We start from the raw sequence: 54,975 nt of genomic DNA on the forward strand, positions 1-54,975 counted from the left end.
GCGAGCAAATGGCGTGAGGTAGCCGTACATATAGCGTGTTTTATGCGGAGGGATAGCGAGTTTAGACTTAAAATCCTGCGGTAGGTGACTACCGTACCGGTTCGATCCCGGTCCTCGGCATCTCGCTAGAAATTACGGCCACATCAACGTTAAATGCCCGTCAAATGGCGGGAGGTCCTGCGTAGTTGTAACGGACACTCGCGCAGGTACACAGGACTAACGGAGCGCCTCATCGTTCTATAACGATTGGAGGCGTTTTTTGTTTTGGCAAGGTTACGTAGTATTGACGTAAATGCCGGAGCACCCATGACGTGGCGTGAGGCACTCGCGGAGTTTATGGCGAAGAAGAAAGTGGACGGAATTGGCGAACAAACTGCGGAGGATTATAGACGCACGGTCGCACTGCTGTTTAAGCGGTTCCCTGACGCTTGGGCGAACGATCTTGCGCTTAAAGAGGCGGTGTTCGCGCACATGTCCGACGAGATGGCGGCAGCTACGTTTAATAACCGTCTGGTATATCTTCGCGCGTTCTTCAAATGGTGCATTGGCGCGGGGATTTTCGCGAACAATCCGCTCGCCGGCGTTAAGAAACGGAAGGCGGAGAGCCGCGCGGTGGCGATCGAGGTCGAGGTATTAAAAGCGCTACTGGACGCGCCCGACCAGCGGACATTCGCCGGCCTGCGGGATTACTCGCTGCTCGTTCTTACGCTGGATACCGGCATTAGGCCGTCCGAAGCTCTGCGTCTTTTACCGCACGATTTTAACGCCACAGCGCGAGAGGTGTACGTACCGTCATCTGTAGCTAAAGGGAAGATAGCGCGCACATTGCCGATATCGGACGAGACTGTGAAGGCCTTGCGTCGTCTTATAGCGGTTCGGGCGGATCACTGGTCGGATAACACTCCGATATTCTGCTCGTACGAAGGACGGCCGTTAAATCGCCACACGTGGGGCGACCGATTGGAATTGTACTCGAAGCAAATCGGACGAAAGGTAAGGCCATACGATCTGCGCCACGTCTTCGCTCTTGAGTTTCTACGTAACGGTGCGCACGCATTTGCGGCCCAAAAGGCCCTCGGACATAGCACGATGGAAATGACGAAGCGGTATGTCGCGCTTGTTAACGCGGATCTGCGGAGCGAGCACGAGAAGGCGAGTCCGCTAAATACGCTGCTTACGCGGACGAAGCGGAATATTAAGATTTAACCTTAACGCTCATCTCTTAACGAGGTGGGCGTTATTTTTTTTTTATAAAATAAGCGCCCGATCCACGCAGGACCTAGGCGCTTTTCCTCGTTTATTCTTCCGATACCCATCTAAAGGGGGCGACCTTCGTGTCCCCGTACTCAGCTAACGGGCTATTGTAATCCGCGAAATAAGATGTTGGGTCAACGAAGTCATACGTCGCCCACACGTTAGTTTTGTATGTAATGTAGTCCGTTTTGAGATTCGGATATTTATAGTAGCTTCCGTCAGTTTCGCCCTTTATTTTCTTACTAGGAAGTTTGGCCGCGACGTCGCGAGCATACGCTTCGATAAATTGTTTAATTTGCGTGTCTGTCTTTACCGCTTTATCTACGTCGGACGGGGCGATTGAGTTTTTGCCGTCGAATATACGCCGGTCTATCGTCCGCACATCGTAGTGAAACTCAATGAGGTAATCGTACGCCTCGAATTTAGATTTATTTTCCGTAACGTTGAAACTGAACGGGATGTCACCAAGAGGCGTTTTCAATGGCGAGGACTTCCCGTAGGTATCCGTTAAGTACTTCGCAACGGACTTGGCGTCGGTGAGCGCTGCTGGTTTAGGCGTAGGTGGGGCGACCGAACTAGCACCCGTTATGTTAACGGTCTGGCTCGCGCTATCGTACGACACGGACGCTCCTAACACAGTCGCAACGTCCCTGAGTGGGATGTACGTCTTGTTATCGATCGTGCGTACGTCGATGCCCGTGGGTGTTCCGTTGACTAGTATGCGTATCTTGGGCGCGGCTACGGCACCGAAGGCAAAGGCGCAGGAAAGTGACGTGATAACTAGCGCAGAGACTAACAGCTTTCTTTTATTTAACATGGAAAATTCCCCCCTTTACTTAATTTTACAACATAAACTAAAGTTTGTCTTCGGCAATACCTGAACACATAAATGTTGTCTTTTTATCGGCAATAAGAAAACAAATTTACGGAATAGAGTGGGACTAGCTTTCTTAGTGCTGGCATCGGTGTAATTAAAAATTTCAGTAGGGGTGTGCGAAACGAGAGCGGGCGGCAACAAGTAAGTGTAAGCTAAAAATTTACGCAAAAGCGTGATGCGAAACCGCGTGTAAATAATACGATAAAACAACGGAAGGAGGCGGGGGCGAGGTGGCAGTGATTACCCCAGAACGAGTGCAAGAGGTTATGGATACGGGCTGCGGCGGAGTTTGTGAGGTTGCTAGGGTGTTGGGCGTTCACCATCAGTTCGTGAGGCGTGCTATTTTCAAGAACAAACTAGAGTGGTACATAGCTTACGATGAAGGCCGAGGCAGCGTCGATGATAAGTTTAATGAGTGGGACTTTGAAGACGTCCTGGATGATTGGTTAAGAACAGCGATGCACGAGGAAAGTGTTATTTTACCTAATCGTCCTGGACGTAGGGACTTGTTCGTATTTTTCCTGTATCAACACATCAAAGATAAGTATGGTTCTGTACTCGGTTGGTTAAGGATCAAAACCTCTATGCGGTTGCTGTATGCCTTTAAAAAACAATGTGCCGGGTGTGATGAGGTATTTCATTTATCGGAATTTTTGCGCGATAAAAAGTCACCTATAGGGGTGTCTTCGGCTTGTGTTTCGTGCATAAGGTCAGGAAGAAGTATCGAGGCACAAAGAGCCGGGACAAATAAGAGGAGATCTTGGAGGATGCACCTTCCGAGCAAGTGGGGTATTGGTGATTCTCGAAGGGCTTACATGGTTTTTGGTATTAGGTGCGTACTTACTAATCGCAAGGACACCCACGATGACCACTTCATACCACTTGGAACTGGACATGCAGGTAGTTACCTCGGAAATATGTATCCAATTGCTCGCCGACTAAACATAGATAAGAATCGGTCAAACCCTTTCGAATGGTTCGAAGCGAACAGGCAACGCTTTGAACTATCGCAATCAGCGTTCGATGCGCTTGTCGCCAAACTTGCGCAGCAGAACGGACTGACTCCGGAAGAGTTTCGCGCCTTCACCGATTGGTGCTTCGCCAATAAGCGCTCGGTCGACGAAGTGCGCGCGGACAATGAACGTTACGGTTACCGCAAACCATCGCTCGAAATCTGGCGCGAGGCAACCGGTTTGTACTTTCCGATCGCGGTTGACTTCGGGGATGTATCGTTGCGAGACGTTGAGCACGCCGCTTAACACGTTTGCACTTTTTTACCTAACTAAAAGTAAGTTCTGGCCGTTCCGTTTCCAATTACGCAAAATATCTCCCGCTTCCGCACCACCGTAAAATTACCGTAAAATTAGCCGCTTAAATCCCCGGGAGGCATAAATGTACCCCTTAAGGTATAAACACGCTAATTTCACGGTGATTTTAAGCGGAGCTACGGCGGCGACTTGCGGGGTGGAGGAGCGGGCGGGGCGGCGCATCGGGTACGGTTTATTTTTTAACGGGTTTCACCCTAATCGCGTCACCGATATGTGTATATACCCCAAAATGATACGGTTTTTGTATCGGATTTGGTACGAAAGTTATGAACGTAGTGAATAACTTGAGTAAATCTTTAAGATCTTAAAGTCTTTAAAAGACTTAAAAGATCTATGCTACACAGCCGCGTTTGTCAACCATTAACTTTATCCGCGCCAAAAATGGAAATCGTCCATTTGTACTTTTATACATAAACAACAAGGAGGGCAAGTAATGCAAACTCATTCAGATAACCCGCTACTAGGTCCGCGTGAACCGTTCATCCTCGATAACCTCGGACTCGTACGCCACATGGCGCACCGCTTCCGCTACGCCGCTGATGTGGCCCGCGTCACGATGGACGACGTTATCGGCGAAGGGACTGTCGGGCTATTACTCGCATATGACCGCCACAGCGACGGCACAAAACCGTTTGCTCCGTTTGCACTAACGTATATCTACGGGCATATCAGCGATTACTTCGCAAACAATTACGGCGTCCTTTCGGTGCCGCGTAAGGTGGCGATTTTAGCGATGCAAATCGTGCGTCGTGGCCTTGACGATAGGACGCCTCAGGAAATCGCGTCAGCCCTCGGTGTATCGGCTATTCGCGCCGACAAAGCACTCGAGGCTCTGCATAAACGCTATACTGACGTCATCGATCGCGATAACGACCCGAAGCCTCCGCGTGATCCAAGCGTTAGCGACGATCTCACCGCGCCAGTTGTCGGCGAGTTTCTGGCGGAGCTGACGGATAAGCAACGCCGTGTCATCGAAATGTTAATGGCGGATAAGACGCAGGCGGAGATTAGCCGCGAGCTCGGCGTGAGTCGCAACGCGGTCAACCTCGCGGTCAAACGGGCACGCGAGAAGTATTTAGCGAAGGAGGCTGCGTAATGAAGAAGTTGGAACTGGAAGCGGAACGCCAACGCCTGCTCGTGCTGGCTAACAATCTCGCCCGCGAACATTGGGGCGTTGATTATACGGGCGGTTTCGTTTTGCACAATTACGCATGGCGGAGGTGGGGCGCGTGCTTTCAGTGGTATGAAGACGGAACTTGCGCTATTCGAATGTCTGCGCCTACGAACGCCAGGTACACGGAAGAGGAAGTGCGCGGAAACCTCCTGCACGAACTCGTACACTGGCGGCTGTGGTCGCAGGGCCTCCCGTTTAGCGATCAAAGTGAGCCATTTATAGCGGAGTGCCTGCGCGTAGGGGCACCGATTTCGCAAGCGGCCTACGCAAAGGAAGCGTACGAACGATATCAACGAAAGGTGGGCGCGTAATGAAGCTAACGAAATTTCCGGTAACAGCACCGGACGGGACGGAGTATCGCGTCAGTCTCGAATTTTACCAGGACAATTGGTTCGGCTACCACGCGGAGACTAAGCTGCAGATTCGGCGCAGGTACTTCGGATATTCCACCGTATTTAAGAAGCGTTACTGGCACGGCGAGGGCACGTATAACAAGGACGCTCCGGACTATATCTCAATCGCATCGCAGGTAGTGCACGATTATGAATCGGCCAAACTGGAAGAGTCTCGACGTGAACTCGCCAGAATTACGAGAGAACGCGCTAACGAGGCGGCAGCACAAAAATTCACGCAATGGGACGGCCGCATCACACTAAACGAGGGGGAATCCGAATGAACGTTAAACTCACGAAAAATTACGCAATCAACGCCAAGGACCGCAACTTTATCTTGCTCGAACGCAAACTTGTTGACCCAACGAAGGCTCCCGGATACAAAGCGCCAGAGGACGGCAGCACGCCTCCGATTCGCGAACGTTGGGAAGAGGCCGGGTATTATTCGCAAACGTCCGCGGGCCTGCATGCGCTACTCGACTCCGTTAGAATGCGGACGGTGGCGGCGTCGGATGCGTCGAGCCTGGCGGAATTGCATGACGCAGTGTGGGCGGCCACAGCTGCGCTTATCGACGCGATTAATGGCAGACTGACTCCGGGGTATCGCGTAGAAAAGGTAGATCCCGGAGCATTGGCGACATCGCAGCCGGAAGAGGAGGCGCTATGATGACTCACGAACAAATTATCGCAAAGTGGACTGCAATGACGCCACGTGAACGCGACGAGTGGATTGGTGTTGAGGTGCTGACCGCGAAGGTTACGCAGTATGCACAAAGGGCGAAGGAGTGGTTTAAGTGAAAAGAGTTGCTATAAAAGTGACACTGGAAAAAGAAATATGGATTGATAAAGATTTATGGGAAAAGGACTTTGGCGGTGAATTACCCTGTGACATGGAGCAGTTTGACGAACTGGAAGAAGAATGCACCAGAAGCAATACCGAATTAAAGAAAGCGGAAATCATCAGCGAATTTGAACTTACTGATTGATGCACAGTCCGAACGAAAAACGAAATAAATAGTTGATTCAACTGTGCCTGTGAAATCTAAAATAAGGAGGACGGCGCTAGTGAGTTTCGAAACGGTTGACGATATTATCGAGCATTACACGAAAGGGGAACGAGAGGATGAACGCTGAGAATCATCAGGCGCCTACGGTGCCGGTATTGCCGCGAGAGGTTGCGGACGAAATTGAACACCTACGCTCCGGTGTTGGGTACGGCGTGACGCGTGACAACGCCAAGATTTGCGAAATGGCCCTGCGCCGTGACACGCCGGCAGCTGCGCAAATACTTCGGTCCATTCCGTTCGACACGCTACTCGCCGCGTTGGTTAACGGGTATGAGCGGGAAATGACGGAGGAGGAACGAGCGCACGAAGCTATCAGCGTATTGTATGACCGTCACCGCATACGCGAGGGTGATTACGGTACTGGGGTCGAGGACGAGGCGTTCGCATCCGGAATTTTACGCACGCTGAACGTGCTGGGCATCACGGTCTCCGGCGTAAATGACTAACGCGTGTCACACGAACGCCACTAAATGAATACGGAGGTGTGCGGAATGGATTGGATAGTTTTTGGCTCAGTAATCGCGTGGTTCGGTATTATCGCGTGCGTTATAACGGTGTGGCACTGCGGAATGACCGTTGTAGACGGGATCAGCACGAAGCTGACACGGCCGATAATGGCCGCAGCAATCGTCGTTGGCGTGCTTGACGTCGCTTGCATCGCCGGAATGGGGTGGTATCCGCAATGACCGATTATCACCGTCATTTTACCGTCATTATAGGCGCGGCCGAAGCGGAAGCCTGTTGCACAACGCTCCGGACAGAAGAACGTTATTTGCCGCGAATATTACGTGATATTGGCGTAGTGGCGTCGACCGGAGAAGTGAGGCGGAGTCGTCCGGACTTGCTGCGGGAGGTTGGCGGAAGGGAGCGCGTGAGGATTGGGCGCAAGGTTATCGATATTTTTACGTGAAATGAAAACGTAAGAACGGACGAGCCTGCGGCCGATTTCGGGAGATAAACGGAAAAATTTCGGAACACTGTCCTTAGCGAGATAATCAAATTCGGCTGCGTACGAATGCAGGCGGATGCAAAATGCGGTTAATTTTTAGCAAAATAGCCGCCCTCGACCAGCAAGGAACGGCACAAATTTTTCGAGCGCAGAACGCCTAATCGCCGAATTTGGCGTTTTACGAATCGGCGCGAACGAAAATATAATCGGAGGTGTCAGACGGATGTGGCCGTTTACGAAACGAAAGCCTCACGCTCACAGATTTGATACGCCGCTGTTGGAGTGGGAATATACGCTACCACAGCGTATCGAATTTCAGCGGTGCAGTTGCGGAGCCGAACGTACAAGGCGCGTATACTGGCAAGGACCGCAGGCTGGTCGCGTTGTTTACGAATATCCTAGCAGCGAGGTGAGCGTTAGTGGGCGATGTTAAACGAGACCTAAACGCAGATTTAGCGCTTTGCGAGGCGGCGACCGAAGGGACTGACATGTGCATCGGAGATACAGACGTCCACATTGCGTACTGGCAGCCGTTACTATCGGAGGATGAGCAGCACCCGGTAATTGCCCGATTTGAGCGTACCGAGGACGCGCTGTTCTTTGTTGAAGCACGCGAAGGCTGGCCGGAAGCAATCCGGAGGGCGATTGCGGCGGAGGATGCGCTAAAGAGTATACTATCCGCTATTGATCACGGGGCTTTGTATCGGACGCGCATGTCTACCGGAACAGACTTCGTTATTAGTAACGCAAGGAAGGTGTTAGCGAATGACCAAACCGAAGATTGACCGCAAGGCCTGGCGCACGCTCCCGTACGAACAGTGGAATACCGCGACCATCCACGCTTACTTCGCGGACATGAACCGGGAACGTTACGGAGCCGAAACGTACTTACCGATGCGGAACTGGGGGTTCGAACAAGGCGCAATCAAACGGGCGCTCGCTCAATATGGCGCCGAGGTTCTGCGCGAAGTGTTCGACGAGTGCTTCCGGACGTATACGCCGACTCCGGATTATCCGATCCTCACCGCAGGCTTTGCGCTCGCATACCGCGCCAACGGTATAATTCCGAAAGTCCTGGCGAACAGACTTCGTGCGCAGCAACGCCAGGAACGGATAGCGAGCGTAGAGGTTAATGGGGGGATGAGTGCGGAGGAGCTGGAGGGCTGGATTTAACATGTCAAGCTAATTTCATAGTCTATGATCGCCTGTAGACGTATTGGACGTGGCGCTGTACGCTAATCTTGCAAACGTCAAGAAAAACTAGTTGGTAACCAGTTTTAAATGACGCATTGCTTAAAAGTTGTTAAGATACAGAACGTAAGGAGGAACGCAATGGCACACGGAGATAATTGTATCCTCTCGCCGCACTGCACGCTATCAGGCGGACCCAAGTGTAACACCCTCTGCTCGTCCTATATAGCATGTCACGGGCATAACGGTAAGGGCGGCCGGATTTCCGCAGCAAATGTCCCGTCTGAGTATCGCGGCGTAACGTTGACTAATTCGCCGGTGCGGGCGGCACAAGAGGAGGCTTATTCCGTCATCACTATGTACGTTAACACTTTCCAGCGTCAATTTGGCGAAGGACGCATAAAGTCGCTGTATCTTTATTCGGAACCGCCCGGCACAGGCAAGACCACGACGGCGGCCGCGATATTGAACGAATGGATAACGCGCCACTACATCGGGGCGATCCAGCGGCACAGGCAACCGTTGGAGCGCCCGGCATACTTCGTCGACACTAACGCCTGGCAAACGCTATTCCTCGGCTTTAATCGCAGCCACGTGCCGGCAGAGACCGCCGAGCCGCTTGCGGCCGAATACTACGCGATCGAGCAGCGCGCCAAAGCTGCCCCATTCGTAGTGCTCGACGATATCGGCGTGCGCTCGGCGACCGAAGCGTTTAGAGCGGACTTACACGGGATTATCAACCACCGCGTAGCTAATGCGTTGCCGACCGTTTATACGAGCAACGTGCATATTCGGGATCTGCAGACAGTGTTTGACGCGCGGCTTGCTGACCGGATTCGTGATATGACGGCGTTGGTAGAGTTTAAGGGCGATAGTAGGCGGGGATTTAGGCGCGTATAGACACGAACATGCATTCGATTTATGTATTGACGCTGATTATAGAATGGATGTATTGTGGTATTATAAATACCAAACACAAGCTAGTTGGTTATTTTAAATACCTTGTGGTTTGGAACTCAAGATGCCAAATAAAGTACTATATATTGTATTCTTAGTACAGTTTTATCAACATGTTGTGCTTAATGACTTGCCATGCTAAGAACTTTGTGATAGATTACGGAGGTGGGAACAAGTGCCAATTCATGGAGAGCAAGCGCTTTCTAAAACGATAGATGCCGCAGACATTTCGTGGATAACTAGGTACAAGATCACGCGAACAGACTTCGCCACGGCCGGCGAGCAGCAGGCGTTCGACTTCGTTATGGACTACGTTCGCGAAAACGGAGAGACGCCGAGTTACGCCACGTTCGTCGCAGCCTGCCCGGATGTAACGTACATTCCGGGCGTGACCGATAGCTTTGCGTACATGGCCCGCGAGCTAAAGGACGCGTCGGCCAAACGCCAAATCGCCGACATCGTAAATGATGAGCTGCGTGGCAAGTTCGAAACGCTGGACGCGCCGGAGTTTGCGGAATGGTTCTCCGGCCGCCTGGTGCAGATTAAGGCGCGTGTGGAGGCTGGTTCTGCGTCTCTCACGGACATATCCGCGGACGCCGACCGTTTCTTGACGGAGTATCGAGCGCGTAAGGAGGGTAAATCGTTCCGCATATGGCGGTCAGCGTTTCCTACGATTAACGCGAGGACAGGCGGCTACCAATCGTCCAATATGTACACGTTCTACGCGCGATCTGGCCGCGGCAAATCCGTCATCGTAATGGTGGAGGCGCTGGAGTCTGCGTTGCAGGGCGCGGTCGTGCTCGTGTGGGCGCTGGAAATGTCGCGCTATGAGTGGTTGTCGCGTGCCATATCGTATCTGTCCGCCAAAGCGGGCACGTTTACCGCCAATATTGACGGCGCGAATTACGAAGCCGGATTCGAGGACCGAGCGATGCGTACCGGCCGGTTGCCGGAGGGTTATGAGGTTAAGCTAGCGGAGTTCTTGCGGGCACTCAACGACATCGTACCGGGGCGGATTATCCTCCGCGCATCTGACGATAAGGACTTCGCTGACCGGTCCGTGCACGAACTCGAAGCTAACATTACCGAGGTTGGCGCAGATGTGGTCGTAGTCGATCCGATCTATTACATGGATTACGAGGCCAACACGTCAAAGACGGCGGGGGGAGACGCGGCAGCCACATCGAAAAAGCTACGCCTGCTGGCCGGGCGGACACAAACGGTACTGTGCGTTATCACGCAAGCAGACGAAAACCCAACGGAAAAGGGCGAGGATGGCGTACGCGAGCTGAAACCGCCGAAGCGCGCAGAGATCAAGAAGACGAAGGCGGTGCTTGAAGACGCGGCGGATACGTTCGGTATTGATACGCTAGCGGACGAAGGACGCGGCATTATCGAGCAGGGCAAGGGGCGCAGTGGCGGTGAGGATACGCGGGTGGAGATCGTGTACCTGCCGAATTACGGGATCGTGCGGGAGATTGTGCCGAGCGAGGGGGAAAGTGCCGGGCAATTTGTCAGCGGATTTTAGTCTGTTGACAATGCCCTCAGTTAGTATTATATTATTCCTGTAAAGTATTATACTAAACGTAAATAATATAAGTGGGGGGCAAATGACACCTAACGATCTCAGAGAAATGGCGGTGCAGATAGTGAAGAAGCACCCGGAAGGAATAAGACAAATCGACTTAATCGACCAGTTGGTCAGACAGTACGGAAGCTTTCTTAGTACCACTTCTGATATTAGGATTACGGTTAGAAACTCTATATGGAACCTTGACGAAAAGTTCCCACATCAGGTATCAAAACAAAACACGGGAAGACGGAGGGCTGTTTTCTTTCCAAAGGTGGTGGGGTCTGTTAACGCATCTCATGGTATCGTCGCGACCCCTAGTAACAAAGTCGAGTCAGAGGCAGAGCCCTTGATTAAGGCCCGGCATGGGGTCGAGAGCGCCTGGTTTCTTATCACTGAGTTAGAGGAGACATTAGATAAGTATGACATTTTCGTTGATTATGTAACAACCATGGAACCATCGTTATTAGGGTTACTTAGCAAAGATGATCTCGACACTATTTATGAGCTCTATCACGCGATAGCCACTATTAAACGCTGTCGGGAACTCGTCGTCTCGCGAGAACAAACGATTTACTTTACAGGGGATGATAAAAATAGATACGAGAACAATCCTATGGAAGACAATTGAGGAGACTCACTGGCATAACGCCCGTTGGCACCCGCACAAGCTCGAAGCGTCCTCCCCGTTTCGACCCGGCGACGATACGCCATCGTTCCGAATTAACCTCGATCCGGATTCAGACGGTTATCTCTGCTGGGTCGATATGGGGGCGTCGGACGAGCGGTGGAGGCGCGGCGGGCCAGCGCAACTACTCGCATATTTATTGAACATAACTGAGGAAGAAGCGCGCGAGCTACTTACCGAAGGCACCGAAGAGGGCGAAAGCCCATACATAACGCTAAGACTCGGAGACCCGTCCGCTAGGACACGCGCAAAACCGTTGCCGACATCATTACTTGACGGGTACGCGACGCAAACCGCTAATTATCTAACTACTCGCGGAATCAGTACGGAAGTGCAGGCAATGTTTCAAACCGGATATGACGCCCGATCGCGCGCTGTCACGCTACCGTGGTTCGGTCCAGACGGGAGCCTGCGCAACATAAAGTACCGGTCTACGCGCGACAAGCGGTTTTGGTACGCAAAAGGGGCGACTCCCATACGCGAGTTAATTTACGGTATACACGTCATTCGTGCTCGCGGCATCAAACGGGCGGCTATCGTGGAGGCCGAAATCGATGCGCTAACGCTGTGGTCGATCGGCATGCCGGCGATTGCAACCGGAGGGTCGGCGTTTGGCGATGCTAAGCGGGACTTAATACGGCGGTCACCGCTCGAAGAGATCGTACTTGTGCGTGACAATGATGCGGCTGGACGTGCCTGGCAGCGGTCGATTTACGAGGCGTTGCGGAGGGACGTGCGCTTGAGTATTGCGCGAGTGCCTGACGGCTATAAAGACGTAAATGCGGCGGTTGTTGCCGGGGAGTTGACGGAGTTGCGGAAAGTCCGGGAAATTGCGCCACACTTTCCAAAATTTATGTCGACAAGCGTCGCGTGAGAGCGTATACTCATCTATAGTTGCCAATTGGTAACTTTTCGAGCGAGGGGCCCGTTAAGGCCAACCTCCGCTGAGTTACTTGACGACGGAAACCGGGACATTTTTAGTAGTCTCGTATAGGTCTCTAGGATGGTAGTCAGTTCCTTTGTGGGCATTTATCGCGTCACAGATTAATATCGCGGCAAGAAGCGGAATTGTTCTCGCCCTACCGGCATCCTCTGATGCGTAGCGGGATAGGGTACCGGTGCCGATTTTTGTGTGCCTAGATAAATCCTGCCGGGTCCAACCGACCTTTTCCAAAATGTCGTCAAGGTAGCAGCGACCGAGTCGTTTATCTCGCATCGCAGCCTCCAGATGTTAAAAGTACCCAAAGAATATTTTAACATAATTTTATCGGAAGGTGTGCGAAAGGTAAGTTGACCGGCAACATATAAGTATAACCCATTGAGGAGTTGAGTTATGAACCTTATAAAACTGAATACTTTAGCTCAAGATTATTTCCGAGATCGAACACCGGAGCATCTAAATGAGCTTTACACAGAATCGATCCGACAGTTCCGCGATCGACACCGAGTAAGAACGTACGACGTGCACGAGGCTGACGAAGCGTTTGACGATGCTTTCATCGAGATTATTGCCCGAGATGACGTGGTAGATTTCGGAAGGCTGCTGTCCGCCACACTTCGGAATAAACGATTGTCTGCGAATCGCCAAATCGCAAGACGCAATCGCCGTTTCCTAGCCGTCATTGACGCGCAGGTGGAGCAGGACAATGGGGTTATGGTGGACAAGCATATAGCCCGCGACGTCTCAGCCGAGGAGATTGTTTTACGCAAGAAAGAAGCCGACCAGCGCCAACTGATCGACTTCCTGACTGACCCTTCCCAGGTCGACCACGATACAACGCTAATTGTATCGCAGTTTTCTCAATATGATTCCGTCACGGCGCTCGCTAAAGCGCTAGGAATGCATCATGAGACTGTTAAACGCAAGTTAAGGAGGCTGGCCCGCCGATACGACGCTAATCGATTCGGTGACGCACTCGATTATCTCGCGGTCTAACTTTTGTTACGGAGAGTTGGCATTCAGGCATGACGTCAACTCCCCTAAAAATATTGTAGCACAAACGTCAAGGGATCTGTCTTGTAACTTTATGTAATTATGACTGATTGTATTTTTCTGGAAGTCTGTCTTAGATCACAATTATCATAATACAGCGTAGTTACCAATTGGTCAACAAAAATTATTACCAACTACTATAAGTATACCCGGAGGTGCTTAAAATGAAACTTCCTTTTAAAAATAATCTATGTAATCCTTCCCGGAAAGTTTCCGATAATTTTCGCCTAACCAACGCACTTTACCACGGCGCGCTCGAGGAGTATGAAGACCCAGCGGACTATTATCCGCAGCTCCCACCGAAAGGGGTGCGCGTCGGATGACTACGTTTAAATGGCGCGTATCCGCGCATGCCCTCCAGCGCATCGTCGAGCGCTATGGCATCACGAAAGGAAACGCCGCGAACTGGGCGAATCAGCTCATGGACCGCGCCCGCTACGTATGTGTCGGAGCGGACGACCGCGGCAAGCCGTGTCGCATGTATTGCGCAGACAAACGCACCATCCACGTCGACCTCGTTGAGGACGTCATCCTAACGGTATTTGATGCGCAGATTCAGCGGCCAGCCGCGCCGGGAATTGCCGCAACTTTAGAGCGCGAAATCCGCAAAATGGAGATCGCGATGCTCAAACGGGAGCAGGCGGCCGTTGCCGAACGCGCTCCGATCGAGGCCGAAATTATCTCGTTGCGCCTGACGTTGGCTCGCGTTAAGACAGATGCGCGCCGACTGCCGCTCATCGAACGGATCAATGCGCTGGAAACGCAACTACGCGATTTGAACGAAGCCTTGACGAAGCAGCGGCGTGAGTTGACGCTGTTTGCACAGGGGTACGCATCGATTATGTGACGAATTGCTTAGCGTACTCATCGCCGGTTCTGCGCCGGCACAGCGACATTGCCGTACCCGTTACGTTAACCCTCGCTTCGTTAGCGGGGAGGGCGTACGGGGAGGCCAGCGGCAGTGTCGCTATGCGGACGCAGAAATTGTCCGGGCGCCCAGCGGAGCGTCACGCAAGTTTATCCGACTATACCGATAGAAAAGGAACGTGATTGAATGTCAATGTTTACGAAGGTAGGCGCATCGGCGGCCGCAGCAACAAACGGAGAGGACAGCGGTAAGGACAGCCCGATTGTATCGTTCAAATCCGGCAGCACGTACAAGGTCGGCGTCAAGTCGATCAACGACGTAGCGGAGTATTACGGCTACGGTATCTACGGTAAAGTCAACACGTTCACGCCGAAGACGCAACCGGTGCGTAACGCGAAAGGATTCGTGCAGTCCGGTCACGGCGTATGGGACCGCGCGTCTGACCTGCTGTATGCCGACGCCAAGGCCGCAGAAGAAGCGGGCGCGAGCGAAGCCGACGTTAAATCGACGAAAGATATGGCGTACTTGCTTCGCGGCAAGAAGCGGTACCTGCGCGCTTTCTACGACCTAGCTACCGGCCAGAATATCGTAGTCGACCTTTCGCCGAACCAGGAGAAAGTTATTCAAGGCGCGATCGAGGAGAATATCGATGACCTCGACGCCATCGCGTTTAAGCTTTCGAAAAAGGGTACGGGACAGGGCGCCGTCGTTTCGCTCAACGCCATCGTCAAAATGGAACGCGACCTGACCGACGAGGAACGCGCCAACTTCGCTAAAGTCGGCGACGAACCGTTCGACTTGGCGGACTTTGAAACGTGCCTGTACGTGGCCGACGAAGAGGAGCAAGTGAAGAATCTCGTCATTGCCGGATTTGACATCGCGCGCCTCGGCCTCTCTATCGGAGCGAGTGCGCAAACGCCGGCTCCATCTGACGCTGACGTTCCGGTTGATATCGAAGACTCCGAATTGCCGTTCTGATAACGAAAGGAGGCGCGCCCAATGGCGGACGAAGAAACGTACGTAACCGAAGCAGTCGATGCGGAGTCCTCGCGTATTACCATCGGGCTCAATCTCCGCAAGACTGCGCAACTTGGACCGGCAGCCGCTGACGTCGCCGCGTTCGTCAACACGCTGCGCGAGCAAACGCAAGAGGACTACGTTATCGACGTGCAGGTCGGCGTTGGTAATTTGCCGGATCGCGGGCGCAATTCCGACGGAACGCCGGTTGTTGGATTCGTAGTAGACGAAGAGGAGGACGATTATCACGGCACATGTATCTGAAATTACCGGCAAGTATTCGGAGCTGATCGCAAGGGCGGCGCTCCTGGCGAATGGTTGGACGGTGCACCGAGCGGAAACGGACGAGGCTTACGACGTGCTCGCGACCGATCCGGTCAGCGGCGACCACGTTAAGATACAGGTCAAGACGATCCGGCAGCGCGATGACCGCGGGGGCGACCTCGTAGTTAACGCGAAGAAAGGTAACGGAACGGCGTACGACCGAGCCGACGCTGACTATCTTATCGGAGTTCTAGCAGAAGACGGGGCGACGCCTCGGGTGTTTATGTTTGAAAACAGATTACTGAAAGAGTATTGGTGCTCTGAGGCGCGTGCATCTGAGCGTTGGGTAGAGATATCTTTGGCGTTAGATAGGGCTTCCTTGCATTACGGCTCTGCAGACACGGCGGTAGCGTAACGCATGGGGTTGTTCGCAGATTTAGCAGGACAGGTGTTTGGTAGGCTAACGGTGATTGAAATGGCTGAACCAAGCAAAGCCGGGAGGACGCGGTGGCTCTGCCGTTGCGAGTGTGGGAGCGTGAAGACTGTCCAGAGCACTGATTTGCGTAGCGGTAAAACATCTTCGTGTGGGTGTCTAAAGAAAGAACTATTGGCGGGGAGAAGAACTACGCATGGGATGTCTCAAACATCGCGATTCTATCGAAGATGGGCGGAGATGCTGCGTAGGTGTACAAATCCTAAATGTCGTTCATTTCCGAACTACGGCGGTAGAGGGATTACTGTAGACGCCAGATGGGAGTCATTTGAAAACTTCCGGGATGACTTATATGCTTCGTACCTAGAGCACGCAGCTGTTCACGGTGAGGATGACACCACAATAGAAAGGAAAGACGTTAATTTAGGGTACTGCCCGGATAATGTGAGGTGGGCTACAAGAGCAGAGCAAGCGCTTAACACGCGCCCAACGTAGGGCGCGGCAGGGGTGCGCGAACGATCCGACGGAAGTTGGACAGCATCATTCAAACGTAGGGGAAACCGGTTCTACAAGACATTTCCAACAAAGGACCAAGCGCTTGAGTGGCGCAAGGATACAATCGCTGCAATAGACAACGAGGTTGCGCAGGCAGCAGCGTAAGGCTGGGCGGAGGCACCTACGTGCAGCCCACGAAGAGGAGACCGAATAATTGGCGAAGTTGAACGTAGTAGTACCGGCGGTTGACGTAGAGGTAGGCGGCAAGAAATACCGGAAGGTTGCGCGCGAGGCGCAGGCGGGCGATATTGTGCGAATCAATGACGATGATACTCCCAACTACGTATTCGACGGAGCCTTTTATGAGGTGGTGCGCGTTGACTCGTTTGGAGATGCGCAGATTATCGATGAGGACGGCGACGAGTATGACTTGGGTGGACACGGTTACAACTTCGAAGTCTACGAAGCGGTAGAGGAAGCCCAAGCGCCAAAATATCGCGAGGAGCAAGGACCACTCTATAGAGAGGTTAAACGCCACGCCAAAGTGGGCGAGCGGATTAAGATCGTAAACACGCTGGACGACCGCTGGATCAACGGTGAAGAGTTTACGGTCAGCGCGGACGCTGGTGATGGTGATGTGTACGTTAAGCATCCGGAAGGTACGAATGACGGGCAAGCCTGCGTTATCCGCCGTGAATACGTAGTCCTCGAACCGGTTGCCGACGCGAAGCCTGATCGGTTGAAAGTCGGTGAATATGCGAAGGTTATCGCTGACCGAACGACGAGCGAGAACGATCCGATTTCATACGGAGCACGTGTCGGCGATCTCGTTGAGATTATGGAGGATGACGGCGGCCACGTACCATTCTACGTTAAGACAATCGCTGGACATAACGTAGACGATGGTAACTGGGCGCGCGAGTGGGCGCTCGTCCGCGCAACCGACGAGGAAGTCGCCGCAGCAAAAGCCGCATTCGACCCGCGTAGCAAATTCGCCAAAGGCGATAAGGTACGGCTGATTAGCGGTGGGGGCAATTTCCCGCTTTACGGATTTGAATCTGGAGTCATTTACGAGGTATCCGAGCCTAGATACGATAATCATCCGGAACGTTATGGCGTTATCAAAATCGCTGACGCCGCGGGACAGGGCGGATTCGCCGCACCGGAGCAACTCGAAAAGGTCAGCGCGGAGGAATCCCGCTGGTCCGCAATCGGCCGGAAGGTGAACGAGTTTAAGCGCGGGGATATCGTTGAGGTTATTAGCAGCTCCGGATATGTGCCCGTCGGAGACTTCGGAGTCATCGGCGAGATTAACGGCGATATGTTTCGCGTAAACACGCATGATCGCACCACAGCAAATTGGCACAAAGCTGCGAAGGTAAAACTCATCGTACCGGTTGAACAACGCTTTGACCGGACGGAGGTCGCGTAAGAAAACGGAGGTGATGCGGATTGGACGTTAAATTAACGCTCAACCTACGTGCAGAAACCGACGCAACCGAGCGCGTGGTCGACGCCGCGAAACGGAAGAAGGCCGCAGAGGAAACGCCAGCCGAAGCAATCGAACGCGTTAGCCACATGAGCTTAACGGATCGCGAGCGCCAACTCGTAGATATCGTTAAAAAGACGGGGGCATCAGGCAAGCTTCCGTCTCTCCGCTCCGGCGGCGGTCAGGTTACGAAAGCGGACGTACTGGCGGCGGGCTCACGTATTCTCGCGGAAAGGGAAAGCGCAGAGCGGGCGGAACGGATTGCTGAGACGCTGCGAACGAAGCCAGCGAACTTCCATATCGTGACGGATGACGCGGAACTGCCGCACATGGTCGAGAGGCTGCGCCAGGAATGCCGTTTGCAAAAGGATGATGCGTGGTTTACGAAAGTGTTCGCGCTATTCAATAACACGCTAATCCGGCGTAAACTGGGCGAGCGGGGCATAACGCTTCCGGCTGCGCAGTCTTTAACGGTGTGGGATACGGAGACGTCCGGCGTCGATAAGATGATCGATCTAACTGGCGGATATTCCGTATGGTTGCCGCTACTTGACGAGGGTTACTACGTTGCTTACGGGCACTTGACGGGAGAGGCGCAATGCACGCGTTCGGCCGCACTCGGAGCAATTGCGCGATTCATAGCGCTGCCCTCGATGATTAAATCGTTCCATAACGCGCCGTTCGACTTGGCGATGATGCTTAACGATGGTCTCGCGCCGGCTGGCGTCCGGTACGACTCACTCGAAGCTATGCGCACGCTTAACGACCACGAGCCGACATACGGCTTGAAACCGTTGATTGCGAAGTATAAGGCGGAAATAGGCGCATTCGGTCCGGACTTCACGTTTGAGGATCTATTCGAGCGAGAGTCACCGATGAAGCATCCGGTCGAACTGGTCGGAATCTACGCGATATGGGACGTACTCAAGGGTTGGTGGCTGACGAAATGGCAGATCGACTTGCTCATCGCGACCGATAACCTTGCGTCAGCATATTTCGAAATCGGCCAATATCTTCCGGAAATCAACGTTAATATCGAGCGGACCGGCTTCGTTATTGACCTCGACGGACTCAAGGCGCTCGGCGACGAACTGCGGCCGAAGCTGGCGAAGGCTCAAGCGGATGTGGCTGCGGAATACGGCGTAGAGAGTCCGGAGTTCTTGCGGAAGATGGACCGGACGATTAACGCAAAGAAAATCGCAGAATGGGTTACGAAGCAGAGGGCGCGGATTGCCCGGAACGCGGGGACACAGCGGAAACAGCGAGCAATTATCGCGGAGTGTGAAGCGGCCGGAAAGACAACGCTCAAGAAATATACGAACGCGATCGACCGGTTGCGCGAATTGGAAGCGGAAGCTGCGGAACTTGCCCCGGCAGACGAAGAACACGCGCCGCTATTCGTCGAGGAATTTTCGTTCACAAACGACAACCACTTGCGCTATTTGATTTACGACCACCTCGGGATCACGGACCGAACGAAGCAGATCGTCAAGGACAAATCGAAGGAACGCGCGGTATCGAAGGACGTACTCGACCGTTACTTCGAGGAAGAGGAGGCGCTCAAGCCGCTCGCCCTTGTGTCCGCGTATGAGAAGCTGCTCGGCACGTACATCGATAAAATTCCGGAAGCGCTCGACGTTGACGGACGGCTGCACACGCAGCTCGACACAGTGTCGACCGGTCGTTACAGCTCGAAAGGGTACTCGGGCAAGCCGAACGAACTGCGGCCGGAACGCGTCACTGACGAGAACTATCTCGAAGTCATGCGAAGCCTGGTCGAGTGTGGCGAGAAGAGTGTCGCAAAGGGCACGAATATTCAAAACATACCGGCGCGCACCAAAGAGGGCGAGAAAGTCCGCATGATGTTCGTCCCACCTCCGGGCCGTACGTTCCTCGGCAGCGACCTTTCGTCGATTGAGCCGCGCATACAAGCGCACAAAATGGAGACGGAACACGGCGACCCCACCTTCGCCGACATGTACCGCAAGGGGCTCGATCCATACGTAGAGTTCGCGTCGATGATGTTCGAAGTGCCGCGTGAGTTGTGCTTGGAGAGCGCCTATAAATCCGGACTCACATCGATCGCTTACCGGAAGCTGACGAAGGATATGTTCCTCGCGAAAGGTTACGGCCAGGCGGAGGAACAGTTCGTTAAGACAGCGGTTAAGCGCGGTATCACGGAGGAACAAGCCAAGCGTGCGTACGCGAAGTTCGACGAGATCCTGCCGGGATTCTCTACGATGGTTAACGCGTCGTTCGAGCACTTACGCAAGCACGGATGGACTGCGACACTTTGGGGCCAGAAGCGGCGTTTTCCGGAATACCGGAAGAACTGGGCGCGGCTGTGCGAACTCATGCGTAGGGCAGGCATTCGTGACAAGAACGATCCGGAACTCGGCAAGAAAACGTACAAGCTTTCGCCGGCGGACCGCAACGAGTTCTGGCAGCTTATCCGTCTGACTGGACGCGATGAACGGGCGGCATTTAACCACGAGATTCAAGGTACCGGCGCGAACGTACTCAAGTTCTGCATGATCCGGAGTTACTACGAGCTAACAATTGGGCGCGGATGGGAGTTTTCTCTAACGTTGCATGACGAGCAGAAACACGCAGCACCGACGGAGGACATTACGCCAGAGACGGTCGCGCTGTACACGGATATCATGACGAACACGGTAACGCTAGTGTGCCCGCTTGAGTGTGATACGGTGATCGAACCCCGTTGGATGAACGAGATAAAACCTGCGGACTGGGATTACGAAAATGGACGACCAAAAACGAAGGAGATGACGCGGAATGATTAAAGTTAGCTTAGCGGAAGTAGAAAACATGGCATGTGGTGACGATGCCTTGACGTATGACGGCGTGGAGCTTCGCGTAGTTGAGCCGGACGTTTGGGTTTCCGACGGAAAGTACGAGCGTTGCAAAGTCATCTTCACGGATGGTGAACGTTTCTATAGCGGAACAGCTTCACGCTCAGGATCGTATTTTACGGACTATACGTATACGAGCGAGTGGGACGATGAAGACGCCGATATCGTAGAAGTACGGAAGGTTACGAAGACAATCGAAGTATGGGAGGCGGTTTAACTGACGAGAGCAGAAACGCTAGTACACGACTTTTTGACGCAAATGGACGCTTATTACTCATCACCGGATACATCGTTTTACGACTCGGTAATTGAGCGCAAGTTTTACGAACAGAAACTACGCCACCTCGGATTCAAACCGTACCCGAACGATGGACTCGTAACGTTTGGCGCGTCCGGTACGAACATGTGCGACCGCCAGCTCGTATTCAAGAACGATAAGGCTACGCGTCCCGAGAAATCCGCGGACATTCCGTTCAGAGGACGACAGCGGAGGCAAGGCACAGCAGTCGTCGATTACCTGCAGCTCGATCTCGTGCATATGCCGAAGCGCCTACGTGGTGCAGAAAAGTTCCGCATGGCCGTCCGTGATGATGGCGATTGGGACTTCGAAGAAGCGGCGCAATTACGGACGGCGTTTACGCATCCGCATCCAGAAACGGGTGAGCTCGTTAGTTTCGCGATCACCGCCAAGCCTGACGGAAAGTTTGATTACATGCCGGACGGATCGCGCATTATCTTCGAGTATAAAACGAAGGCGAGCGGACTTCGCGCCATGAACGGAAAGCTCGATTATAAAGGCGCGCAAGACGACCACAAACGCCAGGTAGTAGCGGAGTCTCTCGTGTTCGGTATTGACGAAGCGCTCATCGTGTATGAATCTACGCAAAAGCCATCGTGGTTCTCGGACGAAGATAAATCGTCGGTTACGAAGGGGCAAAAAACGTGGAAGGACGGGCGGCCACTCCCGGACCTGCGCGCATTCTACGTTAAGATTACACCGGACGCGCAGCGCTCACTCCTCGACGACTTGGCGCGCCAGGCTGCGCTCGTATATGAATCACGGGAAACCGGAACGGCTCCGGACGTTAGCGTCGAGATGACCGGCAAGTGCGGATTCTGCGCTTTCCGCGGGTACTGTGCGGCAACGCTTAGCGCTGAAAACTTGGCGCGACTTGAACGGGCTGAGTCGGCGATGGCTCACGGTTCAATGGCGGGCAAGCAGGCGCATAGAGAGTTGGCGCAGTTTATCGACGGAGTGAAACCGAAGGAGGCTGCGTAATATGGATGAATTAATCATGTTTGCCGCGCTGGGAATGTGCGTTGAGGAAGTAACCGGAAAAGACTCGGAAGAGTTGCTTTCAGCGGAGGTGATCGCGAAGATTGACGCGTATGTTGACGAAGCGGACCCGCCTACGAATGATGAGAGTGAGGCGCGATTAATTACGCTATTTGAGCGTGCGACTGACGCCCTCCTTGCGAAGATTGAAGCGGAGATGACGGTTGACGCCACATGAGTACCGCGAAGCTCTACGAAATCCTAGCGATCACCTATCCGGATGGACAACCGCACGAACGCGAGGCCCGGCGCAAGGGCCACCGCGTCTCCATCCGGAAGATTAAGCGCGGCGAAACGCTTAGCGCCACATACGAAGACGGCAGCGGAATCCTCAGTACGACGCGCATTAAGAACGTAGAGGAAACGGACGGCATTATCGTAGTCACGACGCGGAACAGCGTCTATACATTTCGGGAGGTGGCGGAGTGAAGCTCGCAAATAGATTGATTCAAACGGTTGTGTTAACGGGAGTGTGTGGTGCATCGGTCGCGTTTTGGTTCTTCGCGATCGCAGCGATTAGCGATTCGTCTCCGGGCGGTGCCGCAGTTCTGGCGCTGATTCTCGGAGCCTCTGCCTATTTCGTATTCTCCTCGTTAAAGGAGGGCGCAGACTCTGACGAAACCAAAACGGAGTAAAGCGCCGGCCATACGACACGCTGGACTCGACCTTTCGCTTACATCGCCGGGATTCGCGGTCATCGACGTTACTGACCGTGTTCCCAATCTCGTTGCGACGTCGCACGTCAAGACGGAACCGGCCGATAACGCCGCGCTTCGTTACGAGATTATCGAGGCACATGCGCTCCTCTTTTTCCGTGAGCACAGGCCGATGACCGGTGCGATTGCCCGCGAGATATGGCCGCCTAGTCGTAACTACGCGCAGAATGATCGCATTCACGGCGCGTGGTCGGCGGTTGACCGGGCGCTGGCTTCGCTCGGGCTCGCGGTCGCTGCGAACATTACGCCGACGAGCGTTAAGAAGATCGTTACGGGCAGCGGCAAGGCGGAGAAAGCGGAAGTTGCGGCGGCCGTGCGGGAGTGGTTGCGGTTGCCGGACGACTATCGTTTCGCGACGGATGACGAATCGGATGCGTGCGCGGTTATTCTGGCGCATTTGATTAGCGAAAATTTGATCGGAGGAATTGCGGCATGAACGAACTCATCCGCAAGACGTACGAAATCCAGCGCTATGAGGTCGAGCAACTCGAACGGTCCGTCTCGATTCAGCGCGGCATACTGGCGGACTATGAGGCGCGGCTGGCTGACGCACGCAAACGCCTGGCTGCGACCGAACGGTTTATTAACGTGGAATAAGGCGTGATCACACGCTGACTTGACGACACCTACCGCAGGACGCATCACCTGCGGATTACATATACGAAGATGGACGGAGTGGCCTGCGGGTTGCTCCGTTTTTTTTTTCGAATTAGTGTGCGAACGGAGGACGGCCGGCAACAAGTAAGTATAAGGCGCAAATCACCGCGCCAACTAAACGGCCGAGGCCGAGAGGAGACGATAGGATGACGGAAGTTAAACGTAAGGCTCGCGTAGGTGAGCGGATTAAGGTGGTTAACCCGATATGCAATTTCGGATACTCAAGCGGAGATTTTGGCACGGTTACGGGAGAGATTAGCGGCCCCAGCGTACGTGCAGATATTGACGGAGTAGGCTCTCGCGCACTATTTGACGAGGAATACGTAGTCCTCGAATCACCGCTCGCATCCGATCCGCTCTACGATAATTTCCGCGCATTCGTACTCGACAACGCGGACGCTATCCGGAAGCTGCTCGGTGAGGAAGCGCCAGTGTTCGCGGTCGACTCGGCTGGGAACGTTACGGTAAACGGCGTAGGAGTAATAGCGCCATTAACAGCTACGCAGAAGCGCGCGGAAGTTATCGAAAAGGCACGCGCTGATGTTGCGGAGCTTGTGCGTATCGGTCACGACAATCATTCGGACTTGCCGAAGGGAACCCCGTTTCACAACCGCGTCTATACGTTGACTTTCCACGTTAACCGGGACAAACGTACGGTAACCGCGCTAGTCAATGTTGGGCGGAGTACCAACCGCTTGCCTGACGCTAAATTCGTAGCACGCTGCGCATCAGGCGACGTATTCCACCTGGAAATCGGCAAAGCGATCGCGGCACGGAAAGCGCTCGGCCTGACGGTGCCTGACGAATATCTTAACTCTCCACATCCGGACGAGCCGCGCAAAGGAGCGATCTTGTCGGACGGAACCGCGATTTATGCGTGGAAACCTACGCACAGGACAAGAACGTCAAACAGCGGCCACGGAACGGTAGGATTCAGATTCACTAGCCCGGACCGCGGATATACGTACCTGGATGAGACGGGTTTCGAGTTTTGGATGCCCATCTTTGGGGGTGAGTCCGTAATCGACGACACCGACGTTGACTACAGCGCCAGCACCGCGCAGGAGGCCGCTTAATGTTGACGCGGGTACTCAGCGCCGACGGCCGCCGTAGCATTTGCGGGACTGCCGACGCTTTACATCGCGGGCATTTACGAGCCGAGCCGCTGGTTTATCGCGGTAATCATGGTCGCGGCGATTGGCGGTTACGTACGAGATGGGCGGTGCTAATCTCGGTTACGCAGCGTTCGCGCTAATATGGGCGGTGGCGGCCGTGCTCTTCTTTTGCGGAGTGTACGCGCCTGACGGCGTAACGGTAGGTATCGCGATGGTTCAGTCCGTATTCTTCTACGTAATCTTGGCGTTTGATCGTAGCGATAACTAAACGGAGGAGGAAATCGGATGGCATTTTACGGAGTAACCGCGCGAAACGACGGACAGAAAGCGGCGGCGCGAGCGTCAGCCAACGATAAGCCGTATTTGTTCCTTACCGGGCCGGCTGGCGGCGGCAAAACGCTAATCACGCAAGCGGTCGGAATGCAGCGCGTAGTTGAGGACCGGGACTTCCGCAAACTCATCTATACTCGTCTGCAGGTGCATCTCGGAAAGGATACCGGATTCCTGCCCGGCGACATCAACGAAAAGACATATCCGTTCTTACGGCCGTTCCTCGATAATCTCGAAGCGATGACACCGGCGGCCAAGCAGACATTCCGTTATTTGACGGAGGGCGACGAGAGTAAGCGCCGTATCTTCTTCGATCCGATTCAAACGTTGCGCGGCGGCACGTTTCACGATTCCTACGTGATAGTGGACGAAGTTCAGAACCTCGACGTCGGCACGATGCACGGCGTAGCAACGCGCCTCGGAGACCGAACGAAGATCATATTCTGCGGTAACTTCGCGCAGGTTGACGACGCAAGGCTGCGCACGCCGAAGAGTAACGGGCTCTACCAGTTGCTGAGTGGGTTGTACGAAGTCGGCGCGCACGACATTTTCGATCATGTTAACCTGGCGAAAGTCGAGCGTCATCCGGCGGTCGGCATCGTCGAGGACATTCTGCGCAATCACGATATGCCGGCGGAGTTTGCGGCTCTTGAGGCTCGTGGAAATATTCAAACGGAAGAGGTGGCGTGATATGAAAGGGGAAACGTTATTTAAAATCGTAGCATTGGCGGCGGTCACACATATCGTAACGAGCGAGGAGGTCGGCCTTGAATTGGACGCGGAAACAATCGCTGAGATCGACGGACTTGTAGCCCTCGGGGAGGCGGCGGCTGACGCACTATCAAAAGAGGAAGCAGACGGTCATCTTAGGGATTCTATTACGCAGCTAATCGCGGACATCAAAGCGGAGGTGGCGTAAGTGAACGTAATCAACGTTAAATTCAAGCGGCTTCACCCGGACGCCGTCATCCCGAAGTATGCGACGGAACTTGCGGCCGGCTTTGATCTCGTGGCGGTAGAGGATACGGTAATCGCGCCAGGCGAGACCGCACTTGTGCCGCTGGGCTTCGCATTAGATATTCCGGCAGGACACATGCTCCTCGTTTGTATGCGATCCGGCATCGCGCTGAAAACGAAGCTGCGCCAACCAAACGGGATCGGCGTAATTGATGCGGATTATCGCGGGGAGGTCAACATGATATTCGAGAACACGCGGCTACCGTTGCCTATCGACGATTACTGTGAATGGCCGACGCTCATCGACGGGACAGAGGCGGTAGGTGTGAACCTGCTGGGCGGGGAGTACATCGTACGCAAAGGCGATAAAGTTGCGCAAGGTTTCGTCCTTCCGTATCCGCAAGTTACCTTCGAGGAAGTTGCGGAACTAGGCGAGACTGAGCGAGGGGCCGGCGGTTTCGGGTCAACCGGAGTCACTGCGGAGCAACTCGCGGAAGGTGCGCGACGACTCTTCGCATCATTACCGAGCGTGGCGGAGGTGTCCTAACAATGACGCAATTTATGCTCGCAAATCCGTACATTTTCGCGATTCTCATTATCTCCACGTTGATGACCGTTTACAGCGTGATTGTATCCGCACTCGAAGCACGCACTGCCGACCGCGCACACAAGGCCGTCAAACTGTACCGGGAGGGCGCGGATGATGACGACGTCTGACTTAATCGTAGGGCTATCGGTACTATACGTAGTCGCCGGGCTTATGCTCGCAACGACGTCACTCGCGCGTGCGGAGTTCCTGTCGGCCTATTGGAAGAAGGCGCTGTTTGTCCTGGCGGTCGCTGCTGCATGGTTGCCCATGCTAGTTTACGGATTATTGACGAGGAGGTCTAACGGACATTGAACATACAGCTAATCGCGCACACAGCGTTGTCTGGCGTGTTTTTATCGCAATTTGATTACGAAAAAGACGTCGGTATATCTCGGCAAATGTGCAATCCGTACATGGACGGAGATCTTAACGAACGCGCAGCCGTAGCGCTCACCGCAATCCGAACGTGTTACTCACCGCTCAAGCCAACGGAGATCGTCGCGAAGGAGGGCGCCAAGTATTTCGGTAACACGGCGTCAGATGGCGAAGGAGGCACAGAGGCCGACCGGTTATTCCGGCACATTACGCGGTCTGGTCACACGTCGACTCTCGAGCATTTGACGTACACGTTCGCGATCGAAGGCGTAAGCCGCGCACTTCTTGCCCAGCTAACGCGGCACCGTCACCTATCGTTTAGCGTGCAAAGTCAGCGTTACGTGCGGTTCGGCAGCGGAGATAAGAGCGGCGGATTCGATTACGTGACGCCGGCGACTATTACGCGCGATAAAATCCTTAACGAAGGTACTTTCGCAGAGTGGGACGCGGTGGACGTATACACGGACGCGATGGCCGACGCGCAACTATATTACGACCGTTTACGCGAGGTCGGCGTTCCAGCCGAAGACGCACGCATGGTCCTTCCGCAGGCCGCAACGTGCAATCTCGTCATGACTGGAAACCTGCGGACACTGCTCGATTTCTACGCGAAGAGGCGGCCGGGCAACGGAGCGCAGTGGGAAATCGCTGAGCTGGCGGTCAGCATTCGCGATGAGATCGTAAAGGTTGACCCGTGGTCGGCTCCGTATTTTAGTGAAAGGGAGGCGGATTAATTGCGGAAGCTTATCGTAGAAATCAGCGCGCAGTATACACTTGACGACGAGGACAACGCCATGTGGGACGGATTGTCCGCGGAGGAACAGATCGAGAGACTGCGAAGTATCGAGGACGGAGCGGTTAGTACAATAACCCGTAACATGGACGACGGCGCCTCCGTTAATGCGGTAGCTCACGTAGAGGAGGTCGCAGAATGAGCGCGGAAATCATCCCGTTCCCGAACGAAGTCGCCGCGCAACTTGAAGTGCTGGCCGAACGTGCTCGCAACGCTGAAATAACCGGTGTTATTGTCGGAGCCATCCGCAGCGACGGCCGGGCCGAGACGCTGAGCATCGGCGCGAACATGTACGAGCGCGGGGCGATGATTACGGCGCTGCAGGATGCGCGGACGGTGGCGTTAGTTGAAACGAATCTATTCGAAGGGGATGACGCTTAAATGGCGCAATTAACCGGAGTTAAAACGATTAGTGATACGGAGATCGAGTACGAAGGCGCGCGTTACGTGAAGACGGAGGAAGACGTCGCATTAGGTGATATTGTCCTGTGCGATAACAATTCAACACTTGCGGACATAACAAGAGGCGGATTTTACATGGTAGATATAGAGAAAGATTCAGCAATCGGGTTTCTCGACGATGTTGGCGAGTCAGAAGGGCTCCGGGGCGAGTTAGATTACGCAATCGGTATTCGTTGGTTTTCTGTATTCCGACGCTCCACTAACGCCAATGACATTCTCGCAGCCAAACGCGCCCAGCTCGCTGCCCTAACCGCTGAAATCGCGCAGCTCGAAGCGGATCTCGCGATAAACCCCGGCGATTGGGTCCGCGTAATTGGTCGCAGCTATAACGATGATTTCGCGGAAGGCGATATCGCGCGTGTCGACCGGACAGATTCGTCTAATGTTCCGTACCACCTCGAATCAGCAGACCGCAAAGCGTCCGATTGGGCATCCGCAGACGCCGTCGTCAAAATCACGGCAGCCGAGGCCAAAGCCGCACTCCTCGCCGAAATCGAAGCAGTATTCGCGGAGGCCGCATAGCAAACGCGCAAGCATGGCGCAGCGTCTACGAACTATTTCTCGCGTTCTTAATCGGAATTAACGGAGTGCCGCCGAACACTCACGGTGATTTAACGAATCAGGCAATCGTTAAATCTCCGGAGCCAATAACCGCGAAGTCTGCGCCAACAGACGAAGCGGCACGGTGGCAATCGTTTGAAGCGACGGAAGAACCGGAGCGGTGGAGCACTTTCACTGCAACGGCTTATATCGCGATGTGTTCGGAAGGCTGCTCCGGCATTACACGGACCGGCTACGACGTGAGGGATACGCAGTATTACGAAGGCTACCGCGTCATTGCGGTCGATCCGGACGTTATCGCGCTCGGTTCGATCGTGGCGGTGCGTCTGGCTAACGGTTACGAGTTCGGCGCGATTGCGTTAGACTCAGGCGGCGCGATTAAAGGCGCGAAGATTGACGTACTTGTTGCGGATGAGGATAGCGCAAGGCAATTCGGGAGGCAACCGGTAGAAATAAAAATAGGCCATGCGGCCAAATAGGGAGCGGATTAAATGAGCGAACAAATTACGGTATTGAAAGACGAATCACTTGGCGGCGTGCGGCGGGAGTATCGCGAGGTTAAGCGGGAGGCTGACGTCGGTGAACGAATTAAAGCGACGGGAGATTGCGAGCCGTTTTTCTCGGACGGAGGCGTAGGTGTCGCTGGAGACTTCGATAAAGACGGAGATCTTTGGGCGGATTTCCCCGACTGCCACTGTTGCGTAGGTAAGCCGGACGTAAGTTCCGGATATCTCGTCCTCGAGCCTACGGAAATCCTCGTCATCGACGGGCCTAACGGCCCTGAGCGCTTCCGCATGGTCGACCGTAAGGCCGCGGTGGGCGAGCGCGTGATTGTAACGGAACTAGTCGATGGAGACGGTTCGTGCGACGGTAGATTTTTCCGCGTCGGCAACGTTGCTAGAGCGTTGGGGGACGAGATTTTCGATTTTAGCGGTAACGGTAACGATTACGTATACAAAGACGGAGTGTGGACGATGGGCTATCTCGGATATCTCGTCCTCGAATCGGTTGACTCTGCGCCTGCCCCGCTCTCCTCACGCCCGGCCGCGCCTTTATCGTCGCGCAGCTCGGCGGAGCAGGCCGCGGAAAATATCGCAACTCTGACGACTCGCATCGCGCAATTGGAGACGCGCATGAACGCAATTTACGACTGGCACAAACGCGCTGCGATTGACTTGCGGGTAGCCCGCGAAGACATCGTTCTCATCGAAGAAGGCATCGGGGGCGAGATTGCTACGGTCAAAAAGCGTGTGTCCGCTCTTGAAGCGCCGAAGGCCGAAACAGTCGCGGAGGCTTCACGGAAGGTAAGAGAGCGGAGATCACCGCAGGCTCAGCGTGACGCGATCGTTGAGCGCGCGAAGGCTGACGTTGATGCGCTAAGTAAACGCCACTGGAACGGCTCTGGTGACGTGGTGTATCCGCGCGGCTCCCGATTATACCGCGCTGGGTTCGTTATTGATCGCGATAAGAGAACCGTCGTATGCCTGCTGCGCCCGTATAGTGGGGCAGTGGTCGCCCATCGCGGTATCGCAAAATGCGCACCAGGCGAAGTATTCAACGCTCATATCGGACGTGCAATCGCGCTAAGACGTGCGCTTGGACTCGAAGTTCCTGCGGAATATCTGGACGCGCCGATGCCGACGGATGTTCGCGTTGGGGATGTCGTGACGTTTCCGGGCGTTATTGCGTATGGCGCGAAGTACCGAGTAACCAGCGTAGAGCCTGGCGAAAACTTAACGCTTATCGCATCGGATATATCACAGGAGCGTATCAGTGAGTCTGCGTACGGCGGAGACCTTAACGGGGATAAACTAGCGATCATTCTCGACGACAGCCGCGAAGCTGCCGCAGGAACGGAGGTGGCCGCCTAATGATCCGACTTTATAGCGAGATATTCGTCATATCTTCGGTAATTCGTAAAACAAGCGCAGAGACGTTCCGAGACTGGCGTGTCGGCGACCGTGTCCGGCTCAGCACCGTAATGAAAGCGATGGCCGGTGCGTCTGGTGGCGGAGTCTATGCGTCGATGTATTGCGCGGAGAATTTGACGCAAGGGACGTCAACCACACGGTCACAGACGAATATGAACAACGCAATCGGCGCGTTCGAGCTGCGTCCTGAAAGCGAGGTGACCGCCGATGCCGACGCCACTTCGTTCACTTCCTAACATCGGACTTATCGGCCGCCTGCGTAGCGGCAAGGACGTTGTCGGCCATTATCTCGCGTCAAAATACGGATACACGCAATTCGCGTTCGGCGACGAGCTTAAACGCTATGCTCACGAGATATTCGGTGAGCCTGCGCCCGGAACGAAGCCGCGCGAACTCTACCAATGGTTCGGCCAGGCGATGCGCGAGCGCGATCCTGACGTATGGGTGCGTAAGTGTCTCGATAATATCGGACAATGGGACGCAGGTTACGAGTACCTTTACGATGCATCCTTCCATGCAGTAGTAACGGATGTGCGTCAGCCGAACGAATATGACGCTCTCCAATGCGCTGGCTACGTACTGATCCGCGTCGAGGCACCGGACGCTCTCCGCATCGACCGCGCCATCAAATCGGGCGACACGTTTGAATACGCGGACTTGATGCACGGGACGGAAACGGCGCTCGACGGATATGCGGCGGACTTTACCGTTGTAAATGACGGATCGCTTGACGCTCTCTACGCGCAGATTGACGAGATCGTACGGTATCTGGCGTTAAAAGGCGGTGATGCCGCGTGAACCATCGCGAAGAATACCGGCGCGGTTTCGAGGCCGGTTATATGTACGGACGGATTGACCAGTTGAAGGGGCGCCGATATGACGATCGCGTTCCGGCAGAGCGAGATGCGGCGGAGGTGAGTGCGGATGCAAACGCCGGAATACCGGTTCCAACCGCCGGGCCCAACCGATGAGCCGCGCGTAGTTTGTTACTGCGCGTGGTGTGGCGGAGAGATTTACGCGGGCGACACGGTGACCGATGTCTACGAGATGGCGGATACGCCGATACACGACCGCTGCGAGCACGCGTGGGTCGAGTCAATCGTAATCAAGGCGCGCGGTGTAATCGAGGCGGACTTTTCGATCGAGTAACGAAAAATGGCGGCAAATGCGCGCGGCATCGTTCATATAGCGCAGGGCCGCTCCAATAACGGAAGGGGACGGTTATCATCGGGCATGTAAAAGTCGACACGGAGAAACAGGCGCGAATCTACACGGTAAAATACGCACTCAACGACGCGGACGGAGTTAAGGCGCTATTACGCGACCGCCACCGGATCAGCTCGGCCAGATTTCGCGGCGACACGGCGGCCAGCGATATCCTCATCGACCTCCACAGCGCGATTAACTCGGCCGGCCTAACGGAGCGCCAGACGGAGGCAATCGCATGGGTTTACGGCGTTGATTTAACGCAAGCGGTGGCGGCCGCGATTATGGGCGTGGCGCGCCAAACGTTGGCCCAGGCGGTCGACGAGGCGGTGACGAAGATTGCCGGCGTGTATCAGCGATGGGATTACGGAGCGATTGACGTAGAGTATGAAGAGATTACGAAAGGGGAGGCGGCTTGATGGCGAAAACATACCGCGAGGTCACCGCAGAAGTAACGCACGACATCGAGTCGGCCCTGCGCACGCACTTTAAAGCGTCCGGCGCGCCTATCCCGTTTGAGTACGGAGGGCGCTCGTACAATATCCGCGACCGTGAAACGCGAATGGGCGTTGTGGCCGCCATCCAGGATGACTATTACCGGGCGCACGGCGAGTTTAATCAACGGGCGCTTGACGATTGGTACGCGGAAAGTGAGCGTAGGGCACTCGTTGGCAAAAAGCCGACCGAGCGCCCATCTCCGGTGCCTGCGGATGCCGCGCTTATGGACCGGCTCACTGACGCCGTGCTTTACGATGAGATTACGGACCCGGACCCGTACAAGATCGAGCACAACAAGTATCCGTTCATGTCCGATTCGCAGCTTGAACTCCGGCGTGACCGGGAAACGTCAGACAGTGCGGCAGAATCACGCGGATCGGACGGTCGCGATTACCGAGTGCCGACGAAAAGGGGACGCACGCCTTACGAGCATTGGCGCGTTGATGCTGACGCAAGAATTCGCAACAAGGCCAGGGCCGCCCAATATAAGCGCGATACGGCTCCGGGCAAGGTCATGGAAGAGGCAAGCGAGTCGTTCGTGCAGTGTCGCGGAATTGGACGGCGGTGGGCGGAAGAAATGAGCGCTGTAAATGAGATAACGGTGGAGAGTCCGGAGGAGGTGTCCTAATGGGTAAAGCGTCACGGGCGCGCTGGGACGGTAACGTTAAATCGATGGCGATCGTAGCCAAACCGCGCAGTGAGATAACGGCGGAGGACGTTGCGTTCCTTCGCGAAAACTACACGTCAACCGGCGGCCTGCTCCCGAACGCATACGCAGGAGGCGCGTTTTATACGCCGACTCACGTCGCGCGGTTCGTTATCGAAGCATTACGCGGTCTATCTGGCGGAGAATTTGCGCCTGGCTCTCGCTTTCTTGAGCCCTCGGCCGGCAGCGGTGTGTTTATCGAGCATCTCGCGCCTAAAGACGCCTCAAAGCCGTCAGACTTCGAGGTCACCGCGCTAGAGCTCGACGGGATCAGCGCGAGGGTGACGTCCCTCCTCTATCCACACGCGAACGTCATTCAGGGCGATGCGTTTATGCACGGCAGACGCAACTATTACGATTATGTGATCGGTAATCCTCCGTATGGCGTAAATATTGACATTGATGCCGCGGAGTTACCTGACGTATTCGAGACGCTGAGAGTCACGAAGGGTCGCGCGAAGGGGAAGTCGGAGATCGCGTTTATAGAACTCGCGATAAAAGCGGCCAAGCCGGGCGGCTACATTGCGTTTGTGCTTCCGATGGGGATTAATTACGCGGGATATGCGGATAAAGTGCGCCAAATGTTGTATAAAACGTGTTGGCACGTTGCGACCGTAATGCTGCCGGGTGAGACATTCGCGCTGACCGGTACGACGATCCCAACGCAAATCCTCATCGTAAGGAAGGCGCCGCCCGGAACTCCGCTCATTCCAACGGCCGAGAAACGTTGGGGATCTATCGCGGGCAGCGATTACGGGGATATTACGGAGTACGGCGCGGAGTTTCTTGCGGGGCAGCCCCCGGCCTACTTCGCGCAGGTGATGGACATTGGCTACGACAAGAACGGCAAGCGGACGGATAAGTGGGGCGATGGATTAACGCAGCTTGACGAGTTGCTCGAAGACTTTACGGATGACTATCTCGTGCGCTCGAACTTATATCCGCACATACCTTCGTGGCATAGCGTCAAAGACGTCAGCGCGTTCATGTTTTCGCATGGTAACGGTAGCAGCGACGGATACCGAGTTGCGAGCCGAACGTATGTGGGCGGACCCTATCGTTGGAACGAGTTAACGCTCGGGGCCGGCAAGGAAATCGAATGGCACGGCGAAATGATCAGCACGTACGACTTCACGTGGCAGGACCGGAATGTGGCGGAATATCACAGCGAGGCCACGGCTATTCTTCCGGATGCAGCGTAACAAACGAATAGACCACGGAGGCTACTCGCCAATGTGGTCTATTTCCGCGTATACAACGTCCTCGATCGATATCCACTCCAGCTCGCCGCCGTGCGCGAACTTAAACTCGCGCTTATGCGACAGTATCGTTTTCACCGTGCCCGTCATATCGCGGTCTTCAATCGCGTCAAACAGGTGGACAGTTACTGGAACTTGATACGTGAGAGATTGCGCGAGAGCCCAGTCGATCATTTCGAGCTCTTGCGGGTCCTTCTGCGGCTTAATCCGGCGAGACTGCGACAGCCGATGCGTTATAATGACTTCGCGATGTTCCGGCAGCATCATGCGCGACGATTCCCACCGGCCGTTTCCCGTTAGCTTTTTGCTCATTTGTAGTGTCCTCCGATCTTAGACGTTCGTTCGAGCGCCTGGCCGCTATCGAGTAGCGAAGACGCGCGTAGGATCGCATGACCGCCGTAACGGGTCTTGATGTCGTCGGTGACGCGCTCAAGGTTGCGGACACGCTCGCGGTCGTCAAATAGCGTAAACTGGTATTCGTCATCCGGGCACAATCCGGATAGTGTCACGCCCAGTTGACGCACCGGTCGGCCGTCCCAATGGCGGTAAAATATCGTAGAGGCCGCGCCATAAACCTCGTTCGTAATGTTAGTCGGGTCGGGCAGCGTCATCTGGCGGCTGAATCCGGTTGGGCGGGCTAAGTCCGCGCCCCGAGCGCCAGCCGAAACGATATGGCCCATATAGCCCTTCGCGCGACTCCTGCGGCAGACTTCTTCGCTGAGTTCGAGCAATATAACGTCAATCTCGTCGCGGCTGTTATAGTCGCGCGGCAACGTCATAAAGTGGCCGACCGCTTTTTGCATGTCATGGGTGGCGGGCGATACCGGACTGTCGTCGATCCCGTTCGCCGTCTGCCAAAACAACTCCGCTTGTATGTCGCTGTTCCGTCCCATAACCGCGCGCATCTTACGTTTAAGCTCGTATAAGGGCAGGCGCGCGATACCTCCAATAGTATAAATACCCATCCGGTTAAAATGCGCGGCCATTCGCGAGCCAACGCCGAACATTTTACCTACCGGCTGCGGCCACAGGCGCTCCGCAATGTCCGATTTTGGCAGCGTGTATATGCCGGATTTATTTTTCTTCGCGAACATGTCCGTTGCCATTTTCGCGAGGATCTTCGTTGAGCTGATGCCGACGCGTATCCACACGCCGGTTTCGAGCATGACGCGCGTCTGCAAGCTGCGCGCAATGGCTTCGGGCGATCCGAAATAGGCAAGCGATCCGGTAACGTCAAGAAACTGCTCGTCGATCGAGAATGGCTCGACCAAGTCCGTAAACGATTCGTATATCTTCGTTATTGCAAGCGATACGTCTATGTACGTTTGCATTCGCGGACGGATAACGACCAGATCCGGACACTTGCGCAACGCGTCGCCTAGCGTCTCTGCCGCTGAGACGCCGAACGATTTTGCGATCGGGCACGCGGCGAGGATAATGCCGGACCTTCGCGCGGGGTCTCCGGCCACGGCTAGCGGCTTATCTCGGTATTCCGGGTGGGCCGCTTTTTCTACCGAGGCGTAAAACGATTGACAGTCCGCAAGCATTATAACGGGATCTCTTTTCATGCGCTCAACCTCCGAATGTGAACGTTTGTTTGTTATAATCGTATTATATGCGAATATATGTTCGTTATTCAAGCGTTTCGTTAGCGGTAAAATTTAACACTACGTTCGCATTCGTTCCCCTATACGATATGGTATAGTGAGGGTATAATAAAGACAACAATAACAGACGCGAGGGGTAAGTAAAATGATTAACGTAATGAAGGCGGCATGGATGATTGCAAGACAAGGAGCGGCACGGTTCGGCGGCCCTGTTAAGGACTATTTTGCAGAAGCTTTAAAAGCAAGCGTGGAAAAACACCAAGGCAGCCCGGTCTCGTGTAGACTTCGAACTGGCGGCAGACACTCGCAAATTCCGCACTTGGGTGGCGAAAATTGTGGGCCCACATGCCTCGTACAAAATGGAGCGGGAGTTTTTGAGCCAAGACAGTACAAACGAGTACGGCGAGAAGGTATTCCGTCTGTCGGCAGGCTTTTACGAGTATAATGACGGTCGGCGTCGCGAGTTTTTCCAAGTAGTGGGCGGCGGTGTCCGCGCGGTTGACCAAAACTTTATACTGGCGGCGATTGCGTAATGGCCAGGCAATTGATCGACCTGACGGGCGAACGGTACAGCCGGCTTACCGTAATAAAGGAAATCGAACGTAAAGGGTACACTCGCAGATGGCTATGTCGATGCGAGTGCGGCAGCGAGGTGTCGGTAACGATGCCCAACTTGCGGAACGGACACACAACGTCATGCGGATGTTACCAAAGCGAGCGAGCAAGCGAGACTAACCTTGACGATCTGACCGGTAAGCAATTCGGAAAGCTCATCGTAGTCGGCCGAGGTGAGACGGATGCAAAGCGCCATGTACACTGGATCTGCCGGTGTGACTGCGGTCGGGAAAACGTCAGTGTTGACGCACTAAACTTACGCAACGGGACCACAAAGTCGTGCGGGTGCTTGCGCGCAGAAAGAGGAGCGGAAGTCCAACGCTACGACGAGGAAAACCTGCGTGTTGAGGGAGTGTACACGCCTGTACTTAAAAGCAGGGTCAGAAGCGATAGCAGTACCGGCGTTAAGGGCGTAACTGTACGGAAGCGTAAGGATGGAAGCGAAGTGTTCCGCGCACGAATATGCGTTAAAGGAAAGTCATATTTCCTCGGCGACCATAACACAGTTGAGGCGGCCGCCGCCGCAAGGAAAGCGGGGGAAAGCAAATATCACCAACCGTACATCGAAGCTTTGGAGGGTAAAACTAATGAGTAACGCGTGGAAAGGATCGGGACCTTGGGATGGGTGGAGAATCGATGGAGGAGCTTTGGTTAGTCCGTCTGGCCGCACGTACGGTCCGAACGATATCGAGCCGCAGCACTATAATCAATCCGAGTTAGCGAAGGCTATCGGGGTGACGCGTGGAGCTATAGCGGACCGTCTACGACGCGGAACCTTGCCTCCGTTTGATGACATTAAGCAAAAAACGTGGAGGGGCGAGACGGTTAGCCACTTATTCAAGTAATTAACATTATGTTCGTATCTGTTCCCCTATACATTGTCGTATAGGCATGCTATATTTAAGACGCATCAAGGGAGTGCGCGGAAACAGCAATAAGCCGGGGATGCCGGATGAGCGAAAGGAGTCGTCATAATGGGACAAAAAGTCGAACTGTACAAGTGGGAGAATTTCAAAGCGGTCAAGGGATGGGATCAGCGATATGGATTTGCACTTGTTGGGGATCGCCTTAGTTTTGAGTTTGTTGGGGAGGTTTCCGAACCGGAAGAATATATGTTGCCGGAGGGGTACAGCTTTGATGAGTCGCCAATGGGTTACATGGCCATCTATGACGATAAAAATCAGCAATGTGAGATCGAACACTCTGGCGGACGCCCCGTCTTGGTTAGTACACGGCGAGTTGTCCTGGAAAAAGCGGGGAGGAACTAATAAATACTCGACATGCCAAAAGCGATGCCCACTAACCGGTTGAGATTAGTGGGCATCTTATTTATAAAATAGTTATAGTTCCTTTGGCGACGAATATAGCCCACTTGGGTATTTCATTCGACGCCTCGACTGGAATCCGATCGAATGTCCAATTGCGTTCAGGAAACCACTCAACAAGGCCTTGTTCTCCTTCCGGGCTAGGGTCAAATTCCAGTTTCATTACCTCAAGCAATTCTTTGTTGATTATGATCTTTCTCGCGCGGGGGTATGACTTAATATCTTTCCTCAATTCCGCAATCATGTGACCACCTCCTCGTAAATTATTTCGTCAAATTGCCGCATAATACCTGCATTTTACGTAATCTCACGTCTATATAGGTAGAGGCCGCCGTTGCGCGGTCTTACTCCCGTTTGGGAACATTGGGCCAACGCGCCCCGCGGATGCCCGAAAGGCTCCGCTAAACGAACGCCGTCCGGAGAAATCCGGGCTTTTTTATTTTAACGAAAAGGGAGACGTTGCTCATGGCCGGAAACATTGGCGAAACGAACGTTAAAATTAATGTAGATATTGCGGAAACGATCCGTGGGCTTAAAGCGATTCAGCGCGAAGCCAAGAAAGCTACGCAAGCGCTGCGTGAGTTAGAAGAGGCGGTGGGCAATGGCTGAGAATAGACGCTTAGCAGACCCGGAGACTGGCGAACTCGTATACGCAACAGTTCTCGAACACGGCGACCGCGTCACAACAGAGGCGCAACGCAAAGGAGCCGTTGACCACTTCGACCGCGAGACGTTTAAGGGCCGAAATTCCGGCTTTACTTTTACGTCTATGGACGATATCCATTACGTAATTGAGCGCTTAACAACGGCACAGTGCGGTTATTTGCTCGTTTTACAGTGCTACGTTGACTATGACGGAGGGCGCATCGCTAAGTCTAGCGGCGACTCAATGAATAGCGCAGACATGCTCGACGTTCTGCAGCTTAAACGTAAGCGCAGCACCTTCTACGACTTTATGAGCGCGTGTTTAGACGCCGGTATCATAACGGAGGATGGACACGGCAGCTATTTCGTTAATCCGCGATACCACTTTCGCGGAGCCACGCAGAATCGCGCAGTCATTCGAACATACACGGCAAAGGTGCGCCAGGCTTATCGCGAGGTTAAAGCGGTGGATCTCGGCTTAATGTACCGGATGCTTCCGTATGTTCACGTTAGTAACAACGCACTCTGTTCGAATCCTACTGAACGCGACCCGAATAAAGTCCGTTGGTTTAACGGTAAGAGTCTGGCGGCCGCGATCGGAGTCGACGAGAAGACATTGACGCGTAGGCTTCCGCATATGAAATTCGGAGGTGAGTACGTTATCGCGCGCACATCTGTCGGGCCGCAACGCATGTTCCAGTTTAATCCTAGCGTGTTCTATCGCGGAAACAAGACGCCAGATGATTCGCTGATTGCGAAATTTAACGGATTGGCCGCTTAAAAAAGTGACCTTATTCGGACAAATCGGCGAAAAAAGTGACTTTATTCGGACATGTGAAAATGCCGTTCCTCCCTTTGGTGGCGCGGCTTTTCGACGTTTTACGGGTAAAATTATATCTAGTCTTTGTTACTCCGTAATTTACGCGTGTCGTTCCATATACTGCGGAGTTAGATCCGGGCAAGAGCGGCCCGGTCACTGCGGGCCAAAGAACACGTCCCTAGTGAGATATATTTTAGTCGCGATAAAAGTTATTCCGGAACCGATAGGTGGCGGGCAAGGCCAAAGGCCGCGTGAGGATGTTTGCTCTTAATGATCGTTAATGTCAGCCATGAAGCAAACTCAAAGAAGTATCTCATGTAGGCAAAACCCAGAACGTTATTATACGTTTACACGCGTAAAGCGAACGCTAAGTGAGCGGAGGGATTACGTTAATGCTCGCGTTATTTATCGTTATAGCGTATTTACTAACCGGATTATACTTCCGTCCGTATACGCGTGAGTTTACGCTCTTACAAGGCGTAATCCATCACGTGTTTTGGTTACCGATACTTATCGGAATGTACGCGTTAGTTAGATTCGGAGGATAAGCGCAGTTTGTACGTCATGCCTGTGCGTATGAACTGCGCTATTTTATTTACGGAGGGAGGCGTTAATATGGCGAAGTCACTTACGCCAGAACAGTACATCGCGATCGGATGGTTAGCGCAACCAAAGAAAGCGGGCAAGACTTACGAAGAGATAGCGCAGATAGCGGGCGTGTCCGTCCGTACTCTCGATAACTGGCGGAAGAACGCCGCGTTTGACGCCGAGTATAAGCGCGAGATTAAGCGGCTGAACGACGCTAAGCTGCCGGAGCTCGCGTCATCTCTCGTAGATATCGCAATACAAGACCGCAATGCGGCGATGGCAAAGCTTGCGCTGCAGGTTGGCGGAATGCTGACGGAGACATCGGAGGTAACGGTGAAGGGCGACGGTGAGCCGGATCTGGACGCGTTGGCAAAGCGTATCGCTGCGTATAAACGGGACAAATCGGAAAGTGGCGAATAATTGCGGCATTATATGAAGCGGGACTGGCGGAGGGTTTGCGGACGGCTGCGGATTGCGTACGTTTCACCTACTAGCGCCTCCTGACGCGCACCCTCCGTAAAACTTTCGACTTCACCGTAGTAAAGCGTCACCGCACGGAGTTTTATGCGGAAATCGACGTTGTATATGCGTTGAATAAACGTGTGGATAACGCGGGAAATACGGTGAATAAATTACCAGCGCGTGTTGGCGACAAATGGCGTCGGTGCGCGCTTTTATTACGTCTGCAACTGGAAATGTATATGCGATGCATAACGCGTAATTATACGCAACAGTCAAAACGTTGATACGGCGCTGGTTTCCTCGCGTCATCATTACGTCAAAATATTATTTTACGTAATTTAACGTGCATAAACGATGCATATCGTTGATTTTCGATATTCACCGGATTCGCCCCGTTTCGTTAACGCTTTAGTGCGGTAACGCATTACCTCCAAGGGGTGTCCGCGAGGGGGCGTTTTCTGGTCACCGAAAAATCCGCGCATCAAAAATAACGTTTGGACTTATCACGTAAAATCACCGTGAAATTAGCGGACTTATGCCGCAGGACACACGAATACACCCGTCAGCGGGTAAATGCGCTAATTTCACGTTAAAATTCGCTAATTAAACGGAGGTGAATGTTTGGCTCAGTGGGTGATAACGAATAAAGGCGATCAAGACTGTCGCAAACTGGCCGACCGCCATTACTCGCGTCAAAAGGTGGGATCTCCGCAATTTTGTCGGCCCGGTCGAAACCTCGTACTAAAAACGGAGAACGCCGATGCCGTTTGGGTTACCTGGTCGGGAATCCGTGATGACGGTATAGATGCGTGGGAGTGCACCATCTTCCGTAACGAGTCGGCGCATCTGAGTTCGGAATTAATACGTGAAGCTATCGAGATTACATTACGTGAGTGGGGAACGCCCCCACCAGACGGCATAATAACATACGTAGACCAATCGAAAGTCCGGAGCGCGAATCCGGGCTTTTGTTTTTTAAAGGCCGGCTGGATAAAGATAGGACGCAGTAAGCGGCGCAATTTGCTAAGGCTATCAGCGCCAGTTTAACGGAGAGGAGGTGATATCTATCGCATGGGTCAACGGTAAATGGCTAACGCGCAAGGAACGCGAAGCTAAGATCGCGGAAATAGCAGCGCTACTCGACGTACTCGACGGCGTAGATATCGCCGACTTGAGTCCGGATGACGCGGCGGAGATCGAGGCGCAGATTGCGGAATACGAACGCCAAACGCGAATCCACCGCTGCGAAACGAATCTGATCGAGTTTGCGCTCGAATATTTCTCGGAAGCGCGTAATCCCGGCAACGACGGTAACTGGGACGAATTCGATATCACCGCGTACGACGAAGCACCTGATTTTCACCGTGAAATTTGCGCGCTAATGGACGATGTATCGAACGTCCACACCAACGATAAGGTCGCGGAGGCGGCGCCGCGTTCTCACGCTAAATCTACGTACTTATCCAAGGCGTTTCCGATACGGGAGATCGCGTACAGAAAACGTAAATATCAGATTATCATTTCGGAAACGCCGGCGGTATCCAGCGCGAACCTCGATTGGATCGCGATGCAGCTACGGGGCAATGCGAAGCTGCGGGCGGATTTCGGTCCGCTGCTCTCGCCGAAGCAACAGGAGAACCCGAAGGATAACAGCTCGGAGTTTATCGCCTGGGAACCGCGCGAGGACGGAACGAAAAAGCTGCTCACGAAGGTCGAAGCGGCATCGACCGGTCAGGCGCTACGCGGACGTAACTGGAACGGCGTTCGGCCGGATCTTATCGTATGTGACGATCTGGAGGACATAAAATCTAACGCGGCCACGCCTGAACTCCGTAAGAAGCTCAAAGACTGGTTCGCGCAGACCGTAATGCCTCTCGGCGATCCACGTGGTAAGAAGACCGCGTTTATCTACATGGGAACGACGGTCCATCATGAGGCGCTACTCGTCGACGTACTGAATAACCGGTCGGACTTCAAATCGAAAGTCTATCGCGCGGTTATCGAATGGCCCGAGCGTATGGACTTATGGGAAGCGTGCCGGCTCGTCTATAAAGATCCGGACAGGCCGAAGGAACAACGCGTCAAGGATGCGCGCGAGCTTTACGAGTTGAATCGCGAGGAAATGGACCGCGGCGCAGTTGTACTGTGGCCGGAAGCGCAGCCGATCTGGAAGCTTATGACGTGGAAATGGGATAACGGATCGAAGGCGTTTAACACGGAGTATCAAAACAATCCGATCGACGAGGAGTCGATGATCTTTAACCCGGATCAATTCACGTATTGGGATGGCGGCCCGTTGCGCGAACTCCTTACGCAGTACCCACGGCCGACCGACGAGTTTGACGTTTATACAGCGGTCGACTTCGCGATGGGTAAAACACGCGGCGACTACAGCGCGGTTGTTACGATCGCGCGCCATAAACAGACCGGAACTAAATACGTTATCGATGCGTTCGGCGAACGGATAAAGCCGGACGCTTTTTTGCGTGTAATCGTCGAGAAGGTTACGCGGTTCCAGCCGACGGCAATCGCAGCCGAAGCGCAAGCGGCGCAGGAGTTCTTCGTCATGCAGTTAAAAGACGCGCTCAAGGCCGCGGGCTACCCGGCACACACGCGCGTTAAGGAGATCCATCAGCGGTCGCGAAAAGAGCTGCGGATTGAGGCGATGGCGCCCGCGATTGAGAGCGGCGAGATTCAATTCAGCCGTAAACACGCGCTGTTACTCGAACAGTTCGAAATGTTTCCAACCGGATCACACGATGACTTGCCGGACGCCCTTGAGATGGCGATCAGCATCGCGAAAACGGGGCGCAAACAAATACGCAATAAACCCGCATGGGCGTACTAATTACGAAGGAGGGACGCGAATTGGCAAAGCTTTTCACGTCGGGGGCCAGCTATCCTCCGGCCGAAGATATTCCGAGATTAGCCCGCTATAAACGCGGCCGTATCATTTTCGACGGTCGCCACGCGGAAATATATGACCGGGCGACGTCGCTACTCAAAGATACGCCGCACGCCGCGCAGCTTAAAACGTTATTTATCGCGGTTAACCTCATGGACATCCTGCTCACGAAGCCGGCGGACTTGCTTACGGGCGAGCCCCCGACATACGAAGCCGGAACCGGTCCGGGAACGCGCGAACAGGAACGGCTCGACTCGATTGTAGAGGAAAACGACCTTACGCAGATGACGCATGAACTCGTTATCGGCGGAGGTTATCGCGGCGACTCGTGGATCAAAACGTATTATGCGCCGCGGGCAGACGTAAGCGAAACGGAAGCGCTCGGACTAGCGGCGCCCGAGGCAGATCCGGAGCCGATCATCGAAGCTGTGCCGGCCAATATCGTATTCCCGGAGTTATCCGCAGGCTCCCGGAAGAAGTTTAAAGCGGTAAACATCGCATGGATTGAGTGGGTCGAAGAGCCGACCGGCCTGGTACAGCGGTGGGTATTCGGGCGATACGTTAACGCGACGCCTTATCTCGTAGTCGAACGGCACGTGCCCGGCTACATCCTATACGAACGATATAAGCTCGAAGCTACATCGGTAAACGCCGATTGGGGCGTGCCGATATCGACGTACACAATCGGCGAACAAGTGCCGACTGGGCGCGAAGAGGACGTAGTAGAAACGGGTACCGACCGTTTGCTTGTCCACCACATCCCGTATAAGGCGGTTGACGACCGGTGGGAAGGGATCAGCGGGATCGAAAAAGTAGAGAGCGTATTGAGCGCGATTAACGAGCGTCTCGCGCAGATCGATTATATCCTCTGGAAGCATAGCGACCCGTGGATGTACGGACCTAGCGACCTTGACGACGGCGACGATAAGATTCGCGGCGGTGGACGGTATATCCCGTTAGAAAAGGACGACGCGACTCCTGGGTATATGACGTGGGACTCGCAGCTTGAGGGCGCGTTTAAAGAACTCGACATCCTGCTTGGCCTCGTTTACCAAATGAGCGAGACGCCGCAGTGGCTGTTTGGTACAACGCTCGCGAACGATAAGGGCGGCACAGGCACATCACATACGGATTCAGGCGCAATCAAAGCGCGGTTTATGCCGATCCTGGCGAAAGTCAATCGGATACGCGCGCATGTTGACCGCGCTCTCCGGGACGCTATCTGGACCGCTATGCAACTCGAAAACTACGCTAACCGGGGCGTAGCTGGATGGGAACCGTACGAACCCGTTTATCCCGTAATCAACTGGCGCGACGGCATACCGCAGGACCCTAAAGAGGCCGCAGAGGTGGCGCAAATTCGGACGGGCAATAAGCCGACACAGTCCGTTGCCGACGCGATCAAAGACCTCGACGGAGTCAGCGATGCGCAGGCACAGGAAATGGTCCAGCGGATTGATGCGGACGAAATTCGCACGAACGGCACCGTGGATAGTTCGATATTTAACGGGGGCGCAGCCTAATGCCCGCGCAAATACCGGACCCGACGTATGAGCGCGAAATTAGTCGTTTAACTGGCGCTTACCGCGTTGCTGTTGCCGCTATCCTGGCGGAACTGCAACGCACGGACTTATCGGCAATGACGCGCGCTCAAGCTCAAGCAACGCTCGCTTCGGTTGCGAAGATACTCGCAGGCCTAAACGAAGAGTCGGCCGAATGGGTTAACGCGAACATCCCGAAGGCGGCGACTGATGGTGTTATTCAGGCGATTATCGGACTCGGCGTAGTCGAAACGGTCGAGGAAGCGGAGAAGATTGCGAAGTTTAGCCGCGTGAATAAGGAGCTCGTCGCCTCGGCCATTGCGGACACGCAGGCGGATCTGCTAGCGGTTACTCAAAACGTCGAGCGCAAAGTTCGCGCAGCCGTGCGCCAGGCTACCGCGGACTCGTTCCGGGCGAATCTCGCAAAAGGCGTTAACGGCCGGCGGACGATATCGCGCGATATTCTCGACCGGATGCGCAAAACGCTCGGCGACGCGGTAAATACCGGAATTATTGACGCAGCCGGGCGTCGTTGGAAGCCGGAAGTTTACGTAGAAATGGTCACGAGAACGAAGTTATTAAGCGCGCACCGGGACGCCACGATGAATGAGGCGTTAGGGCGCGGAGTACAGTACGCACGTATATCGAGACACGGCGCAACGGATGCGTGCAGATTTTACGAAGGATCAATCGTTAAACTTACGCCGGATGCGCCCGGTGATTACCGCTATATTGGCGATTTGAACCGGCGCGAGATATTCCATCCGCATTGCAGACACGTTATAACGCCTGTGCGCGATCCTGAATCGACGCTGTAGGCGTTTTTTTGTTTTGTCCAGACGTGGAATGACGTTAAACTCTACGGAAATCATGCGCTACGCGGCGCTTAAACGCGGGAGGAAACGAAATGACAAACGAACAAATTCGCTATAGATATCCGTTAAACCTGCAGCTATTCGGCGAGGAAGACCCGGAGCTAACTCCGACCCCAACGCCAGAACCGGAAAAGACGTTCACCCAGGCGGAACTCGACCAGATTATCGCGGACCGAATCGCGCGGGAACGTAAGAAGACCGAAAAGTTTGCGGACTATGACGATATTAAAGCGAAGCTCGATGCGCTAGAAAAGGCGGAAGGCGAACGTAAGAAGGCGGAATTATCCGAAGCTGAACGCCTGCAGGCCGAGTTAGAAGAAGCGCGTAAGAAAGCGCAAGAGGCCGAAGAAGCCAAAAACGGCGCGCTCACAACGGCAAATCAGCGTTTGATTAACGCAGAGTTTAGAGCGTTGGCTCGCGAACATAAGATTCCGGCCGATCGCGTGACTGCTGCGTTGAAATTGGCGGATTTGAGCGGCGCGACCGTAGCTGATGACGGCAACCCCCAAGGCGTAGAGGACGCGGTCAAGGCGTTGCTAGCTGACAATCCGTACCTGGCCGAAGTCGTGCAGGATAAGCCGAAACCGATCGGCAGCCCTAGCGGGGGCAGCGGCGAGCCCGTTGACAAGACGAAGGAGCAATTACTCGCGGAGGCTAAGGAGAAAGCGATGAAGAACGCCACACCGACGGCAATCGCAGAGTATACGCAGCTTAAACGAGAATTATCGAGATAAAGACCGCCTAATCATCGGTGGTCTTTTTTATTTTGCGCACGCACTTTAGTGCGTTAACCTACAAAACCTAAATAAACGGAGGAACAACACATGAGTAAGATTTTTAATGAGGATCTGATCGGTAAGCCTGAGTCGGTAACAGAGCAGATTTTGATGCTGAACCCTAACCAAACGCCAATGCTGTCCATGCTTGGATTCGCTAGCCCTGTATCGCAAGTTGAGCACATCTGGTTCGAAGACTCCATGTTCGCAACCGAATCCACGACTACAGCTTCCGCACTTATCGACGCAACGGCCGTCGTAGTAGCATCCGTTGAACCATTCCGCGTGTCTGACGTTGTTAAAATCGGCGAGGAGTTGCTGAAAGTAACCGCGATTAACTCCGGTACAAAGACGTTGACTGTAACGCGTGCTTACGCGGGCACTACCGCGGCCGCCGTATCCAGTGGCGCAGTCGTAGCATTTCAATTCACTGAGTCCGTAGAAGGTCGCGACGCAATCGACGCACGCTTCAAGGCTCGCGCACGGAAATCGAACGTGACGCAAATCTTTACCGACACCGTAGAAATTACGGGTACAGCGGCTGCCGTTGCGAACTACGGTATCTCCGATTTGTACACGTACGAGCAATCGAAGAAACAACTCGAACTTGCGCTGCAGTTGGAAAAAGCGATCATCAACGGTGTTAAATACGAGTCCGGTTCCGTACGCCAGATGGCCGGTCTGCGCAGCTTGATCCAAACCAATGTAGCTAACGCTGGAGGCGACGCGCTGACGTTGGATCTGATCGGAGACAGCTTGCAGGACATTTACGAAAAAGGCGGATTCGCAACCGGCGGAAACTACGAAATCGTTGTGCCGGCGAAGCAAAAGCGCGTAGTATCCAAGTTTGACGCGAACCTGCAATCGCTTAGTCGCGAGGATGCCGGCCGCGGTACTGTGGTCACTCGGTTGCTTACGGACTTTGGCGATCTACCAGTGTCCATCAACAACAACCTGGCTGCCGACGAAATCCTCATCATCGATAAGAACCGCGTCATGATTCACCCGTTGCAAGGCCGCGACTTTACGCATGAATACCTGGGCAAAAAAGGCGACTACTACCAAGGCATGCTTGTCGGGGAATATACGCTCGAACTGCACCAAGAAGCCGCACACGCACGCATCAAAGGTCTGGCGTAAGCCGACCGCAAATAGGCGGGGAGGGCACGCGCCTTCCTCGTTAATTATGGAGGTTTACGATGGCTAAATACACGTCTCGCTACGCTGAACTAGCGTTCTATGTTGACGGCGTTAAGCGCAAGTTTAGCGGTGGCGTATTTGAAACGGAAGATACGAAAGAGACCGCAGTGTTGGACGCGTTGTCCGATGCTTCACGCAAGGATAAACCGGAGGAAAAGGCGCCAGCAGCACGCAAGCCTGCCGCAGCTAAAACCTCCGACAAATAAACGGAGGGATGGCGCATGGCAGTAACGGTAGAAAACGCAGATGCGTACATCAACGCGAACTGTATCGATATTGACGAATGGACAAGCGCAGACGAGGCGAAAAAACAACGAATAGTTAACGTCGCTGCTCGGGATCTCGCGGGTTTCTATCCGAAATATATGATACCGGACGCCGCGGTGTACGAGTTTGTCAACGTTTTGGCTACGGCTTACGGCGACCAGGTACGGCCGGCCCGACTCGGCATTACGCAGGAATCGATCGCCGGGGCGGTATCGACGTCGTTTAAGGAATCGGAAGTCGGCGGATTGGGCGGAAGCACACGTAAGTATGTGCCGCAAACAGCGCTCGACATTATCGGTGCGGAGAACGGTGTAACTCTCTCGAAGCGCGCAGCGAAATGGACGGTGATGTGACGTGGCACTTATCGCGTTACGACAAACCGTGACCATCTCGCCACTAGCCGGCACCGATCCGGATTACGGCGATCCGATTTACGGTGAGCCCTACGTGGCAAAGTGCCGCTTTGACGAGCGGATGAAACTCGTACGGAATCAGCGCGGAGAGGAAGTCGTCAGCACCGGGCGTTTCTTTCTTGACCGTCTGGCTGGCGTAAATCCTGGCGATAAGCTCACGTACACCAATGAGTTAGGCGCGGTGACGACCTACGATCCGTTAAGCATAGGCGTAATACGGGATGCGGTAGGCAAGCCAGTTCTAACGGAGGTGAACGTATGAGCGTCGAATTTGAGTTCGATCTCGGCCCGGTATTAAAGAAGCTTAACGGATCGGTAGACGACGCGAAGATCGCCGCAACACTCGGCGTACAGGACGCGGCCTACGACTTGCTGCAGAAGTCGCGGGACCTCGCGCCATTGGACGAAGGGATTCTGCGGGGAACCGCGTTTGCTGACGTGGAGGAAGAAGGCGACGAATTTACGGCGTCCGTCATTTATAGCGCAGTCAACGAATCGGCGAGCGGCGAGCGGTACAACTATGCGCTCCGTACGCACGAAATGGATACGTATAAGAATCCGACGACGCCCGGCACCGGTCCGAAGTACCTGGAGCGGCCGCTCAAAGCGAACGCGAAGCGCTATCAACGAATGATTGCGGAAGCTTTACGAAAGGGGCTGCGGAATGTTAACGGTAGCGGAGATTAACGCGCATATCCGGACAATTAGCGGACTTAGCGGCCTGACTATCGTGGGCAACGAGTTCGCATCGGATAGTCCGGCGGATTGCGCATATACGCGGATCACCGGCGGATATTCTCCGTCAGAGTGGACGAGTAAGAAGCGACCGTCGTTTCAGATCGTTTTGCGCGGAACGTCGGCGGCTACGGCCGAGACGCGAGCCAATACGATTTATGACGCGTTGCACGGTAAGACCGAGTTTGATCTCGGCGATACCCGCGTCGTCAAGTGTCTGGCGGATCAGAGCGCGCCGCTATACCTCGGTAAAGACGAGAGTGCGCGCGTCCTGTATTCGCTTAATTTTACGCTAACCACAGTTTAATAACGCACGGTAGCAAGGCTGTCCGATTATGGGCGGCCTTTTGTCGTGCTCAAATATAAGGAGGAATCCACGAATGGCTCAAGATTTTACGAAGATCGAGATCGGCCCGGCGATTATCGAGTACGGGGAGGGTGCGGATATGGTCACGTTTGAAACTACGATCGGCGGCGTCGTTTTGACGACCGAAACAACTTACCGGGACCAACTCACGGACCAAACCGGTCAGACCGTAGTGGGACGACGTATTACAGGACGTAACGTCAGCGTGACAATTCCGTTTGGCGAATACGAACTATCCGTTATCCCGAAAATCATGGTCGGTGCAGAGGCGGTTACGGGCGAGGACGGCACGAAAGTCATCATCAAAACCGGAGTTGGGACGGATTTGCTGTCTGCGGCCAAGAAAGCGGTAATCAAGCCAATCGCGCACAAAAATGACCCGGACTACTGGGCGACGCTGCCACTCGCGTTTCCGCAGACCGACCTCAACTACCAGTACAACAACGACAACGAGCGCATCACCAACGTTACGCTGCAATCCTCTCCGGACGCGGCCAACGTAGTCCTCATCCTCGGAGACGAAGAAATCACCGCGGCTTAATAAACGGGCGGGCTTCGGCTCGCCTTATCCTTTTTACGTAAGGAGCGAAAATAATGCGCATTTTGCGTTCAGATACGGTTAAAATCGGCGGAAAATCCGTGCGAGTCGGCAAAATTACAATCGCCCAATGGCGAGAACTATTCACGGTAATCAATACGCTGCCTCAACTTCTCATTACGGTAATGACTGCAGCACCAGACGAGCGTCTACCGTTCTTCCTTGTCGCGGTTGAACGATCTCTTGACGACGTTGTTAACGCGACGTCCGTACTAACCGGTTTGGAGACGGAGTGGCTCAATAATAACGCCTCGGCTGACGAGTTGTTTGCGTACTTTGTTGCGGTCGCCAAAGCGAACAATTTCGGTGATCTCCTAAAAAACGGACAAAGCGCGCTGAAACTGGCGCAACCGGCAACGGCACAAGCGGTTCAGGGCGCGGTTTAACGTTAGACGAATATTTGACGGAGTGCGCGATAAGGCTCGGCAAAACGCAGATTGAATTTGAGAACGGCTACTACGTTATGGACTTGCTGGACGTGATGGACACCCACAAGCGTGTTAATGCGCAAGATACGCTCGATCGGCTTAATACGCTAGTAATGTCGCATACGACGGATGCCGAAGGATTCAAACGTTATACGAATGAGTTGCAACGCGCAGCCGGATACGGCCTGGCGGACAGCCTGCCGAAATTCGACCAGTCCGGATTCGAGCGGCTCAAGCTGAAAATGAAAATCGGAGTATAGCGCCTTCTACGGGCGCTTTTTATTTTGTCCGGAAGCAGGTGAATAACATTAGCGAAGCAGTAGACATCGGCGCGATTCGCGCGAAAATTACGGCGGACACCTCGGGCTTCGAGTCCGGCATTAACAAGGCGAAGGCCAAGACGCAAGAACTCGGCGCGTCCGCTAAGGCCGTATCGAGTTCGTTCGGCGCGTTAAACACGGCGCTGCGGGACGTTGGCGTATCGTCGGCGCAGATTACGAAGATTAACGAGGCTCTCCGTAAGGCGAATCCGGAGTTATTTCGGAAGCAGGTAGCGGCGGCGACCGCTGAGCTTAAGAAGCTAGGCGCAAGCGAGGCGGATATCGCGAAGGTAACAGCGCAGATGGAAAAGAGTGCTCAGGGGGCCGGATTGCTATCGAAAGAGCTTAAAGCCGTCGGGGTCGCTTACGCAGGAATCGCGGTAGCTCTCGGTGCTGTATTCGCAAAATCCGTAAAAACAGCGGCCGATTTTGAGCAGGCTATGGCGAAGGTTAAATCGATATCGCAGGCGACCGGCGACGAACTCGCACGGCTGCGCGACCAGGCGCTAAAGCTAGGCGCATCCACCGCATTTTCGGCGTCCCAAGTTGCGGACGCGCAGTCCGTCCTAGCGCAAGCTGGGCTTAAAACTAACGACATTATAGACGCACTCCCTGGCGTACTTAATGCGGCGGCTGCTGCGCAGATTGATCTCGCCACGTCGGCGGACATTACGGTATCGGCGCTGAACGGCTTCGGACTGGCCGCGTCTGAATCGGCGCGCGTTGCGGATGTGTTAGCGAAAGCGTCCATCGATACAAACGCGGATATGACCGATTTGGGAATGGCTATGAAGTACGTTGCACCGGTTGCGGCGAACATGGGCATTAGCATCGAGGAAGCCTCAGCGGCCATTGGTGAGTTATCTAACGCGGGCATCAAAGGTGAACAGGCCGGTACGAGCCTGCGCGCGATCCTCCTGCAATTAACGTCGCCGTCGAAGGAAGCGGCGTTCTACCTGCAGCAACTCGGCGTAAGCATTGCGGACTCATCCGGTAAGATAAAACCGTTTTCCACGATTGTCGGCGATTTGCAGAGCGCATTCACACGGCTGACACAGGCGCAGCAAGCGGACGTCGCGAGTACGCTCGTAGGACAAGAGGCGGCAAGCGGATTTTTGACGCTGATCACGCAAGGTAAAACGACACTCGACAATTACACGATCAGCCTCCAAAATGCCGGAGGAACAGCGGCCGAAGTTGCCGGCGTACAGATGGATACGCTCAAAGGCGCCACGCTCGAACTCAAAAGCGCGCTTGAAGGCGCCGGCATTGCGGTGGGCGATACGCTCATCCCGGCCGTACGTGGAGCGACGGAGTTTCTGACGAGTCTAGCGTCAGGTTTTACGAAGCTGAGTCCGCAAGTACAGTCCGCAATTATCGGATTTGCTGGAGCATCGGCGGCAGTGCTCGGATTGTCTGCGGCTGTTGGCGTATTGTCTGCGGCGTTTGCGGCACTGGACATAGCGTTTCCGATTCTCGGGGCTATCGCGCTCGCGGTAGGTGCTGTTACGGCCGGCGTGTCCGCGTTGGTGGCACGTTCGCACGAAGCGGCCGAGGCGGTAAAGCAGCATGACGCGGCGCAGAAAGAATTGAACGACACGCTCGGAAAATCTCCGCTTAACACGACGGTCGATGACCTCGAAAAGCTGCGCGATAAACAGAAAGAGACCGCGAAAGTGGTCGGAGATCTGACGGAGGCGCTGAAAGAACGCAGGGCAGCGCAGGACGCGGCGGATAAGGGCGGCACGACTCCTGCGTTGGTTCAGGCGGTGCTTTCTGCTACGGATAAAATCAAAGACCTAAATAAACAATTGAACGCGCTTGGCTACGACAACCTCGATCAGGCCCGCGCGAGCATCGATAAAATGGGCGAAGCGATCAAAAACTCGACAGCCGCTCTTTTTGCGGAGCATAAGGAAGAGATTGCCGCGCTGGCGACACGTAAACAACACGTAGACGCCCTGGACGCGTCACTCAAACGCTACGAGCAACTGGCGGCTAAGCAAAAACTGAGCGCGGCCGAAACGCAGGAACTCGCCGACGTGACGCAAACGCTCAAGAAGGAGTATCCGGATCTAAACGGTAAGATTGACGAAAATAACCGGATTCGCACCGACGGAATTAAGATTGTTGGCGAGCAGATTAGCGCGGAGAAGAAGTTCGTGGACGAAGCGGCCAACTCGCAGCAAACGTACATTAACAATCTCGTTAAGACTACGGAGGCCCAGCGGGCCCAGGTTGCCGCGCAGATTAAGAATTACGAAAGTCTGCTCGCTGCGATGCGGCTCGTCGATGCCACGCGGTCGAAAGTATCGTTACTGAGTTCGGACACGTCGCTCGGTGCTTCTCGCGGGTTAACCTCCGGTGCGGGAGCGTTCCTAGACGCACGTAATGATGCCGCTCGTATGGCGGCCGGTGCAACGAATCCGGGAGTTGCCGGAGACCAGACGCTTAGCAATCTCAACGCCAAGAAGAACGAGGCATATGCGCAGCAAGACGCGTACGATCAGGCGATTAAAGAGATGAAGCAAGCGCAGGCATCGCTCCAAAACGGCAGCTATGCGAGCACCTCGATTAAGAATCCGATCAACCTTACGCCACCGGAAAAAGCGAAGAAGCAGACCGGCAAGACAGCGGCCGAACTCGCGGCCGAAGCGGCCAAAAAAGCGTTTGATGCCGATATGGCAACCGTCCGTTATAACGCGGAGATGTTCGATCAAACCGCAGACCAGCAAATCGCTGCGTACAAAAAGGTGCAGGCCGCGCATAAAGCGTACTTGGCGACGAATATCGAAGACGAGCGCGCGCTTAACCTGCAGCTCAAACACCTCGCCGAAGATAGCGCCAAGTCCCGGTACGATGCGTCAAGCGCTTGGATCGAAAAGGATCAGCGGAATATGGAAGAGGCCGGAAAGACTGACGTACAGATGGCGGAACAGAAACTGTCTGCATGGACTCGCGTCCGTAACCGGTATAAGAAGGACTCCGACGAATATGTTAACGCGGACAAAGAGGTTTACCAGGCGCGTAAGGACTTGGCGAACGCCCAAACTGCGGAGCTAAAGAAGCAGTACGAAGCCGCATCCGATTCGATAGATGTAGAGGCGCGGCGTATGGAGGAGTCCGGAAAGTCAGAGGCGGAAATAGCGGCGTATAAACTGGCTAAGTGGACGGAGTTACGCGAGACATACGGGAAAGACGCAGATCTCTACAAGGAGATCGACAAGGAAGTTTATGACGCGAAGAAGGACCTCGTCGAGAAAACGAACGATCTCGTAGAGGATAGCGTTAAGAAACAGAAGGACGCGATCGATGCCGCAGAGAAAGCCGAACTCGATTCGATAGAGAAGCGGAAGCAGGCGGCCCTCGACGATTACGATTCGCGGATTAAAGCGATTGACGAGATCATGGCGGCGCAGGACCGGATGAACACGGAGGCCGATTGGGAGACACAACTAGCGGAGAAACAGGCGCGGCTCGCGTTGCTGCAGTCCGCTGTCGGACCGGAAGGTATTCAGGAACGCGAAGACCTCGCGAAGGACATCGACCGCATGCAACTCGAGCACGACCGCGACCTCGCGAAGCAATCGCTGCAGGACCAGAAGGACGCGCTGCAGGACGAAAAGGATGCGAAGTCCAAAGCGTTCGACGACGAAAAGGACGCGACCCAGGCGCAGTATGACGCGCTCAAATCCGCGTTCGAGGACTATTCCGGCGATATAAAGGGGATCGAGGCCGCAGTGTCGGCGTTTCGTGTATCGCAGAGCGCGACCGCTAACAACCAGATTCTCGCCGATCTCGACACGTTCATCACGCAATATAACGCGAAGATGTCACAGCTTGCGACGGCAAACGGTTCGCAGGAGGACGCTGACTTGGCGGAGTATAACGCGAACAAGGACGCGTATGACGCGGCAAAGGCACGGGGCGACTCCGAAACGATGGCGCAACTATCGGCGCGTAACGATGAACTCCGGCAGAAATACGGCATCACGTCGGATACCGGCAAGCTGCAGCACTTTAAGGACGGCGGCTACATTCAGGGCGGCGCGGGTCAGGCGGTTCCGGTCATCGCGCACGGGGCTGAACTCATCCTAAACCCGCAACAGCAGGCGACG

71 protein-coding genes and 2 pseudogenes (1 of these 73 only partly in view) are annotated in these 54,975 nt (G+C 54.3%); 67 read left to right on the forward strand and 6 right to left on the reverse strand.

Going from position 1 to position 54,975, the window contains the following annotated elements; all coding sequences use genetic code 11:
- Positions 1–264 precede the first annotated feature (264 nt).
- Positions 265–1,206, forward strand: coding sequence for a tyrosine-type recombinase/integrase (locus tag AC3ZPD_RS21245; protein ID WP_490986267.1), 942 nt, complete (start codon positions 265–267; stop codon positions 1,204–1,206).
- A gap of 91 nt (positions 1,207–1,297) precedes the next feature.
- Here the strand turns inward: AC3ZPD_RS21245 and AC3ZPD_RS21250 are convergent, their stop codons facing one another.
- Positions 1,298–2,071 carry a stalk domain-containing protein gene (locus AC3ZPD_RS21250; protein ID WP_490986268.1) on the reverse strand — a complete coding sequence of 258 codons (774 nt, stop codon included), beginning with the start codon at positions 2,069–2,071 and terminating at the stop codon, positions 1,298–1,300.
- 290 nt (positions 2,072–2,361) lie between these two features.
- On the opposite strand from AC3ZPD_RS21250, the gene AC3ZPD_RS21255 reads away from it, so the two are divergent.
- The 22 genes from AC3ZPD_RS21255 to AC3ZPD_RS21360 all read left to right on the forward strand — a co-directional run bounded on the left by AC3ZPD_RS21255 (position 2,362) and on the right by AC3ZPD_RS21360 (position 21,096).
- Positions 2,362–3,390: a hypothetical protein gene (locus AC3ZPD_RS21255; protein ID WP_490986269.1), complete on the forward strand. Its 1,029-nt coding sequence runs from the start codon at positions 2,362–2,364 to the stop codon at positions 3,388–3,390.
- Positions 3,391–3,892: 502 nt separating this feature from the next.
- Complete coding sequence (locus tag AC3ZPD_RS21260) at positions 3,893–4,555, forward strand: sigma-70 family RNA polymerase sigma factor (protein ID WP_490986270.1); 663 nt, start codon at positions 3,893–3,895, stop codon at positions 4,553–4,555.
- Positions 4,555–4,944 (forward strand): hypothetical protein, encoded by a 390-nt coding sequence (locus AC3ZPD_RS21265; protein WP_490986271.1) that lies wholly within the window; start codon positions 4,555–4,557, stop codon positions 4,942–4,944. The genes AC3ZPD_RS21260 and AC3ZPD_RS21265 overlap by 1 nt, the downstream gene beginning before the upstream one ends.
- Positions 4,944–5,309, forward strand: a complete 366-nt coding sequence (locus AC3ZPD_RS21270) for a hypothetical protein (protein WP_490986272.1) — start codon at positions 4,944–4,946, stop codon at positions 5,307–5,309. The genes AC3ZPD_RS21265 and AC3ZPD_RS21270 overlap by 1 nt, the downstream gene beginning before the upstream one ends.
- Positions 5,306–5,692, forward strand: coding sequence for a hypothetical protein (locus tag AC3ZPD_RS21275; RefSeq protein WP_490986273.1), 387 nt, complete (start codon positions 5,306–5,308; stop codon positions 5,690–5,692). The genes AC3ZPD_RS21270 and AC3ZPD_RS21275 overlap by 4 nt, the downstream gene beginning before the upstream one ends.
- A complete protein-coding gene (locus AC3ZPD_RS21280; protein ID WP_490986274.1) occupies positions 5,689–5,823 on the forward strand; it encodes a hypothetical protein in 135 nt (44 codons plus the stop codon). The genes AC3ZPD_RS21275 and AC3ZPD_RS21280 overlap by 4 nt, the downstream gene beginning before the upstream one ends.
- Positions 5,820–6,011, forward strand: coding sequence for a hypothetical protein (locus AC3ZPD_RS21285; protein ID WP_490986275.1), 192 nt, complete (start codon positions 5,820–5,822; stop codon positions 6,009–6,011). Before AC3ZPD_RS21280 ends, AC3ZPD_RS21285 begins: the two co-directional genes overlap by 4 nt.
- Positions 6,012–6,148: 137 nt before the next feature.
- Positions 6,149–6,538: a hypothetical protein gene (locus AC3ZPD_RS21290; RefSeq protein WP_490986276.1), complete on the forward strand. Its 390-nt coding sequence runs from the start codon at positions 6,149–6,151 to the stop codon at positions 6,536–6,538.
- 45 nt (positions 6,539–6,583) lie between these two features.
- On the forward strand, positions 6,584–6,778 hold the full coding sequence (locus tag AC3ZPD_RS21295) for a hypothetical protein (RefSeq protein ID WP_490986277.1): 195 nt from the start codon (positions 6,584–6,586) through the stop codon (positions 6,776–6,778).
- Positions 6,775–7,002, forward strand: a complete 228-nt coding sequence (locus AC3ZPD_RS21300; RefSeq protein WP_490986278.1) for a hypothetical protein — start codon at positions 6,775–6,777, stop codon at positions 7,000–7,002. Before AC3ZPD_RS21295 ends, AC3ZPD_RS21300 begins: the two co-directional genes overlap by 4 nt.
- Positions 7,003–7,806: 804 nt before the next feature.
- A complete protein-coding gene (locus AC3ZPD_RS21305; RefSeq protein ID WP_490986279.1) occupies positions 7,807–8,214 on the forward strand; it encodes a hypothetical protein in 408 nt (135 codons plus the stop codon).
- A gap of 159 nt (positions 8,215–8,373) precedes the next feature.
- Entirely contained in the window at positions 8,374–9,132 is a 759-nt protein-coding gene (locus tag AC3ZPD_RS21310; RefSeq protein ID WP_490986280.1) for a P-loop NTPase family protein, read from the forward strand.
- Positions 9,133–9,364: 232 nt separating this feature from the next.
- Positions 9,365–10,717 carry a DnaB-like helicase C-terminal domain-containing protein gene (locus tag AC3ZPD_RS21315; protein WP_490986281.1) on the forward strand — a complete coding sequence of 451 codons (1,353 nt, stop codon included), beginning with the start codon at positions 9,365–9,367 and terminating at the stop codon, positions 10,715–10,717.
- Positions 10,718–10,799: 82 nt separating this feature from the next.
- Complete coding sequence (locus AC3ZPD_RS21320) at positions 10,800–11,390, forward strand: hypothetical protein (RefSeq protein WP_490986282.1); 591 nt, start codon at positions 10,800–10,802, stop codon at positions 11,388–11,390.
- Positions 11,391–11,787: 397 nt separating this feature from the next.
- A complete protein-coding gene (locus AC3ZPD_RS21325; protein WP_490986283.1) occupies positions 11,788–12,321 on the forward strand; it encodes a toprim domain-containing protein in 534 nt (177 codons plus the stop codon).
- 459 nt (positions 12,322–12,780) lie between these two features.
- Positions 12,781–13,383: a hypothetical protein gene (locus AC3ZPD_RS21330; protein ID WP_490986284.1), complete on the forward strand. Its 603-nt coding sequence runs from the start codon at positions 12,781–12,783 to the stop codon at positions 13,381–13,383.
- A gap of 376 nt (positions 13,384–13,759) precedes the next feature.
- On the forward strand, positions 13,760–14,287 hold the full coding sequence (locus AC3ZPD_RS21335; RefSeq protein ID WP_490986285.1) for a hypothetical protein: 528 nt from the start codon (positions 13,760–13,762) through the stop codon (positions 14,285–14,287).
- A gap of 207 nt (positions 14,288–14,494) precedes the next feature.
- Positions 14,495–15,286: a hypothetical protein gene (locus tag AC3ZPD_RS21340; RefSeq protein ID WP_490986286.1), complete on the forward strand. Its 792-nt coding sequence runs from the start codon at positions 14,495–14,497 to the stop codon at positions 15,284–15,286.
- A 21-nt stretch (positions 15,287–15,307) separates the two neighbouring features.
- Positions 15,308–15,589 (forward strand): hypothetical protein, encoded by a 282-nt coding sequence (locus tag AC3ZPD_RS21345; RefSeq protein ID WP_490986287.1) that lies wholly within the window; start codon positions 15,308–15,310, stop codon positions 15,587–15,589.
- A 1,151-nt stretch (positions 15,590–16,740) separates the two neighbouring features.
- Entirely contained in the window at positions 16,741–17,949 is a 1,209-nt protein-coding gene (locus AC3ZPD_RS21350) for a hypothetical protein (protein ID WP_490986288.1), read from the forward strand.
- 20 nt (positions 17,950–17,969) lie between these two features.
- On the forward strand, positions 17,970–20,810 hold the full coding sequence (locus AC3ZPD_RS21355; RefSeq protein ID WP_490986289.1) for a DNA polymerase: 2,841 nt from the start codon (positions 17,970–17,972) through the stop codon (positions 20,808–20,810).
- Positions 20,803–21,096 carry a hypothetical protein gene (locus AC3ZPD_RS21360; protein ID WP_490986290.1) on the forward strand — a complete coding sequence of 98 codons (294 nt, stop codon included), beginning with the start codon at positions 20,803–20,805 and terminating at the stop codon, positions 21,094–21,096. Before AC3ZPD_RS21355 ends, AC3ZPD_RS21360 begins: the two co-directional genes overlap by 8 nt.
- Positions 21,097–21,213: 117 nt before the next feature.
- Here AC3ZPD_RS21360 and AC3ZPD_RS21365 read toward each other — a convergent pair whose 3' ends face one another.
- Complete coding sequence (locus AC3ZPD_RS21365) at positions 21,214–21,417, reverse strand: hypothetical protein (RefSeq protein ID WP_490986291.1); 204 nt, start codon at positions 21,415–21,417, stop codon at positions 21,214–21,216.
- A gap of 36 nt (positions 21,418–21,453) precedes the next feature.
- Here AC3ZPD_RS21365 and AC3ZPD_RS21370 point away from each other — a divergent pair, with 36 nt between their 5' ends.
- The 18 genes from AC3ZPD_RS21370 (at position 21,454) to AC3ZPD_RS21455 (ending at position 30,641) form a co-directional block, all read left to right on the forward strand.
- Positions 21,454–22,158: a hypothetical protein gene (locus AC3ZPD_RS21370; protein ID WP_490986292.1), complete on the forward strand. Its 705-nt coding sequence runs from the start codon at positions 21,454–21,456 to the stop codon at positions 22,156–22,158.
- A 1-nt stretch (position 22,159) separates the two neighbouring features.
- Positions 22,160–22,393 carry a hypothetical protein gene (locus tag AC3ZPD_RS21375; RefSeq protein WP_490986293.1) on the forward strand — a complete coding sequence of 78 codons (234 nt, stop codon included), beginning with the start codon at positions 22,160–22,162 and terminating at the stop codon, positions 22,391–22,393.
- Complete coding sequence (locus AC3ZPD_RS21380; RefSeq protein ID WP_490986294.1) at positions 22,390–22,644, forward strand: hypothetical protein; 255 nt, start codon at positions 22,390–22,392, stop codon at positions 22,642–22,644. Before AC3ZPD_RS21375 ends, AC3ZPD_RS21380 begins: the two co-directional genes overlap by 4 nt.
- Positions 22,641–22,850 carry a hypothetical protein gene (locus AC3ZPD_RS21385; RefSeq protein WP_490986295.1) on the forward strand — a complete coding sequence of 70 codons (210 nt, stop codon included), beginning with the start codon at positions 22,641–22,643 and terminating at the stop codon, positions 22,848–22,850. Before AC3ZPD_RS21380 ends, AC3ZPD_RS21385 begins: the two co-directional genes overlap by 4 nt.
- Before the next feature lie 10 nt (positions 22,851–22,860).
- On the forward strand, positions 22,861–23,367 hold the full coding sequence (locus AC3ZPD_RS21390; protein ID WP_490986351.1) for a crossover junction endodeoxyribonuclease RuvC: 507 nt from the start codon (positions 22,861–22,863) through the stop codon (positions 23,365–23,367).
- The gene (locus tag AC3ZPD_RS21395; protein ID WP_490986296.1) at positions 23,364–23,528 is read left to right on the forward strand and encodes a hypothetical protein; all 165 of its coding nucleotides are present in this window, start codon (positions 23,364–23,366) and stop codon (positions 23,526–23,528) included. The genes AC3ZPD_RS21390 and AC3ZPD_RS21395 overlap by 4 nt, the downstream gene beginning before the upstream one ends.
- Before the next feature lie 206 nt (positions 23,529–23,734).
- On the forward strand, positions 23,735–24,664 hold the full coding sequence (locus AC3ZPD_RS21400) for a hypothetical protein (protein WP_490986297.1): 930 nt from the start codon (positions 23,735–23,737) through the stop codon (positions 24,662–24,664).
- A gap of 139 nt (positions 24,665–24,803) precedes the next feature.
- Entirely contained in the window at positions 24,804–24,971 is a 168-nt protein-coding gene (locus AC3ZPD_RS21405) for a hypothetical protein (protein WP_490986298.1), read from the forward strand.
- Between the two features lie 17 nt (positions 24,972–24,988).
- Complete coding sequence (locus tag AC3ZPD_RS21410) at positions 24,989–25,723, forward strand: PhoH family protein (protein WP_490986299.1); 735 nt, start codon at positions 24,989–24,991, stop codon at positions 25,721–25,723.
- Between the two features lies 1 nt (position 25,724).
- On the forward strand, positions 25,725–25,952 hold the full coding sequence (locus AC3ZPD_RS21415; RefSeq protein WP_490986300.1) for a hypothetical protein: 228 nt from the start codon (positions 25,725–25,727) through the stop codon (positions 25,950–25,952).
- Positions 25,953–25,961: 9 nt separating this feature from the next.
- Positions 25,962–26,537 (forward strand): dUTP diphosphatase, encoded by a 576-nt coding sequence (locus AC3ZPD_RS21420; RefSeq protein ID WP_490986352.1) that lies wholly within the window; start codon positions 25,962–25,964, stop codon positions 26,535–26,537.
- 2 nt (positions 26,538–26,539) lie between these two features.
- Positions 26,540–26,707, forward strand: a complete 168-nt coding sequence (locus tag AC3ZPD_RS21425; RefSeq protein WP_490986301.1) for a hypothetical protein — start codon at positions 26,540–26,542, stop codon at positions 26,705–26,707.
- Between the two features lie 270 nt (positions 26,708–26,977).
- The gene (gene thyX, locus AC3ZPD_RS21430) at positions 26,978–27,688 is read left to right on the forward strand and encodes an FAD-dependent thymidylate synthase (protein WP_490986353.1); all 711 of its coding nucleotides are present in this window, start codon (positions 26,978–26,980) and stop codon (positions 27,686–27,688) included.
- On the forward strand, positions 27,689–27,889 hold the full coding sequence (locus AC3ZPD_RS21435; RefSeq protein ID WP_490986302.1) for a hypothetical protein: 201 nt from the start codon (positions 27,689–27,691) through the stop codon (positions 27,887–27,889).
- The gene (locus AC3ZPD_RS21440; RefSeq protein ID WP_490986303.1) at positions 27,886–28,128 is read left to right on the forward strand and encodes a hypothetical protein; all 243 of its coding nucleotides are present in this window, start codon (positions 27,886–27,888) and stop codon (positions 28,126–28,128) included. The genes AC3ZPD_RS21435 and AC3ZPD_RS21440 overlap by 4 nt, the downstream gene beginning before the upstream one ends.
- Positions 28,129–28,731 carry a hypothetical protein gene (locus AC3ZPD_RS21445; protein WP_490986304.1) on the forward strand — a complete coding sequence of 201 codons (603 nt, stop codon included), beginning with the start codon at positions 28,129–28,131 and terminating at the stop codon, positions 28,729–28,731.
- Between the two features lie 65 nt (positions 28,732–28,796).
- Positions 28,797–29,249, forward strand: a complete 453-nt coding sequence (locus AC3ZPD_RS21450) for a 3D domain-containing protein (protein ID WP_490986305.1) — start codon at positions 28,797–28,799, stop codon at positions 29,247–29,249.
- 12 nt (positions 29,250–29,261) lie between these two features.
- Positions 29,262–30,641: a hypothetical protein gene (locus tag AC3ZPD_RS21455; protein WP_490986306.1), complete on the forward strand. Its 1,380-nt coding sequence runs from the start codon at positions 29,262–29,264 to the stop codon at positions 30,639–30,641.
- Positions 30,642–30,786: 145 nt separating this feature from the next.
- On the opposite strand, the gene AC3ZPD_RS21460 is transcribed toward AC3ZPD_RS21455, so the two are convergent.
- Positions 30,787–30,921: a hypothetical protein gene (locus AC3ZPD_RS21460; RefSeq protein ID WP_490986307.1), complete on the reverse strand. Its 135-nt coding sequence runs from the start codon at positions 30,919–30,921 to the stop codon at positions 30,787–30,789.
- 197 nt (positions 30,922–31,118) lie between these two features.
- Between AC3ZPD_RS21460 and AC3ZPD_RS21465 the strand changes: the two genes are divergently transcribed.
- The 5 genes from AC3ZPD_RS21465 (at position 31,119) to AC3ZPD_RS21485 (ending at position 34,313) form a co-directional block, all read left to right on the forward strand.
- Positions 31,119–31,499 carry a deoxynucleotide monophosphate kinase family protein gene (locus AC3ZPD_RS21465; protein WP_490986308.1) on the forward strand — a complete coding sequence of 127 codons (381 nt, stop codon included), beginning with the start codon at positions 31,119–31,121 and terminating at the stop codon, positions 31,497–31,499.
- A complete protein-coding gene (locus AC3ZPD_RS21470; RefSeq protein ID WP_490986309.1) occupies positions 31,496–31,672 on the forward strand; it encodes a hypothetical protein in 177 nt (58 codons plus the stop codon). Before AC3ZPD_RS21465 ends, AC3ZPD_RS21470 begins: the two co-directional genes overlap by 4 nt.
- A gap of 519 nt (positions 31,673–32,191) precedes the next feature.
- Positions 32,192–32,326, forward strand: a complete 135-nt coding sequence (locus tag AC3ZPD_RS21475) for a hypothetical protein (RefSeq protein WP_490986310.1) — start codon at positions 32,192–32,194, stop codon at positions 32,324–32,326.
- Positions 32,326–33,033, forward strand: coding sequence for a hypothetical protein (locus AC3ZPD_RS21480; RefSeq protein WP_490986311.1), 708 nt, complete (start codon positions 32,326–32,328; stop codon positions 33,031–33,033). Before AC3ZPD_RS21475 ends, AC3ZPD_RS21480 begins: the two co-directional genes overlap by 1 nt.
- On the forward strand, positions 33,033–34,313 hold the full coding sequence (locus AC3ZPD_RS21485) for an HsdM family class I SAM-dependent methyltransferase (protein ID WP_490986312.1): 1,281 nt from the start codon (positions 33,033–33,035) through the stop codon (positions 34,311–34,313). The genes AC3ZPD_RS21480 and AC3ZPD_RS21485 overlap by 1 nt, the downstream gene beginning before the upstream one ends.
- A gap of 21 nt (positions 34,314–34,334) precedes the next feature.
- Here AC3ZPD_RS21485 and AC3ZPD_RS21490 read toward each other — a convergent pair whose 3' ends face one another.
- Positions 34,335–34,682 carry a YolD-like family protein gene (locus tag AC3ZPD_RS21490; protein WP_490986313.1) on the reverse strand — a complete coding sequence of 116 codons (348 nt, stop codon included), beginning with the start codon at positions 34,680–34,682 and terminating at the stop codon, positions 34,335–34,337.
- Positions 34,679–35,938 carry a DNA polymerase IV gene (locus AC3ZPD_RS21495; protein ID WP_490986314.1) on the reverse strand — a complete coding sequence of 420 codons (1,260 nt, stop codon included), beginning with the start codon at positions 35,936–35,938 and terminating at the stop codon, positions 34,679–34,681. The genes AC3ZPD_RS21490 and AC3ZPD_RS21495 overlap by 4 nt, the downstream gene beginning before the upstream one ends.
- 196 nt (positions 35,939–36,134) lie before the next feature.
- On the opposite strand from AC3ZPD_RS21495, the pseudogene AC3ZPD_RS21500 reads away from it, so the two are divergent.
- The 4 genes and pseudogenes from AC3ZPD_RS21500 to AC3ZPD_RS21515 form a co-directional block, all read left to right on the forward strand.
- A pseudogene (locus tag AC3ZPD_RS21500) lies at positions 36,135–36,203 on the forward strand (hypothetical protein); the annotation flags it as partial.
- A 25-nt stretch (positions 36,204–36,228) separates the two neighbouring features.
- Positions 36,229–36,510 (forward strand): annotated as a pseudogene (locus AC3ZPD_RS21505) (hypothetical protein); the annotation flags it as partial.
- 669 nt (positions 36,511–37,179) lie between these two features.
- Positions 37,180–37,437, forward strand: a complete 258-nt coding sequence (locus AC3ZPD_RS21510; protein ID WP_490986315.1) for a DUF3653 domain-containing protein — start codon at positions 37,180–37,182, stop codon at positions 37,435–37,437.
- A gap of 129 nt (positions 37,438–37,566) precedes the next feature.
- The gene (locus AC3ZPD_RS21515) at positions 37,567–37,860 is read left to right on the forward strand and encodes a hypothetical protein (RefSeq protein WP_490986316.1); all 294 of its coding nucleotides are present in this window, start codon (positions 37,567–37,569) and stop codon (positions 37,858–37,860) included.
- Between the two features lie 61 nt (positions 37,861–37,921).
- Here the strand turns inward: AC3ZPD_RS21515 and AC3ZPD_RS21520 are convergent, their stop codons facing one another.
- Positions 37,922–38,161 (reverse strand): DUF1905 domain-containing protein, encoded by a 240-nt coding sequence (locus tag AC3ZPD_RS21520; RefSeq protein ID WP_490986317.1) that lies wholly within the window; start codon positions 38,159–38,161, stop codon positions 37,922–37,924.
- Positions 38,162–38,382: 221 nt separating this feature from the next.
- Between AC3ZPD_RS21520 and AC3ZPD_RS21525 the strand changes: the two genes are divergently transcribed.
- The 17 genes from AC3ZPD_RS21525 to AC3ZPD_RS21605 all read left to right on the forward strand — a co-directional run.
- On the forward strand, positions 38,383–38,526 hold the full coding sequence (locus AC3ZPD_RS21525; protein ID WP_490986318.1) for a hypothetical protein: 144 nt from the start codon (positions 38,383–38,385) through the stop codon (positions 38,524–38,526).
- On the forward strand, positions 38,519–39,343 hold the full coding sequence (locus AC3ZPD_RS21530) for a hypothetical protein (protein ID WP_490986319.1): 825 nt from the start codon (positions 38,519–38,521) through the stop codon (positions 39,341–39,343). Before AC3ZPD_RS21525 ends, AC3ZPD_RS21530 begins: the two co-directional genes overlap by 8 nt.
- A gap of 654 nt (positions 39,344–39,997) precedes the next feature.
- On the forward strand, positions 39,998–40,390 hold the full coding sequence (locus AC3ZPD_RS21535) for a hypothetical protein (RefSeq protein ID WP_490986320.1): 393 nt from the start codon (positions 39,998–40,000) through the stop codon (positions 40,388–40,390).
- 1,099 nt (positions 40,391–41,489) lie between these two features.
- The gene (gene terL, locus AC3ZPD_RS21540; protein ID WP_490986321.1) at positions 41,490–43,280 is read left to right on the forward strand and encodes a phage terminase large subunit; all 1,791 of its coding nucleotides are present in this window, start codon (positions 41,490–41,492) and stop codon (positions 43,278–43,280) included.
- Positions 43,281–43,300: 20 nt separating this feature from the next.
- Positions 43,301–44,860, forward strand: a complete 1,560-nt coding sequence (locus tag AC3ZPD_RS21545) for a phage portal protein (protein WP_490986322.1) — start codon at positions 43,301–43,303, stop codon at positions 44,858–44,860.
- 116 nt (positions 44,861–44,976) lie between these two features.
- Complete coding sequence (locus AC3ZPD_RS21550; protein WP_490986323.1) at positions 44,977–45,696, forward strand: phage minor capsid protein; 720 nt, start codon at positions 44,977–44,979, stop codon at positions 45,694–45,696.
- An 89-nt stretch (positions 45,697–45,785) separates the two neighbouring features.
- Positions 45,786–46,487: a phage scaffolding protein gene (locus tag AC3ZPD_RS21555; RefSeq protein WP_490986324.1), complete on the forward strand. Its 702-nt coding sequence runs from the start codon at positions 45,786–45,788 to the stop codon at positions 46,485–46,487.
- A gap of 90 nt (positions 46,488–46,577) precedes the next feature.
- Positions 46,578–47,669 carry an SU10 major capsid protein gene (locus tag AC3ZPD_RS21560; protein ID WP_490986325.1) on the forward strand — a complete coding sequence of 364 codons (1,092 nt, stop codon included), beginning with the start codon at positions 46,578–46,580 and terminating at the stop codon, positions 47,667–47,669.
- Between the two features lie 59 nt (positions 47,670–47,728).
- On the forward strand, positions 47,729–47,935 hold the full coding sequence (locus tag AC3ZPD_RS21565; RefSeq protein ID WP_490986326.1) for a hypothetical protein: 207 nt from the start codon (positions 47,729–47,731) through the stop codon (positions 47,933–47,935).
- A gap of 15 nt (positions 47,936–47,950) precedes the next feature.
- On the forward strand, positions 47,951–48,349 hold the full coding sequence (locus AC3ZPD_RS21570) for a hypothetical protein (protein ID WP_490986327.1): 399 nt from the start codon (positions 47,951–47,953) through the stop codon (positions 48,347–48,349).
- Positions 48,350–48,377: 28 nt separating this feature from the next.
- Positions 48,378–48,671, forward strand: coding sequence for a hypothetical protein (locus AC3ZPD_RS21575; RefSeq protein WP_490986328.1), 294 nt, complete (start codon positions 48,378–48,380; stop codon positions 48,669–48,671).
- Complete coding sequence (locus AC3ZPD_RS21580; RefSeq protein WP_490986329.1) at positions 48,668–49,096, forward strand: hypothetical protein; 429 nt, start codon at positions 48,668–48,670, stop codon at positions 49,094–49,096. The genes AC3ZPD_RS21575 and AC3ZPD_RS21580 overlap by 4 nt, the downstream gene beginning before the upstream one ends.
- Positions 49,074–49,451, forward strand: coding sequence for a minor capsid protein (locus tag AC3ZPD_RS21585; RefSeq protein ID WP_490986330.1), 378 nt, complete (start codon positions 49,074–49,076; stop codon positions 49,449–49,451). Before AC3ZPD_RS21580 ends, AC3ZPD_RS21585 begins: the two co-directional genes overlap by 23 nt.
- A 73-nt stretch (positions 49,452–49,524) precedes the next feature.
- Positions 49,525–50,052, forward strand: a complete 528-nt coding sequence (locus AC3ZPD_RS21590; RefSeq protein ID WP_490986331.1) for a hypothetical protein — start codon at positions 49,525–49,527, stop codon at positions 50,050–50,052.
- 53 nt (positions 50,053–50,105) lie between these two features.
- Positions 50,106–50,495: a hypothetical protein gene (locus tag AC3ZPD_RS21595; protein ID WP_490986332.1), complete on the forward strand. Its 390-nt coding sequence runs from the start codon at positions 50,106–50,108 to the stop codon at positions 50,493–50,495.
- A 14-nt stretch (positions 50,496–50,509) separates the two neighbouring features.
- Positions 50,510–50,797: a hypothetical protein gene (locus AC3ZPD_RS21600; RefSeq protein ID WP_490986333.1), complete on the forward strand. Its 288-nt coding sequence runs from the start codon at positions 50,510–50,512 to the stop codon at positions 50,795–50,797.
- 38 nt (positions 50,798–50,835) lie between these two features.
- A protein-coding gene (locus tag AC3ZPD_RS21605; protein WP_490986334.1) for a phage tail tape measure protein crosses the window boundary here: on the forward strand, positions 50,836–54,975 show its 5' portion. It continues 201 nt past the right edge of the window; 4,140 of the gene's 4,341 nt are visible here — the first part of the coding sequence; the start codon lies at positions 50,836–50,838; the stop codon falls past the right edge of the window.

This window comes from Paenibacillus mobilis, from assembly GCF_058267595.1.

Excerpts from the sequence above, each read along its gene's own strand:
- AC3ZPD_RS21250 (WP_490986268.1), bottom strand. The coding sequence starts at position 2,071 with ATGTTAAATAAAAGAAAGCTGTTAGTCTCTGCGCTAGTTATCACGTCA.
- AC3ZPD_RS21260 (WP_490986270.1), top strand. The coding sequence starts at position 3,893 with ATGCAAACTCATTCAGATAACCCGCTACTAGGTCCGCGTGAACCGTTC.
- AC3ZPD_RS21265 (WP_490986271.1), top strand. The coding sequence starts at position 4,555 with ATGAAGAAGTTGGAACTGGAAGCGGAACGCCAACGCCTGCTCGTGCTG.
- AC3ZPD_RS21270 (WP_490986272.1), top strand. The coding sequence starts at position 4,944 with ATGAAGCTAACGAAATTTCCGGTAACAGCACCGGACGGGACGGAGTAT.
- AC3ZPD_RS21275 (WP_490986273.1), top strand. The coding sequence starts at position 5,306 with ATGAACGTTAAACTCACGAAAAATTACGCAATCAACGCCAAGGACCGC.
- AC3ZPD_RS21280 (WP_490986274.1), top strand. The coding sequence starts at position 5,689 with ATGATGACTCACGAACAAATTATCGCAAAGTGGACTGCAATGACGCCA.
- AC3ZPD_RS21290 (WP_490986276.1), top strand. The coding sequence starts at position 6,149 with ATGAACGCTGAGAATCATCAGGCGCCTACGGTGCCGGTATTGCCGCGA.
- AC3ZPD_RS21295 (WP_490986277.1), top strand. The coding sequence starts at position 6,584 with ATGGATTGGATAGTTTTTGGCTCAGTAATCGCGTGGTTCGGTATTATC.
- AC3ZPD_RS21300 (WP_490986278.1), top strand. The coding sequence starts at position 6,775 with ATGACCGATTATCACCGTCATTTTACCGTCATTATAGGCGCGGCCGAA.
- AC3ZPD_RS21305 (WP_490986279.1), top strand. The coding sequence starts at position 7,807 with ATGACCAAACCGAAGATTGACCGCAAGGCCTGGCGCACGCTCCCGTAC.
- AC3ZPD_RS21310 (WP_490986280.1), top strand. The coding sequence starts at position 8,374 with ATGGCACACGGAGATAATTGTATCCTCTCGCCGCACTGCACGCTATCA.
- AC3ZPD_RS21320 (WP_490986282.1), top strand. The coding sequence starts at position 10,800 with ATGACACCTAACGATCTCAGAGAAATGGCGGTGCAGATAGTGAAGAAG.
- AC3ZPD_RS21325 (WP_490986283.1), top strand. The coding sequence starts at position 11,788 with ATGTTTCAAACCGGATATGACGCCCGATCGCGCGCTGTCACGCTACCG.
- AC3ZPD_RS21330 (WP_490986284.1), top strand. The coding sequence starts at position 12,781 with ATGAACCTTATAAAACTGAATACTTTAGCTCAAGATTATTTCCGAGAT.
- AC3ZPD_RS21335 (WP_490986285.1), top strand. The coding sequence starts at position 13,760 with ATGACTACGTTTAAATGGCGCGTATCCGCGCATGCCCTCCAGCGCATC.
- AC3ZPD_RS21340 (WP_490986286.1), top strand. The coding sequence starts at position 14,495 with ATGTCAATGTTTACGAAGGTAGGCGCATCGGCGGCCGCAGCAACAAAC.
- AC3ZPD_RS21345 (WP_490986287.1), top strand. The coding sequence starts at position 15,308 with ATGGCGGACGAAGAAACGTACGTAACCGAAGCAGTCGATGCGGAGTCC.
- AC3ZPD_RS21360 (WP_490986290.1), top strand. The coding sequence starts at position 20,803 with ATGATTAAAGTTAGCTTAGCGGAAGTAGAAAACATGGCATGTGGTGAC.
- AC3ZPD_RS21365 (WP_490986291.1), bottom strand. The coding sequence starts at position 21,417 with ATGCACGAGATCGAGCTGCAGGTAATCGACGACTGCTGTGCCTTGCCT.
- AC3ZPD_RS21370 (WP_490986292.1), top strand. The coding sequence starts at position 21,454 with ATGGCCGTCCGTGATGATGGCGATTGGGACTTCGAAGAAGCGGCGCAA.
- AC3ZPD_RS21375 (WP_490986293.1), top strand. The coding sequence starts at position 22,160 with ATGGATGAATTAATCATGTTTGCCGCGCTGGGAATGTGCGTTGAGGAA.
- AC3ZPD_RS21380 (WP_490986294.1), top strand. The coding sequence starts at position 22,390 with ATGAGTACCGCGAAGCTCTACGAAATCCTAGCGATCACCTATCCGGAT.
- AC3ZPD_RS21395 (WP_490986296.1), top strand. The coding sequence starts at position 23,364 with ATGAACGAACTCATCCGCAAGACGTACGAAATCCAGCGCTATGAGGTC.
- AC3ZPD_RS21400 (WP_490986297.1), top strand. The coding sequence starts at position 23,735 with ATGACGGAAGTTAAACGTAAGGCTCGCGTAGGTGAGCGGATTAAGGTG.
- AC3ZPD_RS21405 (WP_490986298.1), top strand. The coding sequence starts at position 24,804 with ATGGGCGGTGCTAATCTCGGTTACGCAGCGTTCGCGCTAATATGGGCG.
- AC3ZPD_RS21410 (WP_490986299.1), top strand. The coding sequence starts at position 24,989 with ATGGCATTTTACGGAGTAACCGCGCGAAACGACGGACAGAAAGCGGCG.
- AC3ZPD_RS21415 (WP_490986300.1), top strand. The coding sequence starts at position 25,725 with ATGAAAGGGGAAACGTTATTTAAAATCGTAGCATTGGCGGCGGTCACA.
- AC3ZPD_RS21425 (WP_490986301.1), top strand. The coding sequence starts at position 26,540 with ATGACGCAATTTATGCTCGCAAATCCGTACATTTTCGCGATTCTCATT.
- thyX (WP_490986353.1), top strand. The coding sequence starts at position 26,978 with ATGTGCAATCCGTACATGGACGGAGATCTTAACGAACGCGCAGCCGTA.
- AC3ZPD_RS21440 (WP_490986303.1), top strand. The coding sequence starts at position 27,886 with ATGAGCGCGGAAATCATCCCGTTCCCGAACGAAGTCGCCGCGCAACTT.
- AC3ZPD_RS21445 (WP_490986304.1), top strand. The coding sequence starts at position 28,129 with ATGGCGCAATTAACCGGAGTTAAAACGATTAGTGATACGGAGATCGAG.
- AC3ZPD_RS21455 (WP_490986306.1), top strand. The coding sequence starts at position 29,262 with ATGAGCGAACAAATTACGGTATTGAAAGACGAATCACTTGGCGGCGTG.
- AC3ZPD_RS21465 (WP_490986308.1), top strand. The coding sequence starts at position 31,119 with ATGCGCGAGCGCGATCCTGACGTATGGGTGCGTAAGTGTCTCGATAAT.
- AC3ZPD_RS21475 (WP_490986310.1), top strand. The coding sequence starts at position 32,192 with ATGGGCGTGGCGCGCCAAACGTTGGCCCAGGCGGTCGACGAGGCGGTG.
- AC3ZPD_RS21480 (WP_490986311.1), top strand. The coding sequence starts at position 32,326 with ATGGCGAAAACATACCGCGAGGTCACCGCAGAAGTAACGCACGACATC.
- AC3ZPD_RS21485 (WP_490986312.1), top strand. The coding sequence starts at position 33,033 with ATGGGTAAAGCGTCACGGGCGCGCTGGGACGGTAACGTTAAATCGATG.
- AC3ZPD_RS21490 (WP_490986313.1), bottom strand. The coding sequence starts at position 34,682 with ATGAGCAAAAAGCTAACGGGAAACGGCCGGTGGGAATCGTCGCGCATG.
- AC3ZPD_RS21495 (WP_490986314.1), bottom strand. The coding sequence starts at position 35,938 with ATGAAAAGAGATCCCGTTATAATGCTTGCGGACTGTCAATCGTTTTAC.
- AC3ZPD_RS21510 (WP_490986315.1), top strand. The coding sequence starts at position 37,180 with ATGAGTAACGCGTGGAAAGGATCGGGACCTTGGGATGGGTGGAGAATC.
- AC3ZPD_RS21515 (WP_490986316.1), top strand. The coding sequence starts at position 37,567 with ATGGGACAAAAAGTCGAACTGTACAAGTGGGAGAATTTCAAAGCGGTC.
- AC3ZPD_RS21520 (WP_490986317.1), bottom strand. The coding sequence starts at position 38,161 with ATGATTGCGGAATTGAGGAAAGATATTAAGTCATACCCCCGCGCGAGA.
- AC3ZPD_RS21525 (WP_490986318.1), top strand. The coding sequence starts at position 38,383 with ATGGCCGGAAACATTGGCGAAACGAACGTTAAAATTAATGTAGATATT.
- AC3ZPD_RS21530 (WP_490986319.1), top strand. The coding sequence starts at position 38,519 with ATGGCTGAGAATAGACGCTTAGCAGACCCGGAGACTGGCGAACTCGTA.
- AC3ZPD_RS21535 (WP_490986320.1), top strand. The coding sequence starts at position 39,998 with ATGGCGAAGTCACTTACGCCAGAACAGTACATCGCGATCGGATGGTTA.
- AC3ZPD_RS21550 (WP_490986323.1), top strand. The coding sequence starts at position 44,977 with ATGACGCGCGCTCAAGCTCAAGCAACGCTCGCTTCGGTTGCGAAGATA.
- AC3ZPD_RS21555 (WP_490986324.1), top strand. The coding sequence starts at position 45,786 with ATGACAAACGAACAAATTCGCTATAGATATCCGTTAAACCTGCAGCTA.
- AC3ZPD_RS21560 (WP_490986325.1), top strand. The coding sequence starts at position 46,578 with ATGAGTAAGATTTTTAATGAGGATCTGATCGGTAAGCCTGAGTCGGTA.
- AC3ZPD_RS21565 (WP_490986326.1), top strand. The coding sequence starts at position 47,729 with ATGGCTAAATACACGTCTCGCTACGCTGAACTAGCGTTCTATGTTGAC.
- AC3ZPD_RS21570 (WP_490986327.1), top strand. The coding sequence starts at position 47,951 with ATGGCAGTAACGGTAGAAAACGCAGATGCGTACATCAACGCGAACTGT.
- AC3ZPD_RS21580 (WP_490986329.1), top strand. The coding sequence starts at position 48,668 with ATGAGCGTCGAATTTGAGTTCGATCTCGGCCCGGTATTAAAGAAGCTT.
- AC3ZPD_RS21585 (WP_490986330.1), top strand. The coding sequence starts at position 49,074 with ATGTTAACGGTAGCGGAGATTAACGCGCATATCCGGACAATTAGCGGA.
- AC3ZPD_RS21590 (WP_490986331.1), top strand. The coding sequence starts at position 49,525 with ATGGCTCAAGATTTTACGAAGATCGAGATCGGCCCGGCGATTATCGAG.
- AC3ZPD_RS21595 (WP_490986332.1), top strand. The coding sequence starts at position 50,106 with ATGCGCATTTTGCGTTCAGATACGGTTAAAATCGGCGGAAAATCCGTG.